Annotated in this window: 48 protein-coding genes and 1 tRNA gene (1 of these 49 running past the window's edge); 22 read left to right on the top strand and 27 right to left on the bottom strand. The window is 56.2% G+C overall.

All coding sequences use genetic code 11. From position 1 onward, the window contains the following. The 6 genes from RCH93_RS03835 to RCH93_RS03810 form a co-directional block, all read left to right on the top strand. A protein-coding gene (locus tag RCH93_RS03835; RefSeq protein WP_306546994.1) for an ATP-binding protein crosses the window boundary here: on the top strand, nucleotides 1-751 show its 3' portion. Its footprint begins 818 nt before the window's first position; only the last 751 of its 1,569 coding nucleotides appear in the window; its start codon lies off the left edge, out of view; it ends in the stop codon at nucleotides 749-751. Nucleotides 752-760: 9 nt separating this feature from the next. Next, a complete protein-coding gene (locus tag RCH93_RS03830) occupies nucleotides 761-1,891 on the top strand; it encodes a hypothetical protein (protein ID WP_306546993.1) in 1,131 nt (376 codons plus the stop codon). Next, the gene (locus RCH93_RS03825) at nucleotides 1,873-2,499 is read left to right on the top strand and encodes an ATP-binding cassette domain-containing protein (RefSeq protein WP_306546992.1); all 627 of its coding nucleotides are present in this window, start codon (nucleotides 1,873-1,875) and stop codon (nucleotides 2,497-2,499) included. The genes RCH93_RS03830 and RCH93_RS03825 overlap by 19 nt, the downstream gene beginning before the upstream one ends. After that, nucleotides 2,489-3,304, top strand: a complete 816-nt coding sequence (fetB, locus tag RCH93_RS03820; protein ID WP_306546991.1) for an iron export ABC transporter permease subunit FetB — start codon at nucleotides 2,489-2,491, stop codon at nucleotides 3,302-3,304. The genes RCH93_RS03825 and fetB overlap by 11 nt, the downstream gene beginning before the upstream one ends. Further along, complete coding sequence (locus RCH93_RS03815; RefSeq protein WP_306546990.1) at nucleotides 3,301-5,112, top strand: ATP-binding protein; 1,812 nt, start codon at nucleotides 3,301-3,303, stop codon at nucleotides 5,110-5,112. Before fetB ends, RCH93_RS03815 begins: the two co-directional genes overlap by 4 nt. Before the next feature lie 158 nt (nucleotides 5,113-5,270). Beyond that, nucleotides 5,271-6,464, top strand: a complete 1,194-nt coding sequence (locus RCH93_RS03810; RefSeq protein ID WP_306546989.1) for a multidrug effflux MFS transporter — start codon at nucleotides 5,271-5,273, stop codon at nucleotides 6,462-6,464. A gap of 31 nt (nucleotides 6,465-6,495) precedes the next feature. On the opposite strand, the gene RCH93_RS03805 is transcribed toward RCH93_RS03810, so the two are convergent. Then, the gene (locus RCH93_RS03805) at nucleotides 6,496-7,821 is read right to left on the bottom strand and encodes a putative sensor domain DACNV-containing protein (RefSeq protein ID WP_306546988.1); all 1,326 of its coding nucleotides are present in this window, start codon (nucleotides 7,819-7,821) and stop codon (nucleotides 6,496-6,498) included. Nucleotides 7,822-8,077: 256 nt separating this feature from the next. Between RCH93_RS03805 and nadA the strand changes: the two genes are divergently transcribed. After that, nucleotides 8,078-9,136: a quinolinate synthase NadA gene (gene nadA, locus RCH93_RS03800; protein ID WP_306546987.1), complete on the top strand. Its 1,059-nt coding sequence runs from the start codon at nucleotides 8,078-8,080 to the stop codon at nucleotides 9,134-9,136. Between the two features lie 119 nt (nucleotides 9,137-9,255). Here the strand turns inward: nadA and RCH93_RS03795 are convergent, their stop codons facing one another. Beyond that, nucleotides 9,256-10,323, bottom strand: a complete 1,068-nt coding sequence (locus RCH93_RS03795; protein ID WP_306546986.1) for an HAD family hydrolase — start codon at nucleotides 10,321-10,323, stop codon at nucleotides 9,256-9,258. 978 nt (nucleotides 10,324-11,301) lie between these two features. On the opposite strand from RCH93_RS03795, the gene RCH93_RS03790 reads away from it, so the two are divergent. The 3 genes from RCH93_RS03790 (at nucleotide 11,302) to RCH93_RS03780 (ending at nucleotide 12,799) form a co-directional block, all read left to right on the top strand. After that, entirely contained in the window at nucleotides 11,302-11,913 is a 612-nt protein-coding gene (locus RCH93_RS03790) for an SH3 domain-containing protein (protein WP_306546985.1), read from the top strand. A gap of 215 nt (nucleotides 11,914-12,128) precedes the next feature. Then, nucleotides 12,129-12,293: a hypothetical protein gene (locus tag RCH93_RS03785; RefSeq protein WP_306546984.1), complete on the top strand. Its 165-nt coding sequence runs from the start codon at nucleotides 12,129-12,131 to the stop codon at nucleotides 12,291-12,293. A 122-nt stretch (nucleotides 12,294-12,415) separates the two neighbouring features. Then, nucleotides 12,416-12,799, top strand: coding sequence for a tautomerase family protein (locus RCH93_RS03780; protein WP_306546983.1), 384 nt, complete (start codon nucleotides 12,416-12,418; stop codon nucleotides 12,797-12,799). Nucleotides 12,800-12,995: 196 nt separating this feature from the next. Here RCH93_RS03780 and RCH93_RS03775 read toward each other — a convergent pair whose 3' ends face one another. Beyond that, the gene (locus RCH93_RS03775; RefSeq protein ID WP_306546982.1) at nucleotides 12,996-13,955 is read right to left on the bottom strand and encodes an MBL fold metallo-hydrolase; all 960 of its coding nucleotides are present in this window, start codon (nucleotides 13,953-13,955) and stop codon (nucleotides 12,996-12,998) included. Between RCH93_RS03775 and RCH93_RS03770 the strand changes: the two genes are divergently transcribed. Continuing rightward, on the top strand, nucleotides 13,948-14,169 hold the full coding sequence (locus RCH93_RS03770; protein WP_306546981.1) for a hypothetical protein: 222 nt from the start codon (nucleotides 13,948-13,950) through the stop codon (nucleotides 14,167-14,169). The two genes, RCH93_RS03775 and RCH93_RS03770, sit on opposite strands and share 8 nt — an antisense overlap. A gap of 163 nt (nucleotides 14,170-14,332) precedes the next feature. Here the strand turns inward: RCH93_RS03770 and RCH93_RS03765 are convergent, their stop codons facing one another. The 4 genes from RCH93_RS03765 to RCH93_RS03750 all read right to left on the bottom strand — a co-directional run bounded on the left by RCH93_RS03765 (nucleotide 14,333) and on the right by RCH93_RS03750 (nucleotide 20,468). Further along, nucleotides 14,333-16,483 (bottom strand): SulP family inorganic anion transporter, encoded by a 2,151-nt coding sequence (locus RCH93_RS03765; RefSeq protein WP_306546980.1) that lies wholly within the window; start codon nucleotides 16,481-16,483, stop codon nucleotides 14,333-14,335. Nucleotides 16,484-16,523: 40 nt separating this feature from the next. Then, on the bottom strand, nucleotides 16,524-17,114 hold the full coding sequence (locus RCH93_RS03760; RefSeq protein WP_306546979.1) for a TetR/AcrR family transcriptional regulator: 591 nt from the start codon (nucleotides 17,112-17,114) through the stop codon (nucleotides 16,524-16,526). Nucleotides 17,115-17,389: 275 nt separating this feature from the next. Continuing rightward, complete coding sequence (locus RCH93_RS03755; RefSeq protein ID WP_306546978.1) at nucleotides 17,390-19,153, bottom strand: YgiQ family radical SAM protein; 1,764 nt, start codon at nucleotides 19,151-19,153, stop codon at nucleotides 17,390-17,392. A 1-nt stretch (nucleotide 19,154) separates the two neighbouring features. Continuing rightward, nucleotides 19,155-20,468: an NAD(P)/FAD-dependent oxidoreductase gene (locus RCH93_RS03750; RefSeq protein ID WP_306546977.1), complete on the bottom strand. Its 1,314-nt coding sequence runs from the start codon at nucleotides 20,466-20,468 to the stop codon at nucleotides 19,155-19,157. A gap of 185 nt (nucleotides 20,469-20,653) precedes the next feature. Between RCH93_RS03750 and RCH93_RS03745 the strand changes: the two genes are divergently transcribed. Both RCH93_RS03745 and RCH93_RS03740 read left to right on the top strand, forming a co-directional pair. Continuing rightward, nucleotides 20,654-22,363: an NAD(P)-dependent oxidoreductase gene (locus RCH93_RS03745; RefSeq protein WP_306546976.1), complete on the top strand. Its 1,710-nt coding sequence runs from the start codon at nucleotides 20,654-20,656 to the stop codon at nucleotides 22,361-22,363. Nucleotides 22,364-23,930: 1,567 nt separating this feature from the next. Beyond that, nucleotides 23,931-25,073: a Fic family protein gene (locus RCH93_RS03740; protein WP_306546975.1), complete on the top strand. Its 1,143-nt coding sequence runs from the start codon at nucleotides 23,931-23,933 to the stop codon at nucleotides 25,071-25,073. Nucleotides 25,074-26,432: 1,359 nt separating this feature from the next. On the opposite strand, the gene RCH93_RS03735 is transcribed toward RCH93_RS03740, so the two are convergent. The 19 genes from RCH93_RS03735 to RCH93_RS03645 all read right to left on the bottom strand — a co-directional run bounded on the left by RCH93_RS03735 (nucleotide 26,433) and on the right by RCH93_RS03645 (nucleotide 44,420). Continuing rightward, the gene (locus RCH93_RS03735) at nucleotides 26,433-28,622 is read right to left on the bottom strand and encodes a DUF3631 domain-containing protein (RefSeq protein ID WP_306546974.1); all 2,190 of its coding nucleotides are present in this window, start codon (nucleotides 28,620-28,622) and stop codon (nucleotides 26,433-26,435) included. Next, entirely contained in the window at nucleotides 28,619-28,945 is a 327-nt protein-coding gene (locus RCH93_RS03730; protein ID WP_306546973.1) for a hypothetical protein, read from the bottom strand. Before RCH93_RS03730 ends, RCH93_RS03735 begins: the two co-directional genes overlap by 4 nt. After that, nucleotides 28,942-29,337, bottom strand: coding sequence for a hypothetical protein (locus RCH93_RS03725; protein WP_306546972.1), 396 nt, complete (start codon nucleotides 29,335-29,337; stop codon nucleotides 28,942-28,944). The genes RCH93_RS03730 and RCH93_RS03725 overlap by 4 nt, the downstream gene beginning before the upstream one ends. Next, nucleotides 29,334-30,026, bottom strand: a complete 693-nt coding sequence (locus RCH93_RS03720; RefSeq protein WP_306546971.1) for a hypothetical protein — start codon at nucleotides 30,024-30,026, stop codon at nucleotides 29,334-29,336. The genes RCH93_RS03725 and RCH93_RS03720 overlap by 4 nt, the downstream gene beginning before the upstream one ends. Continuing rightward, nucleotides 30,023-30,310: a hypothetical protein gene (locus tag RCH93_RS03715; RefSeq protein ID WP_306546970.1), complete on the bottom strand. Its 288-nt coding sequence runs from the start codon at nucleotides 30,308-30,310 to the stop codon at nucleotides 30,023-30,025. The genes RCH93_RS03720 and RCH93_RS03715 overlap by 4 nt, the downstream gene beginning before the upstream one ends. A gap of 98 nt (nucleotides 30,311-30,408) precedes the next feature. Then, nucleotides 30,409-30,741, bottom strand: coding sequence for a hypothetical protein (locus RCH93_RS03710; protein ID WP_306546969.1), 333 nt, complete (start codon nucleotides 30,739-30,741; stop codon nucleotides 30,409-30,411). Nucleotides 30,742-31,041: 300 nt separating this feature from the next. Then, nucleotides 31,042-31,668, bottom strand: coding sequence for a hypothetical protein (locus tag RCH93_RS03705; RefSeq protein ID WP_306546968.1), 627 nt, complete (start codon nucleotides 31,666-31,668; stop codon nucleotides 31,042-31,044). Between the two features lie 25 nt (nucleotides 31,669-31,693). Beyond that, nucleotides 31,694-34,129, bottom strand: coding sequence for a tape measure protein (locus RCH93_RS03700; protein WP_306546967.1), 2,436 nt, complete (start codon nucleotides 34,127-34,129; stop codon nucleotides 31,694-31,696). A gap of 87 nt (nucleotides 34,130-34,216) precedes the next feature. Continuing rightward, a complete protein-coding gene (locus RCH93_RS03695; RefSeq protein WP_306546966.1) occupies nucleotides 34,217-34,564 on the bottom strand; it encodes a hypothetical protein in 348 nt (115 codons plus the stop codon). 108 nt (nucleotides 34,565-34,672) lie between these two features. Further along, nucleotides 34,673-35,062 carry a hypothetical protein gene (locus tag RCH93_RS03690; protein WP_306546965.1) on the bottom strand — a complete coding sequence of 130 codons (390 nt, stop codon included), beginning with the start codon at nucleotides 35,060-35,062 and terminating at the stop codon, nucleotides 34,673-34,675. 322 nt (nucleotides 35,063-35,384) lie between these two features. Continuing rightward, nucleotides 35,385-36,233 carry a hypothetical protein gene (locus RCH93_RS03685; protein WP_306546964.1) on the bottom strand — a complete coding sequence of 283 codons (849 nt, stop codon included), beginning with the start codon at nucleotides 36,231-36,233 and terminating at the stop codon, nucleotides 35,385-35,387. Then, on the bottom strand, nucleotides 36,230-37,027 hold the full coding sequence (locus RCH93_RS03680) for a hypothetical protein (protein ID WP_306546963.1): 798 nt from the start codon (nucleotides 37,025-37,027) through the stop codon (nucleotides 36,230-36,232). The genes RCH93_RS03685 and RCH93_RS03680 overlap by 4 nt, the downstream gene beginning before the upstream one ends. A 358-nt stretch (nucleotides 37,028-37,385) precedes the next feature. Then, nucleotides 37,386-40,079 carry a toprim domain-containing protein gene (locus RCH93_RS03675; RefSeq protein WP_306546962.1) on the bottom strand — a complete coding sequence of 898 codons (2,694 nt, stop codon included), beginning with the start codon at nucleotides 40,077-40,079 and terminating at the stop codon, nucleotides 37,386-37,388. Continuing rightward, nucleotides 40,072-41,004, bottom strand: coding sequence for a hypothetical protein (locus tag RCH93_RS03670; protein ID WP_306546961.1), 933 nt, complete (start codon nucleotides 41,002-41,004; stop codon nucleotides 40,072-40,074). Before RCH93_RS03670 ends, RCH93_RS03675 begins: the two co-directional genes overlap by 8 nt. 11 nt (nucleotides 41,005-41,015) lie before the next feature. Beyond that, nucleotides 41,016-41,600: a hypothetical protein gene (locus tag RCH93_RS03665; protein ID WP_306546960.1), complete on the bottom strand. Its 585-nt coding sequence runs from the start codon at nucleotides 41,598-41,600 to the stop codon at nucleotides 41,016-41,018. Then, entirely contained in the window at nucleotides 41,597-41,806 is a 210-nt protein-coding gene (locus RCH93_RS03660) for an AlpA family transcriptional regulator (RefSeq protein ID WP_306546959.1), read from the bottom strand. The genes RCH93_RS03665 and RCH93_RS03660 overlap by 4 nt, the downstream gene beginning before the upstream one ends. Nucleotides 41,807-41,936: 130 nt before the next feature. Further along, nucleotides 41,937-42,764: a hypothetical protein gene (locus RCH93_RS03655; RefSeq protein WP_306546958.1), complete on the bottom strand. Its 828-nt coding sequence runs from the start codon at nucleotides 42,762-42,764 to the stop codon at nucleotides 41,937-41,939. A gap of 128 nt (nucleotides 42,765-42,892) precedes the next feature. Further along, nucleotides 42,893-44,161, bottom strand: a complete 1,269-nt coding sequence (locus tag RCH93_RS03650; protein ID WP_306546957.1) for an integrase arm-type DNA-binding domain-containing protein — start codon at nucleotides 44,159-44,161, stop codon at nucleotides 42,893-42,895. A 186-nt stretch (nucleotides 44,162-44,347) separates the two neighbouring features. Continuing rightward, nucleotides 44,348-44,420, bottom strand: a tRNA-Ala gene (locus tag RCH93_RS03645). A gap of 225 nt (nucleotides 44,421-44,645) precedes the next feature. Here RCH93_RS03645 and RCH93_RS03640 point away from each other — a divergent pair. From RCH93_RS03640 to rodA, 5 genes are all read left to right on the top strand, one after another. Beyond that, nucleotides 44,646-45,683, top strand: coding sequence for a rod shape-determining protein (locus RCH93_RS03640; RefSeq protein ID WP_306546956.1), 1,038 nt, complete (start codon nucleotides 44,646-44,648; stop codon nucleotides 45,681-45,683). A 78-nt stretch (nucleotides 45,684-45,761) separates the two neighbouring features. Next, nucleotides 45,762-46,646: a rod shape-determining protein MreC gene (gene mreC, locus RCH93_RS03635; protein WP_306546955.1), complete on the top strand. Its 885-nt coding sequence runs from the start codon at nucleotides 45,762-45,764 to the stop codon at nucleotides 46,644-46,646. Nucleotides 46,647-46,792: 146 nt separating this feature from the next. After that, nucleotides 46,793-47,272 carry a hypothetical protein gene (locus tag RCH93_RS03630; RefSeq protein WP_306546954.1) on the top strand — a complete coding sequence of 160 codons (480 nt, stop codon included), beginning with the start codon at nucleotides 46,793-46,795 and terminating at the stop codon, nucleotides 47,270-47,272. A 58-nt stretch (nucleotides 47,273-47,330) separates the two neighbouring features. Then, nucleotides 47,331-49,394, top strand: a complete 2,064-nt coding sequence (gene mrdA / locus RCH93_RS03625) for a penicillin-binding protein 2 (RefSeq protein WP_306546953.1) — start codon at nucleotides 47,331-47,333, stop codon at nucleotides 49,392-49,394. 29 nt (nucleotides 49,395-49,423) lie between these two features. Next, nucleotides 49,424-50,524 (top strand): rod shape-determining protein RodA, encoded by a 1,101-nt coding sequence (rodA, locus tag RCH93_RS03620; RefSeq protein WP_306546952.1) that lies wholly within the window; start codon nucleotides 49,424-49,426, stop codon nucleotides 50,522-50,524. Between the two features lie 5 nt (nucleotides 50,525-50,529). On the opposite strand, the gene hemH is transcribed toward rodA, so the two are convergent. After that, entirely contained in the window at nucleotides 50,530-51,489 is a 960-nt protein-coding gene (hemH, locus tag RCH93_RS03615) for a ferrochelatase (RefSeq protein WP_306546951.1), read from the bottom strand. 237 nt (nucleotides 51,490-51,726) lie between these two features. Between hemH and RCH93_RS03610 the strand changes: the two genes are divergently transcribed. From RCH93_RS03610 to RCH93_RS03595, 4 genes are all read left to right on the top strand, one after another. Continuing rightward, on the top strand, nucleotides 51,727-52,269 hold the full coding sequence (locus tag RCH93_RS03610) for an HPF/RaiA family ribosome-associated protein (RefSeq protein WP_306546950.1): 543 nt from the start codon (nucleotides 51,727-51,729) through the stop codon (nucleotides 52,267-52,269). A gap of 273 nt (nucleotides 52,270-52,542) precedes the next feature. Continuing rightward, nucleotides 52,543-55,230: a DNA polymerase I gene (gene polA, locus RCH93_RS03605; protein WP_306546949.1), complete on the top strand. Its 2,688-nt coding sequence runs from the start codon at nucleotides 52,543-52,545 to the stop codon at nucleotides 55,228-55,230. A 409-nt stretch (nucleotides 55,231-55,639) separates the two neighbouring features. Beyond that, nucleotides 55,640-56,020 carry a PilZ domain-containing protein gene (locus RCH93_RS03600; protein WP_306546948.1) on the top strand — a complete coding sequence of 127 codons (381 nt, stop codon included), beginning with the start codon at nucleotides 55,640-55,642 and terminating at the stop codon, nucleotides 56,018-56,020. Between the two features lie 75 nt (nucleotides 56,021-56,095). Then, the gene (locus RCH93_RS03595; protein ID WP_306546947.1) at nucleotides 56,096-57,520 is read left to right on the top strand and encodes a DUF4139 domain-containing protein; all 1,425 of its coding nucleotides are present in this window, start codon (nucleotides 56,096-56,098) and stop codon (nucleotides 57,518-57,520) included. The last annotated feature ends 151 nt before the right edge of the window (nucleotides 57,521-57,671 follow it).

The following is a 57,671-nucleotide window of genomic DNA, read 5'->3' as shown; positions in this document are numbered from 1 at the left end:
GCGGGCCAACCGGATCATGGCCGAGCGGGCCGAAGAGCGGTTGCGCCTGGAGGAACAGCTCAACGAGGCCCAGCGCTTGGCCTCCCTGGGCAAGATGGTGGCGGCGGTGTCCCATGAAATTAAAAATCCCCTGGGCATTGTCCGCACCACGGCTGAAATCCTCGGCAACCGGATCAGCAAGGTGGCGCCCGGCAACGAGCGGCTGGCCCACATCATCGTCGAGGAAACCTCGCGTTTGGACGGCATTGTCCGGGAATTCCTCGATTTTGCCCGGCCCCGCGAGATCAAAAAAATGCCTGGCTCGCTTAACGCGGTGATCGAACGGCTGCTGCGGTTCATGGAGCCGGAACTGCAGCAGAAGGCGGTGCAGGTCGAGATGCTCCTTGACCAGGATTTGCCTGAGATCGTTTTTGACAGCGAACAGATGTATCAGGTGCTGTTCAATATCGTGTTTAACGCCATCCAGGCCATGCCCGAGGGCGGCAATCTGATTTTGACCACCGCCCTGGGCATGAAAAAGGGGACAGTTGTGGCGGAGATCGCCGATTCCGGCGTCGGCATTCCGCCAGAGAAACTGGAGCAGATCTTCACCCCATTTTACACCGACAAGAATCGCGGCACCGGGCTGGGGCTGACCATTGCCAAAAGCATTGTCGACAAACACCAGGGCAGCATTGCCGTGGTCAGCACGCCGGGCGAGGGCAGCGTCTTCCGCATCGTCCTGCCGGTGACCGCAGGGGGAGCGGCGTAAGGTTCGACCATGCTGAACGGCGCGGGCGGGGTGCACATCGGCTGCTGCGTCAGCGGCCACGGCTTTGGCCACGCCACCCGGGCGATCGCGGTGATGCAGGCCCTGAGCGAACGGATTGCGGCCCGCTTCACCATCGTCACCTCGGCGCCGTCCTGGCTGTTTGCCGCCTCGCTTGCGGCGCCGCACACCGTGCACCATCTGGAAACCGACGTCGGGCTGGTCCAGCAAAGTCCGCTTAGCGAAGATCTGCCCGCCACCCTGGCGGCCCTGGACCGGTTCTATCCCTTGAGCGAGGCCCGCATCCGCCCGGCCGCCGCTCTCTTTGCCGATTGTCGTCTGGTGCTGTGCGACATCGCGCCGCTGGGAATTGCCGCCGCCCACCTTGCCGGCATTCCCTCCTTCCTGATCGAAAATTTCACCTGGGATTGGATCTACGAGGGCTACGCGGAATACGCGAAAAATCGGCCCCAATTTCGGGCTCACATCAACACCTTGGCCGCTCTGTTCCGCCAAGCCGATTACCATATCCAGACCCGCCCGGTGTGTTGCCCAGCGCCCTGCGACCTGACCGTCGATCCCGTGGCCAGGCGCCTGCGCAATCCCGAAACGATTCGCCGGCGGCTGCACTGCGAGCCGGGGCAACAGCTGGTCCTGCTCACCATGGGTGGTGTCTGCAGCCAGGGCGGCGAAGACCTGGACCTTGAGCCGCTGCTGCAACGCCTGGATATGGTGTTTGTTCTTCCCCGTCGTCAGGGGCCGGACGAATGCATCGACAATCTTCGTTTCCTCTCTCCCCGATCCCCCTGGCATCACCCCGATCTGGTCGCCGCCGCCGATCTGGTGGTGGGCAAGGTTGGCTACTCGACCGTGGCCGAGGCCTATCACGGCGAGACTGCCTACGGCTACGTGCCGCGCCCTGGTTTTCGCGAATCAGCCACCCTTGAGGCCTTCCTTGACAGCCGCCTGCTTTCATGGAAGATAGAAGAGCGCCGCCTGCAGAGCGGCGAATGGCTGGCGGACATGCCGCCCCTGCCGACCGTCAAGTCGCCGCCCAGGCGCAAGGCAAACGGCGCGGATCAGGCGGCCGGCTACGTGGCCGCACTTCTTGCTCAGGATTTCGGATGCCGAACCTCGAAATAAGCAATCTCTGTTTTCAACATCGCGGACCCTATGCCTTTCGCATTGCCGGCGGCGAGTGCGTTGGCCTTGCGGGGGCCTCCGGGGCGGGCAAGAGCCTGCTGCTGCGGGCCCTGGCCGACCTTGATCCGCGCACCGGCGTCATGCAGCTGGGCGACGTCAACGCAGATACGGTGACCGGTCCTCAGTGGCGGCGCCTGGTGGGTTTGCTGCCTGCGGAAAGCGGCTGGTGGCTTGACCGGGTCGGCGAGCATTTTGCCGATTTTGCTGCAATTGACGAGCAGACCCTGGCCGCCGTGGGATTTGACCGCTCGGTGCAGGATTGGCAGGTCAGCCGTCTTTCCACCGGCGAACGGCAACGGCTGGCCATCGTTCGCCTGCTGGCCAACGGGCCGCAGTGTCTGCTGCTCGACGAACCGACCGCCAGCCTGGATCACGACGCCGCGGCCAGAGTTGAAAATCTGCTGTTGCGTTACGGCGCGGACCGCCAGGCGCCCATGCTCTGGGTCAGCCACGATCCCGCTCAGTTGGAGCGGGTCAGCCGGCGGGGTTTGCGCATGGAGAGCGCTGGCCTGCTTGTCGACGCAGGAGGCGCAGGCGATGCACGTTAAGCCGCTGACGCCCGCCGACTTGGCCCTGGCCGCCTCCTTGCTGGTGCTGCTTGGGCTGCTGTCCTGGCGGCTGCGTCTGGGCCTGGCAAAAAATCTGGCTATTGCCGCCGCGCGCACCACGGTGCAACTGCTGCTTATTGGCCACATCCTGCGGCTGCTCTTTGCCCATGTGCACATCGTCTACATGGCGCTGATTTCCCTGGTGATGCTCATTGCCGCCGGTCGCGAGGTGATGGCGCGCCAGCAGCGCCGGGTCAGCGGTCTTCAGGGCTGGCTGATCGGTTCCGGCGCCATGTTTCTCTCCTCATTCACCGTCACCTTCCTCGCGCTGACCGTGGTTATCGGCAACGAGCCCTGGTATGCGCCGCAGTACGCCATTCCCTTGCTCGGCATGCTGCTGGGCAACACCATGAGCGGCGTGGCCGTGGCCATGGACCGGATGACTGAAACCCTGTGGCGGGAGCGCCGCGTCGTCGAGCAGCGCCTGCTCCTGGGGCAAACCGCCGCCGAGGCGGTGGGCGAGATTCGCCGCCAGGCCATCCGCTCCGGCATGACGCCGATCATCAACTCCATGGCCACCGCCGGCCTGGTGAGCCTGCCCGGCATGATGACCGGCCAGATTCTCGGTGGTTCCAGCCCCATGGATGCGGTCCAGTACCAAATTCTGATCATGTTTCTTATCTGCGCCGGCACCGGTTTCGGCGCCATTGCCGCCATTCGCGGCGTGGAGCGGCGGTTGTTCGACGGTCGTCATCGCCTGCGGCTTGACGCCCTGCAGACGGCCGACGAGGAGCAACGACCGTGAGGCGCACGGCTTCGGGCATCCCCGCCCTTGCCAAGGCAGGCCGACGTCAGGCCAAAGGGCAACCTTCTTCCCGTTCTCGCGGACCGCTGAAAATTGCCGGCATCTATCTGGCCGTAGCCGCGCTCTGGGTGATGTTCTCCGATTATCTCGTCGCCTTGGCGTTCCGCGATACCGCCCTCTTGACTCTGGCGCAAACCTGCAAAGGCTGGTTGTTTGTCGTCGGCACCGCCGCGTTGATTTATTTTTTGCTCAGACGGGAAATAGCGACCTATCAGACGACAACCAACCATCTGCGCCAGAGCGAGCAGGAACTCCGCGACATCCTCGACGCCATGCCGGTGGGCATTGCCCTGACCGACGGCGTAACCATCGAATACATCAACATCAGTTTTTGCGAACGGTTTGGCTACAGCCTCGACGAGATTCCCACCGACGAGCAATGGTTTTTGCTGGCCTATCCCGATCCGGCCTACCGGGAATTGCTGATGGCCGCCTGGAAGGAGGCGCTTGACAGCGCGCGGACAAGCAACGCCCCGATCCGGCCCTTCGAGATCAAGGTGGCCTGCAAAAACGGCGAGATCCGCCACGCCATCGCCAACACCCAGCTGATCGGCAAGCGGATTGTGGTGATCCTCACCGACATCACTGAGCGGGAGCTGTTGCGCAATGAGTTGATCAAGATGCAAAAGCTGGAATCCATCGGCGTGCTTGCCGGCGGCATTGCCCATGATTTCAACAATATCCTTACCGGCATCATGGGCAATCTGTCCTACGCCCAGGTGCTGCTCGAACCCGACCATAAGGCCCGCCAACCGTTGGACTCGGCGGAGCAGGCCTCGGCGCGGGCGGCGGAACTGACCAAGCAGTTGCTGACCTTTGCCCGGGGCGGGGAACCGATCCGACAGGCGACCTCGGTGGCGGCGCTGGTTAACGAGGCTTTGAGCCTGATGTTGCGGGGCTCGCGGGTTCGAGGCGAAGCGCAGATCGCGGCCGACGTCTGGGCCGTGCAGGTCGACGCCGGCCAGATCTCCCAGGTGCTCAACAACATCATCATCAACGCGGTGCAGGCCATGCCCGACGGCGGCGTGCTGCGGATTGTCGCCGAGAATGCGGTGATTGAGCGCGATTCCTTGCAGGCCCTGGCCGTGGGGAAATATGTCCGCATCAGACTGATCGACACCGGCCGCGGCATTGCTCCGGAGATCTTGGACCGCGTCTTTGAGCCCTACTTCAGCACCAAGGCCACGGGCAGCGGGCTGGGGCTGGCTTCGGCCTACTCGATCCTCACCCGGCACGGCGGCGCCATAGCGGTCGAGTCCACAATCGGCAGCGGCTCCACCTTTACCCTCCACCTTCCAGCAACCCAGGCCGCGCCCACAACCGCGCCGGCGCCGGTTGGCGAGGCCCCAAGCTCGGAACGATCCGACTCGCCGCAGATTCTCGTCATGGACGACGAAGCGGCCATTTGCGACATTGCCGCCGCCATGCTCGGCTATCTGGGCTACGAGGTCGACACCTGCGCCGACGGAACAACCGCCACGCGTCTCTACGAGGCGGCCCTGATCGCCGGCAGACCCTATGCGGCGGTCATCATGGATTTGACCATCCCAGGCGGCATGGGCGGCAAGGAAGCGGCCAAGCTGATCCTCGCCCGGCGGCCCGGGGCTCGATTGATCGTCTCCAGCGGCTACTCCCACGATCCGATCATGGCCGACTACCTGAGCCACGGGTTTTGCGGCGTCCTGGCCAAACCCTACAAGGTGGCTGAATTGGGACGGGTGCTGGCAAACGCGCTGGCCGAGAAATAGCCCGACTGAAAGACGCCCGCCGCTCCAGGGACAGGCCGCGCAAGGTTGTGCTTGCGGCCTGGCTGCAAATAGAGGATTATTTCCAACGCTTGGTGTTGGAGTTCGTGCCGGTTCACGCACTCGATTGTTGAATTCCCTGTGGGTGAGGAGTGCTCCGGATGGGTTGTATTGACGAGATCAGGAAGCGCTTTCCTCCGATCATTTTTTTGCTGTCCCTGTTGTCGGCCTTTCCGCCGCTGGCCACCGACATGTATCTGCCGGCCCTGCCGCTGTTGCAGCGCGAGCTGCAGGCCCCGCTGGTGGCCATCAATCTCACCCTGGTCACCTTTTTCATGACCTACTGTGGCTTTCTGCTCGTTTACGGGCCGCTGTCCGACCGATACGGCCGGAAACCGCCGCTGCTGGTCGGCGTGGGGCTGTTTGTGCTGGCCTGTCTGGTCTGCGCCTCGGCGCACAGCGCCAACATGATGATCTTCGGCCGCTTCCTCCAGGGGGCGGGCGCCGCAGCCGCCTCGGCCATTGTTTTTGCCGTCAGCAAGGACCGTTTCAGCGGCCAGCAGCGGCAGCGGGTGTTCATCCAGATTGGGGTGATTGTCGCCACCGCGCCGATGATCGCCCCGATTCTCGGCGGCTGGATTATCAAACTGCTTTCCTGGCACTGGATTTTCGTCCTTCAGGCGGTCCTGGGGACCATCGCTTTTGCCGGCGTGTTTGCCATGGACGAGTCCCTGCGGGCGGAGGCCCCGGCCAGTTTCCGCCAGGTGGCGGCCAGTTATCTGCGCCTGTGTCGCAACCGTCGCTACATCTCGCTGCTGCTGACCCTGTCCTGCACCTGCGTGCCGGTGTTCGCCTTCATCGGCGGCTCCTCGGACATCTACATCACCCGCTTCGGCTACGACGAGCAGCAATTCGGCTATTTCTTCGGCTTCAACGCCCTGGCCTTTGTGCTGGCGCCCCTGGCTTTTTCGCGAATGGTCCGCCGCTATTCCATCACCCGGCTCATGCCTTGGGCCTTTGCCGGCATGCTGGCCGCCTCGCTGCTCCTGCTCTGTCCCTGGATCCCGATTCCCTGGCGGTTGACCCTGCCGATGTTCTGTCTGACCTTCTGTTTTTCTTTTTGCAGACCCGCAGGCAACAACCTGATTCTGGAGCAGGTGGATCGCGACACCGGCGCCGCCTCGTCGTTGATGGTCTTTTTGTATTTTATGATCGGCGCCCTGGCGATGTGGTTTTTTTCGTTCGACTGGAACGACAAGATTGTGACGCTGGGATTGATGGGCGTGATTTCGGTGACCTGCACCCTGCTGCTGTGGCAGGTGGTCAAACGACGGATAGGAACGATAAACGATTGAGGCGGGGAGAGGGCGGCGCAACCAGCGTTGCTTAATTGTCGCCGATGAACATCTGGGTGGTCAGATCCCAGCAGGTGACGATGCCGTTGCGCCATTTGGCCAACTGCACGTTGCCGTCTTGGGACACAACAATGGCCATAACCTGGTGGATGGCGTTGCAGAGGTGGTAGACGGACCGGTGTCGGGAACCGTAGCCCTCGATTTTGCCCAGGGTGACCATTTTGCCCTCGATGTCGCTGGCAAGCGCCACCTCGGTGAGTTTGTCGAGCGAGCCGACGATCATGCCGCCGAAGCCCAATGGGCCGCGACTGCAGGTCACCACCGCCCCGTCCACCGAGGCTAGGCTGGCCATGAACTGCGCCTGCTCATAGAGCGCCTCTTCCAGATCGTACACCGCTGATTCGTGACGGAGCTCGACGTAATCCTTCCACGTGACGATCTTGTCCGGATCGTTGATGTCGCCCAGGGCCGTGGTCGCCAGGCGGATGGTTCTGATCATCAGTTGTTGCTGCCGCCGGACGGCCTCGTCGTTCTGGAAGCGGTATTTGAGCAGGATGGAGGGATTGTCGGCTGCCAGTTCGGCCGGATTGTCGTCGGGGAAGATGATAAAGGTGCCGCCGTGCCGGTTCATTCGGGTAACGCTGAGCACCCGTTTGATGAGCTGGAATTGCAGGTTTTCGATGAACTCGTCCTGGATTTTGGCCACCGGGTAGAGGACGCTGGCCCGGAACGCCTCATGGGCCTCCAGCAGGGATTCGCGCACCGGGGCGAGGAGTTTGTTCATCCACTTGGATTGAAAAGCATTGGCGGTGGAATCGAGCAATTTGCCGCTGTTGAGGGTGGCGATGATCTTAAGCCCCCGGCAGATGGTCAGCATGCCTGGTCCGGTCACATGGACGACAAAGGCGTCCGGCAGTTGGTTGGTTTTCTTGTTGCCGCCGCGTTCCTGCTGCAGCCAGCGAATGCCGGAGTTGACCACACCCCAGATCTGAAAGCCCTTCTCCGGATGCGGCTCAATGCCGACCAGCGAGCGTTCGAAATCCACGGCCGGCGAAAGACGGCGCAGTTCGTATTCGTTGAAGGGGCGGGGGGGCGAGAAAAGCAGGCGGAGAAATCCCTTGGGCGGTCCCTGATCGGGCGGGAAAAGTTCGGATTTGGCCAGGATAAGCCGGAGGGTGACCGGTCGGTCTTCCTCGCGCATCATGCTGACTTGGTAGCAGGTGGAGATCAGTTGTTCCAGAGCCGCCTTGCCGGGCAGAGTGCTGGTCGCCTGGCCGTCGTCGCTTGCCTCCGCTGTCGGCGTGCCGTTCCAGCGCTGATTGATGAGGGCGACAAGTTCGGAAGGGTAGACGTGCATGGCCGGTTCCGGGGAAGAGTTTGCGGGAGTAAGGGCAGTATACCGTAGGTTGCATCGAGATGAAACCCTGATCTTGGCGGTTGGTAAAACTATTTTCTTGGAGTGTTTTCCAGAGGATGCGCGGCTGGTGGGATTTTCTGGAAAAGGGTTGTGTTGCGAAGGGTTTTGCGGTAGTAGGGAGCCTTGGACGAGGGGGTCGGTTGTCCCGGTGGGCGGCGGGCTTTTGTTATCGAGCGAGAGACAAGCAGAGTTGGACATGAAAAACGGATTACGAGAAACCCTGGCGGACGTCAGCATTCCCTTGGTCAAGATTCCGGCGCATCCGGTGCGGCTGGAGTTGCCGGAGTCGGAAAAAAAGGCGCTGCGCGAGCGCGTCAAAAGCATGCTGCAGGAAAAGAACGCGGTCCTGGTCGCCCACTATTACACCGACGGAGAATTGCAGGACTTGGCCGAGGAGACCGGCGGCTGCGTTGCCGACTCGCTGGAGATGGCCCGGTTCGGGACCGAACACCCGGCGCAGACCCTGGTGGTGGCCGGGGTGCGGTTCATGGGCGAGACATCCAAGATTCTCAATAACGAAAAACGGGTGCTGATGCCCGATTTGGCCGCCACCTGCTCGCTGGACGAGAACTGCCCGATTGATCTCTTTGCCGAATATTGCGACCGTCATCCCGACCACACGGTGGTGGTCTACGCCAACACCAGCGCCGAGGTCAAGGCGCGTGCCGACTGGGTGGTCACCTCTGGCATTGCCCTGCCGGTGATCAAACATCTGGCTGAGCGCGGGGAAAAAATTCTCTGGGGGCCGGACAGGCATCTGGGGCGCTATGTGCAACGTCTGACCGGGGTGGAGATGATTCTCTGGCCCGGCTCCTGCATCGTCCATGAGGAATTCAAGGCGGACGCTCTGGCGCGGTTGCGCGAGCTGCATCCCCAGGCGGCGGTGCTGGTGCATCCCGAATCGCCCCAAGACGTGGTCGATCAGGCGGATGTGGTGGGCTCCACCACGGCCCTGATCCAGGCGGTGCAGCAACTGCCCAACAAAGAGTTCATCGTGGCCACCGACGCCGGCATCTTCAATAAGATGAAGCAGCTGGCCCCGGACAAGATCCTCCTTGGCGCGCCGATTGGCGGCGAGGGGGCCACCTGTGAAAGCTGCGCCCGCTGTCCGTGGATGGAGATGAACACCCTGGCGAAACTGGCGCAGGCTCTGGAGACAGGGGCAGGCGAGATCCTGGTGGCGCCGGAATTGGCGACTCGGGCGCGGATCCCGATTCAGCGGATGCTTGATTTTGCCAAGACCTTGAAAAAGTAGTTGGCGAGAGAGGGCGGGAGATGTTGCGGCCTTGAGCCCAGGCGGCGCTGTGCCTGCTGAGGCAACGGCAGGCTATCGTGCCGCGTCGCCTGGCAGGCTCAATTGCTCCAGGGCATAAATTAACCGCCGATTGACTCGCGCGACGGCCGGAATCGGCCCGTGTCCAAGTCCAGCCCTTGAAGCAGGATGCGCGGGTCCTGGTAGAGGCTGCTGATCAGGCCGCTCTGCCGGCGGTTGATCAGCAGGCGGATGTCAATGCCCGGCAGGGTCAGCATCTCGTAGTCGGTGTCGGCGTCGCCGGCGGCCAACACCGGTGTGCCGTCAATCCATTGGTTGACGATCTCGGCCTTGCCTTCGCGGAAGGTGGTGGGGTAGGCGTTGAGATCGTCAATGGTCAGCGTCTCGCCTGCATCCAGGCGGACCCGGATGCCAAAGACGTGATCCCGATCCACCGGGAACCCCAGCAGTTGCGCCGCGCCTTCCACCAGCCATTCGGTGCTGGCCGAAATCACATACGATTCTATTCCCTGCCGCGCCAGGTTGCGCATCAATGCCAGCATCTCCGGATGGGCGTGGAGGCCCAGCGGATAGCTCGCTGCAATCCGGCCGAGCGGCTCCGGCGCGTCGCAGGTCAGCGTTTCCTCAATCAGCGGCTCTTGCCGCACCGCAAGCACCACTTCAATTGCCAATTGCCGCACTTCGTCGGCGGTAAATCCAGCCAACAATTTGCCCATAAAGGGCAGCACGTAGCGCGGCCCCAATCGCTCGTCCTTGCGCGCCTTGTCGGCGAACCAGAGCAGCAGGGCGGCGAACAGCCGATACTCCGGCAGCAACAGGGCCTGGTCAATCCGATTGTCGGTTATCAGCGGCCAGAGTCGTTGGTAGGCGGCGCAGATCGTCGAGGTGATCGCGGTCATCGAGCGGCCGGCCAGATCGCCTTCGATCCGGGGAAGGATGGCGGCCAGTTGCTCCGGTCGCAGGCAATAGCGCAGGTGTTGCAGTTGGCTGCGAAACACCGCCTGGCCAACGTCGCGGAAGATGCAGGTGTTGTCAAAATCGAACACGGCAACCGGCTTGGCGGAGAACGACCGCGCCGAGATCGCCTTGATCCTGGTTGAGATTTGCGTCAGGTTTTCCGGGAGCCAGTTTCCCGCCTCATCCGAGGTCTCGGCCGTCTGCAACTGCATGGGTGTTCCTGAAGGTGTCATTGCCTGTGATTCGCGGGAAATGTCATGGGAGCGGGCTGAGAGTCCGGATCGGGAAAACAGCCGATTGTGTCGGGTTATATACGATAAACAGAGGAGTTTTTAAAGGGCTGTTTTTGCTGTCTCTTTTTTTATGTTTTTAACTCCTGGAAACAATTTGGAAACAGCTGCTTTGCACGCCTTGTCTTTTCCGATTCTACGATGACTGCCGTTCCCATCCATCCTCTTTTTCTTGCCAACTCAACGCTTGCGTATTTGTCAACCGATGCAATCTTCGCATTTTGGGCCTGCCCAGCGGTGATCACGCCACATTCCATGCATTGGTAAAGCCAACGCCTATTTCACTGTAAGCCAGCGAAACAAGATCGCTGGGTTCGTCTAGGAGTCCGCGGCGCCACAGGGCGAGCTTCGAACGGACCATGTCAGTTCGGTTCTGATTGACATGTAGGGTGCTGATTTGGTGGCAGTTCGTCTTCCGTTGAAACGCTTTTCACGGTACACGCCGCAAAAGGCGTATTGTAACTTTAACAATATCCCAAAATTACCGTTGAGTTGCCTCGGAAGGAGGAAAAAGAGCGTTCTGATCCCTCCATCTCAACCAGTGAAATGCAGCGTAAAGCCAACTGCCTGTAGGTGTTTGGCTTTTTTGTGGCTTTCGTTCTTGCTCATGCCTCTTGGGCTCCGCCTGGTGTATAAAAAGTCACCAAATGCATGAAATCGCTGTGTAAAAAATATACATGCGCATAAGTGTTGCTTTGCAACAAGGCGCTTGATTTTATTTTTAATTTTGAGACGTTATCGCTTTGTTGGGAATGTAACTTGTTTCATAACTTCCAGTTGTCTAAAATGCCGAATTTGTTCGCTTTCCTTTGGTGGTGCCCGTCAAATTGCTGAAAAATTGTTATTTTTAGTTAAAATTTTGAAGTTATGTTTTGTGTGGCACGCCATGTGCTAAAAAGTATGTCACCACCTCTTCTGCCGACTCGTTTTCACTTGGAAACAGTCGGCTTTTTTATGTTGTTTTCAATTTTCCCAAATTTAAAAATTCGCATTTATCTGGAGAAAATACAACTGTCGCCATTAAACAAAGCTGATAAAGGAGGCTGCATCATGAACTGCAGAAGTTGTTTTTTAATCGGATCGTTATTTGTGCAATTGACCTGTCATGGTATCGCATCTGCGGAAATGGTTTCAATCAAGGGGGACGATATCAATATGCGCTCCGGTCCAGGAACAAATCATCCTGTTCTTTACACATTGGGATCAGGCATGCCCCTTGACGTCATTAATCGTTCAGAGGATTGGCTTCAGATAAAAGATTTTGAAGGCGATACCGGTTGGGTGCACCAAAGCATGGTGAGTGACAACCCGACGGTGATCGTTAAGGCCAATAAAGATTCCACCGCTCAGATTAATGTTCGCAGTGGTCCTGGAACAAAAAACAAAATAGTCGGCAAAGCATTCTATGGAGTGGTATTCCGCAAATTAGGAGAAAAAAACCAATGGGTTGAAGTGGAGCATGATGGTGGGGTGAAAGGGTGGATTGATCGTAGTCTCCTGTGGGGAATGTAGCTCAGGGGAGCAAGCGTTTTTGTGCTTGTCCCTGTTCGGTTCTGATTGACTGGTGCGGCAGCGGTTTTTCTTCAGTAGAAATGCTTTTTCAGGCAACCACCGCATAAGGTGTGGTATAATTTGAACAATATTGCGCAAATTTTTTCAGGCGCGGTTGCCTTGGGAGCAGGTGCGCCACAGTCAAACCATCCCATACGGAAATTACCTGGGCTAACATGAACAACATTCAAGAAAAAGATTGGGCTGAGGATGATTGGCATGGGCACACCGGAATTGACAGCTCTTGCGACTATTGCATTGTAAATGGAGAGATCGAAAAGAAGCCGAAAGGCGTGCCGGAGGTCGGCGAGAACAAAAATGACGCTGGCGAACAACAGTAGAATCTCATTTCTCTGCTAATCGAAACGGTCTCTCGGATGTATCTCCGGCGCATCCGCATGGCAATCAGCTGTGACGACAGGCCGGGTGCGACCCCTTGAATCATCCTTAATTGGAGGCAGTTATGCCCTTCGTTCAGATATCGCTCCTTCGCGGGAAACCTTCGGAATATGTTTCAGGGATTGTGGAGTCAGTGCATAAAGCACTTGTGAAGGAGTTCAATGTTCCGGAACTTGATAAATTTCAAGTGGTGTATGAAGTCGAGCCTCATCAGCTTGTTTTTCCGACAAGCTACCTTGGCGTTCCTCATTCCGATGATATCGTTTATGTTCATATTACCTGCAAAGAAGGGCGCACAATTGACATGAAGCGCCGTCTTTATCAGGAAATAGCGGCCTTGATTTCTTCAAGCACAGGTCTTGTCGAGGATGATGTGTTTATCGTGATTGCTGAGAACAAAGCCGAAAATTGGTCTTTTGGCCGTGGCAAAGCACAACTTGTTGAATGACTTGCCCAGGGTGAACAACGACCTGAATGCGTCAACCACAGCAAGAGTCGACGAAGACAGAAAGTTAAAACAGCCTTGCACACCCTTGTCAGAATCACTCTTTTTCTCCGATTTTCCGACTGTTACCGCTGTACCGCAGCGGCCCCTTCTCAGAATTCACGCAGCGATTTCAATGCAGCCTGAAAGATCAAATTATTTATCGTAATTGCCGAATACGTACTTCGATGCCAGGCGTATCCTTCAACAGTTCCGTGAGCCTGTTGGGATCCGTCTCTTTGTAGTGGTAGGGGTAGAGAATTTTCGGTCGAAATGCTTGAGCGGCATTGGCCGCCATCTCCGGCGTCATCGTCGAAGGCGTGCTCATTGGTAGAAAGGCGCAGTCGATGTCCTTCAATGCCTTCATTTCCGCGATATTTTCTGTGTCGCCCGCCACATATATTCGTTTGTCGCCAAAAGACAGCACATAGCCATTGCCAATCCCTTTTGGGTGAAAAAGTTGGCCGTTAGCCCTCTTGTTGGCCATGTTGAAGGCGGGCATGACTTGCACATCTATTCCTTGGACATCCAGACGTTCCCCGTTTGTCACGACCCATCCTTCCGGTATTCTTTCAGAACAAATTGGAGGCAGGATCACGACAGTCTCTCTTTTTTGGATATGCTGCAGAGCCTCCAGATCAAAATGATCGTTATGATCGTGGGTAATGAAAATCACATCGGCCTTGGGCAGTGTCGTGTAATTTGCCATTTTGCCGTATGGGTCAAAATGGATGACCTTCCCTTGAAAGGTCATCATTAGGGATGCGTGACCAATGAAAAAAAGTTCAACGTCGCCAGCCGATGTTTTGATGACATCCCTTTTGACCACCTCTTTCGCGGCGGCAGTCAATGTGCTCATCAACATCATCACCACGGCAATAAACGTGATCTTCATTTGAAGCGGTCCTCTATGCGGTTGACCAGTTGTCATTTTTTGAATTGTCCCAAAACAAGTGGTTGTTGTTTGATGCGATCGAAAGCCTGCTGGCATCCCTTGGGCAAGAGCGCTGAAAAGGGACGAATTGATTGTTGAAGGAATCACGAATACCCGGAGATCATTGGACAGGAATTCTCGACCTGATATCTCTTTGCTATTTTTCCAGGGGGCGACGATGGCCACGCCATTGTTCGCTTTTGAGAGTGATTTTGACGCGGCCCTTACGTTTGACGACTTCACCGCCTCAACCTCAAGAGACCATCAGCGCTTCGATATCAGAAAACACGAGAATTCCCGATGCGGCCTGACGGGAGATTACCCTTGCAAAGCTTTTCTAAACCGTGATTTCAGGGTGATGATAGCGTTCTTTAGTGTCATCCGCAAGGGCGCTTGCTGATGTTGGTCAAGAGATCGGCATACCCAGGCGTTCCGAATGTTCCAGGGAGCAATGGAGGAAATCGATTTTTTGCAGGATAGATGTTTGGCGGACAGAGGAAACAAAAGGTTCTGGCCGCTGTCCGGGAAAGGACAGCGGCCAGAGGAAGGAAGGGCGCGAAGCTTTAGTTCGGCAGATATTTGGTCAGCGGGCAGTTTTTGCAGCCCTCGGAAGGCAGATCCGCGCTTTCATGGACCTTGCCCACGATGTCGGCCACCGCGGCCTTGGTGTCTGGGTAAAAATTCTCCCGGCCAATCTTGTCAAACAGATGGGTCCGGTCAAGCACGGCCAGGATCGGGCCCTTGGCGTTGCAGACCGCAAAGCCCAGTTTGGCGGCGTGCAAGCGGTCCACCAGCAGGGCTAGCTCCTCTTCGCCCGAGGCGTCAATGTCGTTGATGCCGCTGGCGTCGAGCAGGATGTAGCGCAAGTCCGGCATGTCGTTGCGATATTTGAGGATCTGCTCGTCCAGATAGCTGGCGTTGGCAAAGAAGAGGGCTCCGTCGAAGCGAACCACCGCGATGTGGCGACAGCCGCGCAACCGATGCTGTTCCGTGCTTTGCAAGGAGCCGTCTTTGTACATCGACAGTTTGGCCACCACCGGCCGCATCGACTTGTAGAGGAAAACCGCCATGGACAGGCCGACGCCCACCATAACGCCTTTGTCAAGGTGCGGGGCAAAGGCCAGGGTGACGACAAAGGTGATGATCGAGATAATGCCGTCGTGTTTTTGCGCATGCCAGGAGTGGACAAAACCCTTGGTGTTGATCAGGCCGATAACCGCCATCATGATCACTGCGGCCAACACCGCCTGTGGCAGGTGGTAGAGCAGCGGCGTGAGGAACATCAGGGTGATGACCACCATAATGCTGGTGATGACGCTGGAAATGCCGGTTAACGCGCCGGCCTGCAGGTTGACCGCCGAGCGGGAAAACGAGCCCGACACCGCATAGCTGGAACCAAACGAGCCGATGATGTTGGCCAAGCCCTGACCGATTAATTCCTGGTTGGGATCAAGTTTTTGCCCGGTCTTGGCGGCCATGGCCTTGGCAATGGCGATGGCTTCCATGAAGCCCAGCAAAGAGATGATGATCGCGGTGGGCAGAATTTTGAAAATAGTGTTGGCCTGCAGCTTGGGGATGGTGAAGGTGGGCAGGCCTTCGGGGATTTTGCCGATGATTGCGCCGCCGCCCATGAGCAATAGCTGGTCGGTCTTGAGCTTGGAGTTCGACACCTTCAGTCGCCATGTGCCGTGATCGGTGGCGACGTCGCCTGGAACCGCGCCTTTCAGGTAAAACACCGCCTGGTCGCCCTGCTGCGCTTTTTCAAATTTGAGTTGGCGCAATTTACTGCGGAGTTCAAGCGTCTGCTCTTCCGCCTGCCCTATTTTTCCGGTGAGAAGGGCTATTTGGCTGTGCAGGGCGATGGACTCCAGGGATGGGCCGTGACCGTGTGCGGTCTTCTCCGCCTGCTCCAGTTCCTTGCCGGCGTTGAGTCGTTCCAGGCTCAATGTTTCGATTGTTTTGATCGTGCTGTTGAATTCGGTGATAAGCTGTTCGGCTTCGGGCAACTTGACGGCCGCCAATGGCGCGCGCACGTCTTTATTATAGCCGGTGAAATAGGAGAGCAGGGTGGTGATGACCACCGCCACCAGCACCGCTGGAATTTTGGGATTGATTTTCTTCAGGCCAACCATGATCGCCACTGCGCCCACGCCGTAGATCAGGGTGGGCCAGTGGGTGAAATCCATGGCCGCCTGCACCACCCGGATCATGGTGTCGTAATGATGCTCCGCCGAGTCGACGTCCACGCCAAAAAATTTGGACAACTGGGAGGTGGCGATGATAATCGCGCCGGCATTGGTGAAACCATTGACCACCGGGTGCGACAGGAAGTTGACCACCAGGCCGAGACGGAGCACGCCCAGGGAGAACTGAAACACGCCGACAATCAAGGCCAACAGGATGGAGTAGGCAATGAATTCGGTGCTGCCGGCCGAAGCCAGCGGCTGCAGCGAGGCGGCGGACATCAAAGAAACCACGGCCACCGGGCCAGTGGCCAGTTGCCGACTTGAACCGAACAGGGCCGCGACCATAGGCGGCAGGAAGGCTGCGTACAGGCCGAAGTAGGCCGGCAGCCCCGCCAGTTGCGCATAGGCCATCGACTGCGGGATAAGGACCAGGGCCACGGTCAGACCCGCCAGGGCGTCGATCTGAAAACTCTTTGCGTTGTAGCCTTTAATCCAGCCGAGAAAGGGGAAAATTTTTGTCAGTGCCATGTCCGTCCGCTCGTGTTCGTTGAAGTCAAAGGTTGATGGGTCAGGGTTTCAGCCAACAGCGGCAGGACTCGATGAGCTCTTCATAGAGGGCTGTCGCCTGGTAGAGATTATAGGTGTCCAGACGGACCAGGCCGTCGACCAAGGTGAAAATGAGCAGGGCCTTCTTGTTGGCCGACACCTTGCGGATCGATCCGTCAGCCATGCCCCTGATGATCGCCTGCTCAAAAATGCTGATCAGGCCGCTGTAGATTTCCTCCAGATACTGCCAGCATTTGGGATTGTCCGGCGCAATCTGATAGTAATGGTGGCGGTGGAGGAGGAGAAACCGTTCTTCCATGACGCTGGACTGGTAGAGGTAGAATGAAATCGCTCCTTCCACCATCTCCAGCCCGGTGTCGAACTCGTTATCCTTGAGATACTGCTTGAATTTACCGACAAAGTCCTCTTTGAACTTTTGCAGCACGGCGAGAAACAGGTCTTCCTTGCTCTGAAAATGATAAAAGATGGTGCCCTCGGCCACTCCGGTGGCCTTGGAGATGTCGTTGACCGAGGTGTCCCAGTAGCCGCGTTCCGCAAAGAATTTGGTTGCCGCCTGCAGGATGGCTTCTTTTTTTGTCTGTGCGCGTGTCATACCTTCTTTGGTCTCTGTTGTCGGTCTGTTAAGTGAGCGATCACTCAGAAAACTGCATTGGCGACATTCCCGACTGAGCACTCACTCAGGATTTGTGATATTTAGATACCCCCGAACGCGTAACCGGTCAAAGTGTTTTTTTATATATCAGAATAATTTATGAAAAGGCCCGGTTAGGCTGAATAAAGGTAGGGGGCGCAATGCAGAGGTGAAGAGCTGCAACATCCCGTTGCATCGTAAAAATGCGGGATTGGTTGCCGGTGGGGAGGGCGGGGCTATTTTTTGTTCTTTCTGCGTGGAGAAAACGATTTGGCGGAAACAGGTTTGCCGGTGGCCTCTTTTTTGGGGCGCGGCGTATCGCCGACCAGAGCGACCTTTTGCCGTTCACGGCCGGCTTCACTTTTTTCGACAAAACAGGGCGCGTTGCTGAAGGGGTCAGTTTCGGTCCAGTACATCAGGGTGGACCAGGTGCACGGCGTAGGGGTGAACAACTGCACCTGGCGGGGAATAAGATGCAGCTCTTTGCGGCAGAAGGCATGCAGTGCTTCCATCGCCGCTTGGGTGCAGCCGGGGTGGGCGGCAATCAGGTAATAGGTGAGGAACTGTTTCAGTCCCTCTTCTTCGGTCAGTCGATTGAACAGGCTGCGGAATTGCAGCAGGGCCTCCGTGCCCGGCTTGCCCATGGCGTGCAGCACTTCGCTTTCGCTGTGTTCCGGCGCAATTTTCATCTGCCCGGAAACATGGTGGCGCACCACCTCGCGCAGATAGCTGAGGCCGTGTTTCTTGTCGGCCAGAATGATGTCGTAGCGGATTCCCGAGGCCACCGCGATTTTTTTGATGTTGTTGATGCTGCGCAGCCGCTGCAGCAGGCCAATGAGCGGGCCGTGATCGATTTTGAGACTCGGGCAGATGGTCGGAAACAGACAGCGTTTGTCCCGGCAGGCGCCTTTGGTCTGCTTTTTGGCGCATTCAAAACCGTACATGTTGGCGGTGGGACCGCCGACGTCGGCAATGGTTCCTTTGAAGGCCGGGTGAACGGCCATCCGCTCCGCCTCGCGCACAATCGACTCGACGCTGCGCTGTTGGATGGTGCGCCCCTGATGCACGGCAATGGCGCAGAAATTACATTCGCCGTAGCAGCCCCGGTGGGTGGCGAGGGCAAAACGGATGGTGTCCAGGGCGCGCACCGTGCCCAAACGCCGATTCAGGGGATGGAGATCGCGTTCAAAATCGAGATTGTGGACCTGGTCGAGTTCCGCTGTGGACAAGGGCGGCTGCGGCGGATTGTGAATCAGGAAGCGGCTGTCCTGCTGCTGCGCCAGCATCTGGGCGGTGATTGGATCATTGTTGTCGTAGAAGACGCGGAACATGGCGGCAAAGGCGGTTTTATCGGCCGCTGTTGTTTGGTAGGCAGGCAGCATCAGGGCGGTTGCCGGCGCTTCGGCGGCTGCGTAACAGAGGCCGCGAATCGAGGTTGGCGACTGGCCGGCGGCCAACGCCCGTGCCAATTCGAGCACGGTGCGTTCGGCCATGCCGTAGAGCAGGTAATCGGCCTTGGCGTCAAAGAGGATGGAGCGGCGCACCCGGTTGTCCCAGACGTCGTAATGGGCGATGCGGCGCAGGCTGGCCTCGATGCCGCCCAACACCAGGGGCGCGGTGCCTTTGAAATGCTGGCGAATCAGATTGGCGTAGGCGATCACCGCCCGGTCGGGACGGCGGGTGTTGAGACCGCCGGGGGTGTAGTCGTCGGTTTTGCGGCGGCGGCCGGAGGCGGTGCGGTTGGCGACCATCGAGTCGATGCAGCCGCCGGTGACGCCCCAGAAGAGTTTGGGTTCGCCCAGACGAGTGATGTCCGTGCCTGAGTTCACTGCCGGCTGAGCAATGACGCCGACCCGAAAACCATGATGAACCAGCAGTTTGCCGATCATGGCGACGCCGATGAAGGGCGAGTCGATATAGGCGTCGCCGGTAACCAATATCACGTCCAGTTGGGGCCAGCCCAACCGTTCCATTTCATCGCGAGTGCTGGGGAGAAACATCTCAGGCCTCCGCGCCTTCAGTGATTCGGGCGGCTGCGGCCCGGCCGGCCAGCCAGCCGGTGGAAAAGGCGGCCTGGAGGTTGTAGCCGCCGGTGTCGGCCTGAATGTCGAGGATCTCGCCGGCAAAAAACAGCCCTGACGTCAGCCGCGATTCCATGGTGCGGGGATTGACCTCGCTGACGTCAACTCCGCCGGCGGTGACAATGGCCTCGGCCAGCGGGCGGTGGCTGACCACCCGCAAGGGGAAATTTTTCAGCCAGTGACGCAGTCGCTTGCGTTCGTCGGCTCGGATGGTTCCAACCAGGCGATCAGCGCCCAGATCAATCTCCTCCAGGGCCACGGCCACCATTTCCTTGGGCAGCAGGCCGCGCAACACGCTGGCAATTGGTTCCAGTCGTCGCTCTTGGAAATCGCGCACCAGTCGGGCGTCGAGTTTTTTTTCATCCAGCGCCGGCTTGAGATCGAGCTGGACAATCACTTCCTGCCCCTGGCGCAGGGCGTCGACAATTCCGCCGCTGAGGGTCAGAATCACCGGGCCGCTGAGACCGTATTCCATGAAGGTGAGTTCGCCAAAGGCCTCTGCCTTTTTTTTGCCGTCAATGAACACCCGCGCCAGGATGTTGCGCAGCTGCAAATTGGCCATTCGGGCGGCCAGGCCGCCTGCGGTGATCAGCGGCGTCAGCGCGGGCCGGATTGGCACGATGCGATGCCCGACTTCTTCGGCTAAACGATAGCCGTCGCCGCTGGAGCCGGTGAGCGGGTAGGAGGCTCCGCCGACGGCAAGGATGAGGGCTTTGCAGGCGATGGTCGCGCCGCCGCAAATAATTCCGGTTAATCTGCCGTCTTCGACCAAGAGATGCTCAGCCGCGCAACCGGTGCGAACATGTACGCCGCAGCGCCCTAACCACTGCTCTAAAACTGCCAGCACTTCCGGTGCTTTGCCCGAGGTTGGAAAGACGCGGCCGCCGCGTTCGGTGGTGGTGTTCAGTCCCAGTTCATGAAAAAATTGGACCAACTCAGGGGTGAAAAAACGGTGAAAGGCTTGGCGAAGAAAGGGGCCGGTGGGGCCGAAATGACCAAGAAACTCGGGTAGCGGGGCGACGTTGGTCAGGTTGCAGCGCCCCTTGCCGGTGATGCAGAGTTTGCGGCCCGGCCGCTTCATCTTCTCCAGAACAACAACCTTGGCCCCCGCCAGGGCGGCCTGTCCGGCGGCCATCAGGCCTGCGGCGCCGCCGCCGACCACCACCAGGCAATTCTGGGGCGCCGCAGCCTTTTGCAGGCGATTGTCGTTTTGGGAAAGAGGCGTGGAATCCATGCGCCAGTACTACACCAAGCCACGGGAAAAAACACCTTAATCCTCAGATTCGCAGACTGTCGCCCCATGGGTTGCATGCTGGTTGTTGACAGATGGGCACCGCTCCACTATCCATAATAATCGCTTGTTTATCCAGAAAAGAACACCAACGCACGCGCGACGGGCTTGCTCAAGGGAGAATGCAAATGGACCATTCGTTGCCAGGATTGATTCTGACCGGCGCGTCCGGTTTTGTCGGCCGTAATTTCATCAAGGCCGCCGCCGGCAGATTCCGCCTGTTTTGCGTTGCCCGGAGGTCCATGGAGGAGGCGGGGGTGCTGCCAGAGGCCAATCTTCGCTGGATTCAGGTGGATATCGCTGAGGCGGACAAGATGGAGAATCTTCTCCAACGGGTGCAGGGCCATGGCGGCGTTGATTATGTGGTCAATTTAGCCGGCTATTACGACTTCACCAACCAGGAGCATCCCGAATACACCCGCACCAACATCCACGGCGTCAAAAACATGCTGGAGCTGGCCAAAAAGTTGGGCGTCAAACGGTTTATCTTTGCCAGTTCGCAGGCCGCCTGCCCCTTTGGTCCGGTGATCAACGAGGAGGCCCCGCCGGACGCCGCCATCCCCTATGCGAGAAGCAAGCGGGCCGGCGAGGAACTGGTGCGGGAATACGCGCCGTGGGTGCCGGGGGCCATCGTCCGCATTGCGGCGGTGTTCAGCGACTGGTGCGAGTATCCGCCCCTCTACACCCTGCTCAACAACTGGTGCTCGGGTAAATTTTTGGAGTCGCGGATCATCGCAGGCCAAGGGAAATCCGCCATTCCCTACATCCATGTCCAGGATCTGGTGCAATTTTTTCTGCGGGTGATCGAGAAAAGCAACCAAATGGAGCGGCTCTGTACCTTCAACGCCGGGCCGGACGGAACGGTGTCGCATCTGGAACTCTTCCGCATTGCCAGCCAGTTTTCCGCCAATGACCATCTCAAACCGTGGCGGATCAACCGCTGGCTGCTGGCCCCGATGATCCTGGCGCGGCGACTGCTCAGCCGGCTGCAGGGCAAGGCGCCCTTTGAGCAGTTGTGGATGCTCAAGTATGTCGATCAACAGCTAATTGCCGACAGTTCGCGGACCCGCAGGGAGTTAGGCTGGAAGCCGACGCCGCGCAAATCCATTACCCGGCGATTGGTGTTCCTGATTGAGAACATGAAAAGGAACCCGGAGCTGTGGCGGCAATGGAACGAGGCCATGCTCCGCAAGGAATCGGACCGGCCGCACTTGGCCCTGCACGGGCTTTTGTGCGACGCCATGGACGCCGCCCGCGACAGCGTGGTTGAAGCTATCAACTCGCGGCTCCTGGCGCGCGACGAAGTGGTCGAAGCAATGACGGCGCGGCCGCTTGACGAGGAACAAGCCGAGGGCCATTCAAGTTGCATTCGGGCGCTGCGGGCCATGAATAGGGACGTTGCCGATTCATTTGTTCGCCTGCTCTATCAGTTGATCGTCACCGTGATGCGAACAAGAAACCGTCCGATGATGCAGCAATACGGCCACACCATCGCCTTCCTGCCGATGACCGCTGGTTTCTGCGGCGGGCTGGCCAGCCGCAGTCTGTTCATCATTGGCGAATTTCTGGTGCAGCGATTTCGCGGCCGCGCAAAGTTTCGCCAGGTGACGCCCAGGGCCGACGAGTACATTGCCATGGCCATCCACATGGCCATCGACCGGATTGAAGATCAGGTGGAAATGGCCACGCTGCAGTCGCCCAGCCTGCAGGACGAGTTGCGCAAAATGGCCCCACCCACGGACAATCTACGACTGGAACAGGTGATCAGCCAGTTGGAAGACCTTTGCAGCGAGGCTGTTTCCGGCAAATCCTGGACCAGTCCGCTGGTCAAGGGGTGAGCTTCGTTTGCAACCCAAAAACATTGCATTTTGCGCTGGCGTTTTGGAGGTCGTACGGCTCGTGAGAACTCTTTATGGAGGGTAACAGTCGAGCGGAGTATCTGCTTGTGACTAGAAAATCTAGCGTTGGGGGCTGATTGAGTGGTCAGGCGTGGGGATGCTGCTGGCGTTAGAAACAGAAAAAGCCCATCTCGATTCCTTCATCTTAGGTGGATAAGATGGTGGACAAGATAGGCTTTCTGATGAGGAACTGACTGAAAATGCAATAAAAACAAATAATTGGTGGGCTAAGCTCTATCGAAAATGCACTGTATGTGTCTGTTTTGTAAGTAAAAATTTATAGCCAAAAAAGTAATCTACCCCCAAAACTACCCCCAAAAATAAATCCATACACCTGCAAAACAAAATCACGAACAAATCAAGAAAGAAGAAACGGCGTGTCTGAAGAAACGGCGTGTCTGAAGAAACGGTCATGGTGGTATCCCTCGATTGTGTCGCCACGTAACTCAAAACGGTGTTCGGTAAGAGAGCAAGAAACGTTGTTTCTTACTTCTTTGTTTGCGCGATGTAAGAGATTTCGGAGAGCGCCACCCGGCTATTTCCATGGGCCTCGGTCGGGGGATGGTGGCAAAGATCATGGCTGGGGATTTGCGACGCGTCCGGCTGGGGCGCGTTGGCTCGGTGGTGTCGATGTTGTTCTCCTGGCTGCCGGTGGCCGACCTGTGGTGAATTGCATGGCGTGGATGGTGCTGCGCGCCGGTGTGCTTTTGTGGGCGGCTCGATGCCTTGGTGGTGATCTTGGCCAGGTTGGGCCGGTCCCAGAGTGGCTCTTCTTCTTTGATGGCTGTCGTTGCCTTCCCTGCGCTTGGTCATGTCGTGGTCGACTACCTGCAAAGAGAGCGATCACGCTGGCCGGTGGTGCCGGTAATCCGGCCATTCGGTGGTGGTGTCGACACTGCCTCCTGGCTGCGGCTGACGTGCTCCTGGTGGTCAGGGGCCAGGCTGCTGAACGGTCGCCTTCTTCCTTGCCGGTGTCAGCTCTTCAAGTGGACCGTTGCCGGTCCGTGGCGGCAAGGAGCGTGTCGATGATCGGCAAAGAGCAGGATCATCCGGGCCGCTGGTGGCTTGCTCCTATCTCGATGTGATTTTTTGGGTGATCGTTGAGGAGCTGTAGCCGTCGGCCATGAAACTGCCTTCGAAATAACGCCTGTTTTTTGCCGCTGTCGCGTTTTTTTCATTGGCGCGTGTCCTTGGGTCGTCTGGCGCTGTTTTATCTTCTCTGTCGAGACGCCCGCACGGCTGGAACATCTGTCGGCGGAAAGGAAAGACTCCTTTCCCCGCAATAGAGTACAGCCGGGGATTCAACTTGTTCCTGGCTCGAGTCGCCCGCTCCGCAACTATAATCGGGAGGGCGACCTCGAGCCGCGCCGGTTATTCGGAACCTGGGCGTGTTCAGCAGTTTCGTTTGATCGTAAAAATAGCGGCTGAATTTGTTGACAGATTATTTTCAAACAAATATACAAATGGTATGGGTTATTTGTATATTTGTTGAAAATAGGGGGCTGTCATGGAAGGATATCCGCATCTCATATTTAGAAGACACTGGGAAATAAGCACAAAAGTTCAGTATCAGCTGGGAGAATGCGAGGCGATGAGCAGGATTATCGCAAATAGCCCGTTGCGGCCAAAGGATCGGGATACGTTGCTACAGCTTTCTTTGATCAAAGGTGCACAGGCTACCACCGCCATTGAGGGGAACACTCTAACTCAGGAAGAAATTGAGCGGATATACGAGGGGGATCGGCTGCCTGTAAGTAGGCAATATCAACAAATCGAGGTCACTAACGTCATAGAGGCATTCAACCATCTCTTGAAAGCTGTGGTAAGGGAAGGGCAGGAATGGCTCATCACGCCCGATTTGGTAAGAGATTTCCATCGTCGTATTACGCAAAATCTTGGGGAACATATTGACGGAATTCCTGGCAAATGGCGTGAGGACCGCCGGCAAGTTGGACCTTACCTTGCCCCTGAACATCGATATGTTCCTGAATTAATGCAGAAGCTTTGCGATTGGCTTTTGATCGATTTCCATTATCCACGCGAACAAGATTTCAGCACAGCGGTTATCCAGGCGATTGTAACCCACGTCTATATCGAATGGATACACCCCTTTGCAGATGGCAATGGGCGAACCGGTCGATTGGTTGAATTTTTCATCTTGTTGCGTAAAGGGCTACCAAGTGTGGTTTCTCATATTCTTTCGAATTTTTACAACCAGACCAGAACAGAGTATTATCGACAGTTGAATAATGCTAGGAAAGAAAGGGACCTAACAAAATTTATCGCTTACGCAATACAAGGTTTTCGGGATGGGCTAGAGGAGAACCTTGAAGTCATACAGGATGGCCAGTTGAAAATCTTTTGGAGGAACCATATTTTTGAGACGTTTGCAGACTTCAAATACACAAAAAGAAGCGTGTTCAAGCGCAAGCGAAGTTTGATGTTGGCGGCGCCGCTCTCACGTTGGTTTGATATGAATGAGATTGCGTATGCGAATCCAGAAACGAGCAAGGAGTACGCCGTTCTTGCCCAGGCCACTCTGAAGCGTGACCTTGACGAATTGGTTGCTATGGATTTACTCATAAGAAAAGATGGAAAATATCACACAAACACAAGCAGGTTGCTCGCTTATCTCCCCGAAAAGAGATAGATTTAGGAGCTGTCTTCACAGTCGCCAACGACACCGTAGTTAATTAGAGTTGCTCTCGGTGTCGGATTGCCGCCAAGCTGGCTGTGGGATCGGGCTTTCGCCCGACTTCTGAAGAAACCAAGAAAGAAATAACAGTGTTTTGAAATAACAAAGTAACGAAATAACGGTATGCGGCGGGCGTGGGTGCATACCTCATCTGTTGCCCTTGTTCACCCTGGTCGAATAGAAGTTTTTGATGGCGGCATTCATTCACGTTTCCTTTCGTCTCTGTTTGCCGCTGCGCAAAGCAAATTGGCCGCCTCTATTTTTCGTTTTCTGAATGATCACCTTTGGGATGGTGTTCAGGTGCTCGGGGCTCTTTTGCCTCCCTCTTGAAAGTGCCCCTCATGAATGCCCATGCCTCTTCGTCAATTTGTTCTGGAGTCAAAACCCTGGGGCGAGGTCTCTTGCGGTGGCTTTGGCAAGGGGGCATGATGTCGAGAATGGAGCCGATGCCTTTGAGTATGTTCCGGAGGGTATCTTTCATTTTTGATGGTGGGGCGCTCTGATAGATCAAGTAACTACGTTACTTTTATTTGGTGGTCACGAAATTAGATGTTTTTCCCCACCCCTAAAAACACAAGCGGCCATGAACTCCGCATCAGCGTTTGCATTTTTGGTAATAATCTGGCAACCAGAGCCTGCCTATCGGTTTCGGTTTGATTTTTTTTTGAGGGGGGCAGTGAGTGCTTGTTGTGCTGGTGACTGCAGGTGCGTGTAAGCGCCCCTTACTGACAATTGACTCAATCTTCATTTCTCTATCCTTTTGGGCGGAACGGTGATCATCGCACGCCAAACCGTTTTAACCGTTCGCGGGTTGTTTCGACGGGCTGCTTTGGCCCCTTTGGGGGCCTTCCAGCCATGGCCTCGGCCTCCAACCGCTCAGCCAGCTTTATCAGCTGCTTGCCAATGCCGCGCAACATGGCGGCTACAATCTGACCTTCTGTGACTGTCGGCAACCCCTGTATCGTCTTGTTTGCCTCTTGATCTTTTGGCGGCCTCGTTATTTTTTGTTGTGTCGTCATTGCCCTTCCCTTGAGCTTGCCAATTCTATATCGACTCTGTTTTCATCGTGGACTTCGATTCCATTGCCCCTGCGCCTTGTTCTTTCCTGTCTAGGGTGGCTCTATCCGTAACAGCGTAACAAAAACGAAAATACAATAATTTGCAACACATTCGACACGTAACCGTTACCGTAACACTGTTCTTATCCGTAACGCCTTAGTCGTCAAGCTGTTGGCCCCATCCTCCCTTGTTACGGTAACAATCTGTTGCGTTACGGAAGACGTTACGCCGTATTTCTCTGTTTTTATGATCTTGTTACGCTGTTACGGATAGAACTGGAGGTTGAGGCGGTATGTACCGAGAAAACGCCTCCTCGAATTGCTCTCTTTCATACCCCTTGGCGAGGCCTGCATGCCGGAAGCGAAGCGTATTGCTGGCAATGCCGTACCCTTTCAGCTTGTTGGCCAGCTGTCGTGGCGAGATGGGATTTCCCCGGTTGTAGGTCGCCCAGGCCTTTTCATCATCATCGCACAACGCCCTAATCAGATCAGCCGTGCTGATCCTGTCTATATCCCTCATCTCAAAGATTTCCTTGATGTCGGCCAGCAGTTCACCGCCGATGGTTTGCGCCGCGCTCTCGCAGCCGGACAGTTTGATGGCGGCCCTGGTTCCGATCTCCAGCCAATGGCCGCCGGCAACCATGGCGATTGCCAGCAGGGGTTCCCAGTTGTCCTGAGCCCGGTCGTTCAGGCACGATGGAAGAGGCGGGCGGGTTTGCCGGACCATGGCGGCGTAATCGTCGGCGAACCGGGCGAGCTTTGCCCGCAGGTTGCCGAAGAGATCAGCCTCGGCGTAGCGGAGCCGGGCCACCTCTTCATGGGGCAGTTTGCGCCGAAGCTCCAGGATAACTGATCGGTCCATGATGGTGTCGGCAACATGGCCGATTCCGGCAATAGCCTTTGCGCCCCAGGTGTTGAACTTGGTGGGGGTGAAGTTGTCGCCAACGGTACGGATGACATACGCTGAATCCCGGGTGTGGCCGCTGTTGATGATCCCGCGCAATTCCTCGTTGTCTTTCAGGAAGGCGTCGGCTTCATCAATCAACAAGGTCGGTTGCCACGCGTCGATGGCTCGGTACAGCGCCGCCGGGGAAATGCTGCTTGCCGTGATGGATCTGGCGGAAAGCCGCCCCAGCAGAAACAGCAGCTGCGACTTACCGCACCGTTTTTCCGGGGCGGTGATGATCGCCAGAGGGGCGACCTGCACCACGTCCATGAACCAGGTCATGGCGGACCAAAGAGCCACGGCGTGGGCGACCTCGGTGGAACAGATAATGAACCGCTGGATGGTGGCGGCAATGTCGGTCAACAGTTGGCTCGGTTCAACAGGTTCTGGCCACGGGTCTGGTTCATCAAACGGCAGAATGCTTTCATTTTGGCTTTTTCCTGCCTCCTTGACGGCCCGGTCAAGGGCAGAGGCTCGAACACCCAACGCCTCGGCAACAGCGCGCCGTTTCTGCTCGTATTCGAGGGCTGACAGCCCCGCCAGATAACGAATCATGGCGGCCGGGTCCTCTTGTTCGGGATTATGGTCTGTGCAGTCTGCTGCATCGTCAACCGGCTTGGCGTCTGCAATCGCCTTCCGTACTGCGTCAGGGCCTTGTTCGTGCCACAGATCCCAAAAATCTGCTTTTTTGCCCATACCAGGAATGGCCAGTAACCCGCCGGCAGACATGGCGGCAGCAGTGGCCGCCTCGATGCCCGTGTTGTTCTCTTTATCCGGATTGAGGTCATCGTCGGCGCAGACAATGATCTGGTGTCCGGGGTGCTTCGTTTGGATGATTCCGGCAACCTGCGTCAGATTTGTGGCGGAAAAAGCCACCGCCGCCGGGTAGCCGGTCGCGGCATGGATCGCCGCGCCGGTGGCCCAGCCTTCAGCCACGCACATCGGCCAATCTGGTTCGGGCGGGTCGCCAAGGAGGAACAGCAGGCCAGAGACGGCGCCGCCTTTCAAAAACATCTTCTGTCCTTGCTGGCTGATCGTCTGGAGGGAGCAAACCGCGCCCTCCGTGTCGCACATTGGAACCAGCAGCAGGCGGCCCTCCTGACGGAGCCCTTGGCCTTCGAGGCCCTTGCCGGCAAGATAGGGGTGGTCACGATTTGCCGGGCCGGCCGCTTCCCACCGTCGGACAGCCTCGGCGGCGGCCGCCTCCCGATCCGGCCGCCGCTGGCTGCTTGTCTCTTTGGTTCGTTTCTCTGGTGCCGGTTGAGCGCGCCCCGTCAGCGGCAAACGCTCGGGCCAGAGTCCGCGGGCACGCAAGGCGCTGATAACATCCTGATTGGAGCATCCGGCCCAGCATTTCAGCACCGGCCGCAGGTTGTCGCCCAGATCGATTGACAAAGAGGGCTCCTTGTCGTCATGGGCCGGGCAACGGCACATCCAGCCGCCGCCCGGTTTTGGCTTGCCGCCCAGGGCGCGGCCTATCGTTTCGATAGCATTCATCATGCGCTTCCCTTGCGCTGGTGGGCGTGATGAATGGTGGTCTCTATGTTATCGCCAAGGGTATGGACAATTCCACCCAACTCTTTGATGGCTGTTTGCAGCGCAAAGAGGGTGGGTGTCTTAACGATTTCATGCATCTGGCAGTCGCCGCACGGCGCACTTGGTTCCTCTTCCAAGATGAGCTGCAGTTGAATGGCGGACATGATCTTTCCGAGCGTGGCGACAGATATTCCAATTTCTCGAATTCGGTTTGCGGCCGCCTCAACGTCCCTTTGTTCAGATGCGGAAAGCACGGTTGGTTTTTCTGGCTGCTGTATTGCGTTCATGGCCGGCCCTCCTGTCCCGTTTTCATGGGCGGCCATTTTGCGAGGTCATGGGGAAGTATGTGGCAGGTGTTAAGGCGGTGTTCCAGTTCCCCCCATGTCGTGCTGAGGTGTTCTCGATGCTCGTTGATTATCATCTGAATTTCCTTGATCAGATCCGTCGCTACCGAAAGCGCCCACGCTATATGTTCCTCGCTAATCATGAACTTGTCGGATGATGGATCCTGGCAACCTGATATCAGGTGAATGACGGCATTCAGTTTGTCGAGGGGCTCTTCCGGTTCGCGATCACCGTGCACAAATCCCAGGTGGAGGTTGGATAACAGTTCGCTGGTGCTGATGATCCCCCTTTGTTGTTCCTGGCCTGCATGTGCTGCTGGTGTATGACTGTTCATTGCTGCACCTCCTGCGCCGTTCCCCTATGGGGCGTCTCGCCGCAGTCATGGCCTACCAAAGAATAGGGCGCAATCCGTTTGCTGATTTCCTCGTAAAGGGTATGGCAATGGTCCTGGTATCCCTCGGCCCGTTTTCCTGCTTCAATCAGGAGGTCAGACAGGAGAAGCAGACCCCAGGCAACATCATTGGGGTAAAGCCTGGATTCACTGGTTGCATCATCCTGGCAGCCCATGAGCATGCGAACAACGGCTTTGGCTTTGTCGATGGGCTCGTAAGGCTCTTGCAATTGTTCCCCAGCTAGTGTGTGAACAGGGCTCAATCCGTCCATGATTTTGTCAGCGTCAATGCATGAAGTCCCCTCGGCCGTACTCCTGTCGGCGGTCGCCCGCTGCATGACCTGGCGGTGATAATCCTCCAAGTGTGCCTTAGCCATTACAAGCGTTTGGGTCAGAGAAATATCTTGCGATTGCGGAATCCTGGCCTTGCCTTTCTTGCCGGCGTTCTTTTTACCGCGCTGCCGGCGGAGACGTTCCAAGCCTCGGTCCACCATGGCTATGGCATCGGCAATGTCGCTGGCTTTGGTTAAACCGTGATGGCTCCCGTCATCGGTTTGGGGTGCGAATTGTTGGCGGCGGCGTTTAGCTGCTGCTGTAGCAAGGGCCGGGGTGGTGCGGTCGGTGGCGCTCATGACAGCACCTTGCCGTCAACCCGTTGGGCAATCGCTTTGAGTTTCTTCAAATCTGCCACCAGCTTTGACTCTAGGTCACCGGCATGTTCACAGAAACGGTTCGCCATGGAGGCTACAGATTCGATAACGTCAACCATGCGGGTGTAAATAGGGTCGTCATCTGCCCCGGAGTGATGAAGGGCGTAATCGCGAAGCACTTCGAGGGTGCTGTGGAGATGCCGCAAAAGAGGCATAAGGGCGGCGTGGGGGTGGCTGCCGTTGTGGCGGTGGTGGCGGGAGGACATGTTGTTGTCATTACTATTTCTCCAAATAAACATTCCGAAAACATTTCTAAACCCTATTTCCTGAACGGTGGCGTGGGGGGGGTGTTTTGAATACGGTATCATTGCCCACCTCGCTGTTGCCGGATGATTTTGTCAATGCTGTCAGGGCGATACTTTATTTCTCCAAGAATTGAATACTTTCGTGGCGCCCACTCTGCCTGTGGCCTAGGCACCGACGCCTCAAGTGCTTCTGCCTGCAGGATCAGGTCTTTGGCCATGCGGCGCAGTTGGTTGGCCACTATCAGGGCTTGTGGCAACGGTTGAAGACGCGGCCCGGCATCGGTGGGCGGGTTGTGGTGCTGCCCATCATCGGCCAAAGGTGGGGATTGTTTTTTGGGGGAAGTGACTGCTTTTTTTGCTGTGGTGGTGCGGGTGGTGGTGGCGCGCTGCATGTTGTTCTCCTGATGTCATGGGATTTTAAGCCCATTGTTGCGCGGTAAAACGCAAAAAGGGGCGGACTATGTGGGTTGGAAGACCGGCACCAGGACCAGCAGGGGTTTCCCCCTCCCACATAGCCGCCCCAAAGAGAAAGCAAGCTATGATGATTTGACGCACTACACCCAAACGTAAGGCGCAAAAAAACCGCCGAACTGGGAGTTGTGGCGGTGCGTCCGCCTGGTGTTCGGGCTTCCAAACCCGGCAAACGTTTTTTGCGTTTGCGTTCTTATCTTTGCCGGGAAGTTGGGCAATTGTCAAGAAATGATTGGTTGAGACCCGTCGCCCGCTGTTTCCCCTTCTTTGCGCTGTTCAACAAGGCAGCGCCTGGCCTCATGAGTGAGATGGTTTGAATGGTCTGTGAGCGCATGGATGGCGCTGTACAGACCACCAACATTTCTCCCGTTGGTAAGGATATCGTGCCACTGGCCACAGGTTTCGCACCGTGGTTTCATCGTCAACAATGAGATGGTGCTCAGGGCCATGGTGATTGCGCTGATGGCCTCGTTGTTGTCTTCGATCTGTTCCAGGTGATCGCGTGCCTGTTCCGCAGGGATTCCTGCTGGTGGCCTGAAATCGAAAAACACCGTTTCACCGGGACCGTCGGCGTGTGCATGCTCAGTATTGATGCTGCTGGCATCAAGGCGCATATCGTTGAGCGCATGCAGGAAGGATTCCCCATAGTGGGCGGCGGACTCCTTGCGTATGACGAACTCGCCAGGCTCCAGGAGCACAAGCACCTTGTCCCCCCCGCCATACCCCGGCAGCTGGCCGCCCATTGTGTAGAGTTGCGCCAAAATTGCATCCGGCAAAGTTTCAAGATCCTTGAGTGGGATGTAGCTGGTTTCTTCGTCAACCTGTTTGGTTATTTCCTGATCGTTCATGTGATCCTCTTTTTTTGAATGGAGATTATCTGTTGCTGCTTCGCCGTCTGTTGTAAGCGTCGACAGCCCTGAGAAGCTGCGGGATATGTTCCTTTCCGATCACCATCGGGTGGGCCTGAGTGCTTCCCGGCAGGGTCAGGTTAAGGTTGACCGTTTCAGCCGGAGCCTTGGCGGTTGCCAGACCGCCTTGTTGGAACCGCTGATATGCAGCACTGTTGGCCCCGGCAATCAAGCCGCCGATCCTGGCCTTGACCGTGCTGATGTCGTTGAGCCGCATGGAGTTGAGCGCTTGCAAATAGCCCACGCCATACCGCGCCACCGCTTCCTTCCGGACCACAAATTCGCCCGGCTCCAGCAGCGCCCGCACCCGGTCGCCGCCGCCGTATCCTGGCAGCTTGCCGCCACGGGCAAAACGTGAAACCTGGCCGCCGGTCTGATAAGCGCCGATCAGCCCGCCCCAGCGGTTTTGCTGAACAGATTCCACGTAAACCTTCACATGCCTGTCTTTGGTGAGTTCGGTGAGTTGCTTTTCCAGCGTTGCAATGTCTTCACTTCCAGAGGCAAGGAACTGGTCCCAAACCTTTTCCCAATCGCTGGTCACGGTTCCCGCCGACGATTTTGACCCCGATTCCATGGCCTCCCACACCTTCCCCCAGTCGCCGTCTTCCGGTGGCTGAAAGACGTCGGCAAAGGCGGCCTTCATCTTCTCTTTCACCTGCTCGGCATTGGCGCCCATGGAATCGATTTGCTGCTTCACCAGGTTGATCTTCTCGCCGGCGGCGTTCTTCATGTTCTCCCAACTGGCAAGCCACTGTTGCTCGGCCTTGGTCATGCCGTCGGCTAAGTTGGCATATCCGGATTGCTCGGTCAGCGAATTCATAGCCCCAGCGGTGGCGGCCTGCTGCTGTTTGACGATGGAAATTGAGAGTTCGCCAGCGGATTTAACCCCGTCCATGGCGGTTTTTAAGGCTTGTTGCTTGGATATCAAGACAGTGTCGCCGTTTGTCACCTCCTGGTTGAGGTGACTGTACGATTGCTTGGCCTGATCGGCGTAACCAACCGCTTCCTTCCATTTCGCCCCGGCGGTGATGTTGTCCCCCGCGTTCATGGCCGCTGCCGCCTCTTTTGCTGCCTTTTTGGCGGCCGTTTCGTACTCCTGAGCCTCTTTTTTCTGATCCTGCCACGCGGAATAGTCGGACATGCCGGATCGGGCCATATCGCGAAGTTCGGCGGCGAGTGATTTTTCACGCCCAGAGATATCATCCTGCAGCTGGCGAATCTCTTTGGCGTAGTCCTGGTACTGCTTCTTCATCTCCTTGAGGGCTTCACCGGTCGCCTGTTTTTGGGCGGCGCCAGCCCGCTTGGCTGAATTGGATATTTCGGCTCCAGCCTTTTGAGCCGCCGGGCCGGTCTCGTTGAGGACCTGCACGTTTTTCTTCAACCATTCATGCATTTCTTCAACGCTGGTCATTTTGATGTAGTCGAAGAAACCAAGATTACCCTTGGCCACTTGGCCAAGAACCTCAAGCTCTGTACCGACGCCAGCCACCTGCTTGGTGCTCCATGCGCCCAGGTCAATCATTTTTGTGAACAGGGAAATGATTCCATCCCGGTTGCGGTCAATGGTTTGTGCAAGGTTGATGATGGATTGAGATATGGATCCTGTACCGCCGCTGGCTCTGTTCGATTCATCGACGATGCGCTTGAAGCTGTTTTCCAGCACGATCATGGCCCGTTCGACTGTCGGGGAAATCTTGCTGAATTCGGAGTTGATGGCTTGGGACATTTTCGGGAAGGCGGCTCGCAGTTTGTCGGCGGTCAACTCACCATTTTTTGACATGTCGCGGAGGCCGGCAATATTGGTGTTGAGAGCCTTGGCGAGTTCTGAGGCAAAGAAGCCGTTGTTCTCCAGCATGGAGCGGAATTCATCTCCTTGCAGTACGCCGCTACCCATCGCCTGGGCAAACTGCAGCATAAAGGCCGATGACATGGCGGTTGTGGAGCCATTGATAGTCAACGACTTGTTTACCATCTCCACAATCTGCAATGTATCACTGCTGGTACCTCCAAGGTCTTTCACCGCCCTGGACAGCTTGGCGTAGCTGTCGGCGTTGCCGGCATACTCGGTCCCGGTCTCCTGGCTGATCTGATAAAGGCGTTCGCGCACCATGGTCAGATCCTGCTCGCCGTCGGTGACCAGCTTCAAGCGAGAGTTGAGGTTGGTGTATTCATCCGCTATCTTCCTCACCTCATTGGCGTAGTAAGCGGCGCCAGCGACTGCCCCTCCGGCAGCTAATCCGCCAATGGCCAACTTCATTGCCGATAGGCCAGATAGCTTGACCTTCAGGGTTTCAGCCTCCTTTTGCAATCCCTGGAGTCCTTTGGTCGCCTTGCCGATTCCCGATGACATGTTGGTGTCTTTCAGGGAAAGAATGGCTTCAATTTTAGATTGTGTGGCCATGTGGTTAACCTCGTACGGGTGTCTCTTTCAGAGCTGTGAGAAAAAACGAAAATCCATATTCCCAGACCCTGGTGTGGCCGACGGCAATCATGATACAGATGGCGCGGTCAAGCTCTTTGCGGAAAGAATGGCCTGCTCCAGCCGTTCGGCAGCCTCGATGCGTCGGCTTATCATCGAGGCCAAGGAAGGGTTTACTTTCACCACCTCGCCACATAGGGCCACCACCTCCGATGGCTTAGCGGCGTCGAGCTGTTCAAGCGAGATTCCCGTGGATTCGCTGATCGCCAAAGCAGGGACCGGTTGGTCAATCAGATCGTCAATGAAGAGTGACGGTTCGTTCTTGAGGCGTTCGAAAAGTTCCCGCACCTGCTTCACGGTCAACTCTTTCACGGTGATGGATTGGTCTTGGAATGTGGTTGTGACGCTGTCTTGCATGATTGTGTGCCTCTGGGCTTGTTGCCCTGGTTGGTGTTCCCGCCCGGCGTCCTTGCCTGGCAGGTGTTGGTGTGCCGGTCGGCGACTGCTCCGCCCGGTGTGATTGCTTCAATGCATTGTTTCCCGGTGAATGCGGACGACGGGTTTAGGTTGCTCCACTTGCTCCATGCCCTGAGCGAGGTGCTCCCCTATGATGGCCATCCGCTCCATTGCACAAGAGCACATGTGAAGGCATTGAAAGAGATGGGCGCGGTATTTGGTCAAAAGGTTCATGGTGTCAATCCACTCCTTTCCGGCTGCATCCGCGTCCCCTTGGTATATCTGAAAGAGTTCGCCGCTCTTCTTGGCCAGGAGATCCAAGACGACAGGCCGGGCGCTGTCCCACGTCTCACAACCGGCAAGCGCCAGTTTGAGTTCTTCCTCGGTGATAGCCGCGTTGAACCGGGGTTGCTTGCCCTTGCCCTCGCTCAATGCGGTGTGCGTGTTCTTCTTGCTCATGTCTGATCCTCTTGACCTTTGCTGGTAAACTGATCCAATAAAGCGTTCGTCATGCCTTTTCCTGTTAACCCCGCCCCCCTCAGGTCGACCTGTTCAGGGCTGGCGGAAAGAAAAAAGGTGGGCGGCGCGGGTCCCTCTGACGGTTTGCCCACTCACGGGTATTTCGCACCCCGACCAACGCGCACGGGGAATATGTTATTTTGGTCGGAAAAACGGAACATAAACACAGCATGTGGTGGTGAAACAAAAGTGCTGCACCTTGATTTGCTTGTGCAGAATGCGTTGTTTTTTGCCGCGCCGTTTATTTTCACTGGTTCTACGCTCATGATTTGAGGAATGTTTCGAAGGTGGCGTGGAACGTGGGGATGAACTTCTCGTTGAACACCCGTCGGGCAATATCGTAGAAAGGCAGCAATGGTTTAATCGGACCATTTTTCCCCTGCAACATGACGGGCCGCAGGCCCTTGGCGCGGACAATCGATTGAATCCGGGATGCCGGGGAGACCCATCGGAGAATCCTGCCAGTCTTGGGGTCGCGCACAGCCACCTTGCGGTTGCCTTTTTGCCAGGTCCCGAACCTGGCAATGGTCCGCTTGGTCTTTGCCCCAAAACCGGCCTTGGTTTGAAATCGTTGGTGGATACCGGGCAGCAGGCGGCCGTTCCGCCGGCGAATGATCACGTAATCGCGGGCGCTCATGTTCCGCCGCGCCGAACGTGCGGTGAGGTTCGCGGAGAAGCCAGCTGATGTCTCCGCTTTTCCCAGGACGGACATGATTTGCCGGAGCTGACCAGGGGAGACGTTCCCCTCAGGTGTCATGCGGGCGAATTGTCCAGGGATGAGCCGCCCCATGCCGACACCTCGCTCAAAACCCTTGAGCTTTCGCCCGCCGCCCTCAACCTGTGGGACAAGGTAGTGCTGTTGCATCCGGGCCGGTTGCTTAAACCAGACTCTGGCCTCGGGCTTCCCTTTGGTGGCAGGGTCGAGTTGAAGGCTGTTGAGGGTGAAGCGGGTCGGTTTATCAAAAACGCGCTTCATCTCTGCAATCACCTCTTCCTTGATGGCTTTGCCGGTCTTTGTCAAAGATGCCCTTGCCGCGCGGTCCGCCTTTCCGGGCATTGATTTTAAAAGCTTGTCCAATTCTTTGATGCCTTTGATGTCCAGGGTGATCACTTCCTTGCCTCCTTGGTTGAGTGTTTTTTGCTGCGCTGCGGCGGCTGCGATATCTGCGTGATCGTCCGCGCCGACGATGGAAATGTGAAGCTGATTGCACCGCGCCTACCGATAGTCACAACAACCCCCGGCTTGCTCCACACCGGCAACCAAGCCACTCCCCAGGGGCCGTAAGGCCAACGGAATTTCGCGCGACGCACCAGGGCGGCCATGGTCCACCCCGCCGCCAACAATGCGGCTTTGTTCTCTTTGACCCAGGGCCAGGCGGCCGCGAAGTGCGCCCGCTGATCCTCTGTTGGTTCGCATCCCACAGGCTGCGGCGCGGCTGCTGTGTCGTGGTGGTCGCTGGCCAGACGCAAGTCGATATCTTTATCCTCTACCGGCGGCCGATCCGGGCCGGCCGCTTCCACCGGATAGCCGAAAAGGCCGGGCGTGCAGGTCAGGCAGACAAAACCCCCGCCGTCGATGTTCAGGAAGGCCCGACCGTGGCAGACCGGGCAGGGAGCCAGGAAAGAAAGGCGCTCCGGTTTGCGGTTCAGAATCCGCCGGCGTTCCTCGAGCGCTGCCGGCGAGGGACGCCAGATATCCGGGCCGCTCTCAGTGGCCGTCTGTTCCGATTTTTCAACATGATCTGCAGCCAATTCCTTCACTGCCGTGTCGCCGCCGGCGGGCCGTTGCGGCAGGAGTTGGGCCTGTGGTCTGGGGCTGACCAGCTGCTCGTCGGCGGCGGGGCCAGGATGCTGGACAGTGTCACTCCGGCCGCTGCTTTCGTCAATGTCGTCTAAAAATCCCATTCTGCTGTCACCAAACAAGGGCTTGCTGTCACCAAATTAAGGCTTGTTGTCACCAAATTAAGGCTTGTTGTCACCATTTTAACCCCTGTTGTCACCACTGAAATTTATATAATATATTAATATTATTATATTATTTATAAATATAAGGTTGATGGTGACAGTGGTGACACTATTTTTTTCTCACGTGTGGCGTGTACAGCCCTTTTCGTGTTTTCAATATCTAACCCTTGAAAAACGGTGTCACCACTGTCACCACTGTCACAATATAATAATTTCATATAGTTATGTTATGTTTGAGGTGTCACCACAGTGTCACCACCTGTCACCAATTTGCGGGGAATTTGCCTGCTCGCCTCTTTCATTGATTGATGATGTCCATGACGTCCCGTGCGTTTTCCTGGAACCATCCGAGGTTAAACGCCCATACGCGGCGTTGCTTTGGTCGCCCTGAGGCGTCGCGGTCACGGTCCCAAGGGAATCGGAATCGAATTGAATTCCCGATGTAGGCGGGATGGTGCTGGAGTGACTCCAGGAGAGAATTGTTAATTTGGATGTTGAAACTACGGTCTCTTAATGCACGCTCGCACGAGGTGAGGTTGATAAGTAAGAGACCGCGCTTCTCATCGGCAAAATAAGCGGAGGTGTGCTTGTCGCGTCCATTCTCGTCTTTCAGGTCATTTTCATCCTTGGGCACCTGGATGTGATTGAGCATCTCAAAAAAATGGTCGCTGGCTTCAGCGGTACGCAGTGCCGACGAGATACATTTTTTCCGACCTATTTCTATTGCGAACGATTGGACTTCTTGGGCTGCTTGCATCTCAAAACAACGGCAGGTGAGGACGTAAAAAGCATAGCAAATTGCGTGATTACAAAGGATGCGGTGCTCAGCTATACTTGCCGCCATGTTGTTCTTGGTGGCCTCGTATTCCTCTTTCCATTGGGATTCGAAAAATTTCCGGTTGGTCAGGATCGCCTTGATAAATCCGGCGACAATATGCTTGTCGATTTGCATCAAGCGGTCGTATGCCAAGCGGGTTTCTGAGGTCAAATCCTCATTACGAAAAAAGAGCGATATTATCCGCATCTTCTCTGCGCGGCCCTGGAAGGGTTCGATGTTGCTTGAGAAGAGCAACGTCCCTAAAAATGGAGTCTCTCGCACACGTTGATCGTTGGAAAAGGCCGCGTTGACGCTGAGGCTTGAGGTGTTGTATCCAGATAAAATGAGACCGTAGTCAAAATTCCTGCTATCCCTGGAGTTGTCCTCGATCATCGCCGAAAAGAGATTGCTTACGCCTCCAATTGATCTCGCCAGACCTTTTTTGCTGTTGAGCGAGCCGACGGGTATTCCCTCCCCAGATCGCCCTTGCAGGCATTGGAGCAAAACCAGCAAGCTCGATTTGCCCGCAGCCGGATCGCCTGCAAAACTCATGTGGGGGTAAAAATTCAAATGGTCCTTTATCTGCGAGACGAACAGGGATCCGACAAACCACCCGATGGAAAGGAGCCCTCGCGGTCCCCAACCTTTGCCGATTAAGGCCAGAATTTCTCTCGCTTGCTTATGGTCGATGTCGATGGGATTTATATTCTTCTGCTCTGCGTGAGCCGGCGGTTTGACAAACTGGCCAGTGGATCCAGGCGCCGCTGGGAAATGTCCATACTGGTCAGGAACCATCGCTTTTCCTGAAGGGTCGACGCCCCATGATGCGAAAACGTAACTATCGATATTTTGCTGATAACCAAGCACTGGTAGGATCGTGATAAGCGGAGCTTTTGCGTTGACGATCCTATCTTGAATGGCCCTGGCTGCGTTGTGATCGCCTGAGAAGAAAGTGACCATCTTGCTCAACAGCCACTCGTTGAGGTTTGCGGCCTTGCTCAGGTTGCTTCCGCTGGCGGTCGCGGTGATAGGTTTCCGTTGCCGGTTCTCAGGGGTAAATTTCAAGTGATACTGCGTGTCATCGGTTGTTTGGTCTCGATGAAAAGCGACAACCTCAATGGCGCCCTGGAGAATTTTTGTTACCTCCAGATATGGGGCCTGGTTCGATCCTCGCGGGACTTTTTGCTGGCTAAAATGGGTCGCGTTTTTGAACTGGAATAGACCAGGAGCTGCGCCATGGAAGGACAACCACAGCTCGGCGTAAGCCTGCGGAGACTCGGTTAAGGCGAGTTGGGCGGTGAACTCATATTGCGGCCTGTTTTTGCGGAATACCTCTGCTCCTTTCTCTTTGCCATATCGAACAAGCAGGTTGTTGGCATCAACTCCTTGCGGCAGGAGTATCGGCGTAGCCTTCGGGTAGGCGCGCAACCATCGACGCATTGCCTCTTGGCCGGCGCCGCTTCGGTCGTTGTCAAAACAGAGCGTTAGGCGTTCGCATTGCTCAAAAAAGTCTCGTCTTGATTCAGGGCTGGCAACCGAGGAGAATACGGCAACGCTTTGGACCCCAATGTCCCAGAAAGACATCTCGGAAATCCAGCCCTCGACAACCACAACCTCGGCGCTGAAATCCACTTCTTTGCCGACATGAATGAACTCCCCGATGTGACCTTCTGTGTGCCCTTTTTTGCCATCTGGTGGGTTTACGAAAAATCTACCGTTGAGCACGCTCTTCCCTTTGGAGTCGACCCCGACGCGCAGCAGGACACCGCCTTTTCCGCTCCCCCGGATTGAGGGACAATAGAAACAGTCTAGGCCGCTGATTATATCTTGAGAGAGTCCACGTTGTTGCGTGAGATAAGCGGTCACCGGTGCATTTTCATCGACTGCGTTTGGTGGGCAACTTTTTTCAAAATCAATACTGATCCCGAACAATTCATCAACACCCACGCCGCCATTGCCTTTTGATGCAGTGCATGAGCCGCTCCAGCAGTACAATCGCCCTGGGTTTGCCGCGTGGCAGCTCGCTTTATGCTGTCCACATAATGGGCAGCGGAGGTTTATCAGGAAATCACCCTTGGTCTTTGTGCTTGGGGTTACACAGTTATTTTCAATTGCTGCGCGGCGGAGGTCGGATAATTCCAGATTCAGAACCGATGTATCAAAACGCTTATGCACACCCACCTCTCCTGAAAGGGGTTAGAGCTACCGCCCTGTAGTCGTCGCCAGATAGGTCGGGCAGAATGGTCGTTATGAGCAGCAAGGTGAACGCCGTGCGGCTGGCGGTCAACGCAGCGCAAAGAGACAGAAACTTTTCCTTTTTGTTTCGGTTTGTCATTCTGGCGGCGAGCAGCATCAGGGGGATTTCAAGTTTGCCGATTATCGCGGTTTCGACAAATGAGGAGATAGCGATAGAGTCGCCGACAGTGAAGCGACCACCGCCACATATCTTTTCTTTGATGCCCTGGCGCAACACCTCCGCAAGGTGCCCTCCGCCTGGACAGCGTAATGTTTTCAAATCTTCCTCAGCCACCACCGGCCGGTAGTATAGATCGAATGCACGGCAAGGCCCCACAGCACGGCGGGCCGGGCCTTCTTCCAGGAAGGCCCGGAGATCTTCAAGGGCATGGATCAGCGCCTCGCGTCGGCGCAGGACCTGCTTTTTCAGTTTCGCTGGCCGTATCGCAAAAATTGCAGGCCCGATGGGGGCGATAAGTTGGTTGCGGGCGATGAAGAGAGCGCAACCGATGGCGGCATGTTCGTCAGGCGACATGAAGGAAGTGGGCGGCGGCGGTGTCATCATTGCGCCCCCCCCCTCAAGTGGTTCAATCTCCTGGAAATCAAGCAGCTGGATATCGTATACCTTGACCCAGTCTTCCCCAGGATAACGATCCTTTACATGGGCTTCGAGTGCCACGTGCAGGCCAATTGCCGCATCTGTCAACGCGCCTGCGGCGGCAAGGGTGTCCTGAGGCAATTCGCCGCCGATGACGCGTAATCGGCGGGCCACTTCGGCCAAATCGGAAAGGGTGGCTGTGAGTATAGTCGCAACCTGTTTGTGGGTTGCCTTGATGTCGGCGGCTGAGAGATGGCCCTTGTTCACTTGTCGCCTCCTCAGTTTTCAATGGCAAGGGATGACGTCGGTGCAACGCCTTGGTGGATCGGTTCCATCTCGGCCATTGCCGCTTCGGCAACCCGACGAAAAGCAGCCAGGCAAGTGGCCATGATTGTCAAAGCGTCAACCCGGTTTTCTCGGTGAACGCGATTAGCGATGATTCGGCCGGGCTCGCGTAGCCAAGAATGGACACCGAGAAATAGTTCAGAGATCGCGACTATTTCGCTTTTTGAAAACGATGCGGCATCGCCCGGATTAGTGGCTATGGCCCTTACCCGCCGGGGGATATCTTCTGCGACGCATGCCGGCGTTGGCTCTGTCGTTGTGGCGAAAGGCAAACCGTCAACAAAGAAAACGAAAGCTGCCAATTCGGATGGATGCTCAATCGATACAGCTTCAATCCAAAAATCGTTCAGGGCGGTCAGGTGTTCAGTTGCAACGTTAACCGCTCTACGGAGCCTGTTCGTTACTGGGCACCGCATGCCCACAACGGTTCTTGCTAGATTGGTCAAGTTGCAGATGTATTGGGTCTCTTTGGCAAAATCACGATATTGTTCCAAGGGGTAGATGGCGGCGGTGTTCATGCGGCGGCCTCCTCGGTGAGGGCGGCAACGGGTAAGCTATTAATCCAGGAGTAGACATCGCTTGCCTTCCAGCGAACCGAGCGGGTACCCAGCTTTACCGGCTTAGGGAATCCGCCTTCTTGGATTAGGGTGTAGACCTTGCTTTTCTTCAGGCCGACAATGGCCTCTACTTCGGGGAGTCGTAACAGGGATTCGGTGGGGTTCATGATGTATAGTCCTCCATGCGTAGTTTTTCCTTTTGAGCATGGCGCTCGTTGGATTTACGCGGACTATACGGACGTGAGTAGTTCCAGGCTTTACACCTGGAACTTGTAGTTTCCAGGTGGAAAAATGAGGTTATTTTTCTGGTTCTAAGAAGAGGTAAATATCTGGTGAGAGTTTTTCCTCGGCTTCTTGAAGAATTTCACCTAGTTTTGTTTTCCCAATCCGATAAGTCGGATTTATTTGTTGGCGAAACATTGATAACGCTTGTTTTTTAAGAAAACTTGAAAGGTTTTCAGGGCTAATTTTTTTTGCGCCTTTTTTGTTTAATAAATCAACGTCGGGGTCGCCTTTTAATTCAAGAGCAAGGCTGTAGGAAAGTAATAAGATAATTTTTAAGAATGTTTCCCTTTCTGAAACACCTATTTCTTCTTCTCTTTTATTGGTAATCTCAGCGATATCTTGCTTTCCTTCTTTCAATTGTATTTCGTCAACTTCACTCTTTTTGAATAGTGATGATATGTACACGTCACAAACTCGGTCCTGGTTCCACCCGGCTTTAATGGCGAAATATTGGTTTTCTGGGATAGCTATAACTGGCCAGTTGTCCTTTGGTCCAGCATTAGACAAGATTTTGTATAGGTCTGGCAAATTGACCCAATCTCCATCTTTAATCACTCTGATTCGGCAATATTTTTTATCTCCTCGTATTTCTGTGGTATCGAAACACGGGTCTTGAACATAAGGGTTTATTTTCGCTTTTCTTATTAAAACGTTTTTGGCTATGACTGGCTCACATAGTTTTTGAATTTCTATAAAAATTTTTTCATTATTGGATAGGTCAACTGGTTTGTAGCTTCTATCAAAGGCTGTCAGTTGCTTGTCATGGATATAAAAAACAAGAGATTCTTCATTGATGCCAAGAATGCCTTGGACTTCCTCTGATGTAAGAAAAGGTGCCATTTTATCCTCTTTTTCAAATGATCCTCTGAGAGAACAAGCACGGCAGCCGCCAGAGGAAGCGGTTTTCGGTGGAAATGATCAGTTCCCGCCTATCCGTGCTTGCGTTCCTGGCGCCGGTCACATGCGCGTCATCCTGAAGCCTTCCGGAGCTGAACAATTTTGTCCGCCTTCCCCTCCTTGAGCCCATCAAGGTAATCCGCCCACGCCTGCATCATCTTTCGCCGCTCTGGGAGATGGGTTGTGCGATTGTAGGCCCTGCCCAGTGGATCGCGGACAGCGTGGGCAAGTTGGTGTTCGACGATCTCCGGGCGGACGTGCAAGACTTCGTCAAGGATGGTGCGGGCCATTGCCCGAAATCCGTGACCGGTCATTTCCGTTTTGGTGTCGTAGCCCAGCCGCCGCAGCGCAGCGTTGACGGTGTTGTCGCTCATTGGCCGGGTGTCGGTTCGCATTGACGGGAACACGTACCGGCCAGATCCTGTCAATGCCTGCAGTTCCCGCAATATGGCAACGGCTTGAGCCGCCAAGGGAACAAGATGGAATTCCCCCTTGCGTCTTACCTTTTCCGTCACCCTAAGCTTGAGCCGTTCAACAGGGATGTTCCATGTGGCTTGGTCAAGGTTAATATCGGCCCATTCAGCCTGTCGCAACTCGCCAGGACGCAAGAAAAAGAGCGGGGCCAATTTCAAGGCGCACAGGGTGACGAATCCGCCCTTGTAACCGTCAATCGCCCGCAGGAGCGCCCCGGCCTCTTCAGGGTCAGTGATCGCCGCGTAATGCTGTTTTTGAATGGCTGGGAGTGCGCCGCGCAAGTCTGGCGTGGGGTCACGGTCGGCCCGGCCGGTGGCGATGGCATACCGGAACACCTGCCCGCAATTCTGCTTGGCGCGGTGGGCCGTGTCGAGGGTGCCTTTCTCTTCGAGGCGTCGAAGACAAGTTAGCACTTCTGGGGCGGTGATTGAGCGGATTGGCTTGTTGCCAAGCCAAGGGAAAATGTACAGCTCGAGCCTTCTGATAATTTTGTCAGAGTGGCCCGACGCCCAGGTCGGGGAAAATTTGGCGTGCCATTCGCGGGCAACTACCTCAAATGTCCCCGTTTCTTCTGTTTCTGCTGCTTTTTGTGCCTTTCTGGTGGCGCTGGGGTCCACTCCCTCGGCAAGCAGCAGTTTCGCTTCATCGCGTTTTTGGCGTGCCTTTGTAAGGCTGGTTTGGGGGTATGCGCCTAGGGTGAGTAGCTTTTCGATACCCCCAAAACGATATTTCAAGTGCCAAAGTTTGCCGCCAGAAGGGGTAACGAGCAGGAAGAGGCCGCCTCCGTCAAACATCTTCTTGGCGACGGTCTGGGGTTTGATTGCTTTTATCTTGATGTCCGTCAACGGTACTATTTTCTTAGCCATTACGGTAATCTCCATCTTTTGGGGGTATTTTGTTTTGGGGTTAGTCAAAATACCCCCAAATCTACCCCCAAATTTCATGGATTTTAGCGTATCACCATGGAAGTGAGCGGACAACAAAAAACCCGCTATCCTAGGAAGGAAGCGGGTTTAATGGACAACGGCGGATGTCGCCGGACTAACTATTTGTGGAGCTAAGCGGGATCGAACCGCTGACCTCTTGAATGCCATTCAAGCGCTCTCCCAGCTGAGCTATAGCCCCATGCATTTTCTGCAGAGGTAATTACCATGCTTTGCAGGGTGCTGTCAAGTTTTTCTCAATTCTTTTTCGAGCGAATGCCATATCGATTGCCAAGTATCAGTTCTGTTGGTAATGTAAGAGGCTTGCTTGATCAGCTTTAAACATGAATCAGCTCCTCCCCGTTATTGCGTCATTCGTTGTGGATGTTCGCGCTGATAAGATTTTGACCTTACAGGTGACCTCGGAATGTTTTCTCCGTTTAATTTTCTCTTTGGCTGGATGTCCAACGATTTGGCAATCGATCTTGGCACCGCGAACACGGTCCTCTATGTAAAAGGAAAAGGGATCGTTCTGCGCGAACCCTCGGTGGTGGCGGTCCGCAAGGACGCCCGCGGCAGCCGGGTGCTTGCGGTGGGCAAGGAAGCCAAGGAAATGCTGGGACGCACCCCTGGCAACATTGTGGCCATTCGTCCCATGAAGGACGGGGTTATCGCCGATTTCGAGGTGACCGAGGCCATGTTGCGCTACTTCATCAATAAGGTGCATAATCGTCGCACCTTGGTGCATCCTCGGATTATCATCTCCGTGCCTTCGGGCATCACCCAGGTGGAAAAACGGGCGGTGCGCGACACGGCCGAATCCGCCGGGGCCCGCGAAGTCTATCTGATTGAGGAGCCTATGGCGGCGGCCATTGGCGCCGATCTGCCGATCACCGAACCGACCGCCAACATGATTGTCGACATCGGCGGCGGCACCACCGAAGTGGCGGTCATCTCCCTGGCCGGCATTGTCTACGCAAAATCCGTGCGGGTGGCGGGCGACAAAATGGACGAAGCCATCCTCCAGTACATCAAGCGCAAACACAACTTGGCCATCGGCGAGCGAACCGCCGAGGAAATCAAGACCACCATCGGCAACGTGCTGCCGGAAGAGCCCTACGAGACCATGGACATTAAAGGGCGCGACCTGGTGGCCGGCATTCCTAAAACCCTGACCATCACCTCCAAGGAAATCCAATCCGCCATCGCCGAGCAGGTCGACGTGATTGTCGACGCCGTGCGCGTGGCCCTGGAACAGACGCCCCCCGAACTTTCCGCCGACATCGTTGATTCGGGGATCGTGCTCACCGGCGGCGGCGCTTTGCTGAAGAATCTTGACAAGCGACTGAAACTGGAGACCGGCATGCCGATTATCGTGGCCGACGACCCGCTTTCTTCGGTGGTGCTTGGTTCTGGGCAAGCCCTTGATAACCTTGAGATTCTTCGAGAAATAGCCATCGATTAGGCGCGCGGAAAATCGTCACGGGTTACTGTTGTCCTCTCTTATTCGCTTGCCGCACAACCGAGTTCCGCTGCATCTTCAATGAGAAAAAAGATCACCAGAAAACGAAACGACCGTTTTCGGCTCTTTCGTATTGTCATCCTGGCCGGTTTTCTGTTGACCTCGGCGCTTATTTTCATGGTGTCCACCCTGGGGAGCCAGAATTTTGGGTCTCTGCACAAGCTGGTGCTGGAGGCGGTGGGACCGATACAGAAATTCGTTGCCGCCGGCAGTTCCTCGGTGGAAAAATTCAAGAGCGAATATTTGGATATCCTCCAGGACAGCCTCAGGCTGCGCGAGGAAAACAAACGGTTGGTGCAGCAACTCCAGGAGAATGAGGCCTTGCTCAACAAGAGCCGCGAGGCCATGGCCACCAACGCCAGTCTCCGCAAACTTCTCGAATTCAAGAACACCCTCGGACATCAGGGCAGCGTGGCGGCAACGATCATCGGCAAGGATCCCTCAGCCATGTTTCGTTCGGTGATCATTGATCAGGGCTCGAACAACGGCATCTTGAAAGGCAATCCGGTGGTCAACAACGACGGCGTGGTTGGCCAGGTGTTCACCATTACCCCCAATTACGCCAAAGTATTGCTGGCCATCGCCCCGTCCAGCGCCATAGACGTGCTGTTGCAGAAGTCCCGGGTGCGCGGCATCCTCAAAGGCAACGGCACCCTCACCTATAAGCTTGAATATATACTTAAAACAGCCGAGGTAGAGGAGGGCGACCATGTGGTCACCGCCGGATACGGCGGGGTTTTCCCCACCGGTTATCAGGTGGGCGTGGTGTCCAAGATCATCAAGAAACCTCGCGGCATGTTTCATGAAATCGAAGTGACCCCCTCGGTCGATTACCAGAAGCTTGAAAACCTGCTGATCCTCCAACAGCCTGACATGGCCGAGATCAAGCAGATGGCGCAACCTTGACGCTGAACGCGGCCGCCGCGCGCGGGCCTCGCCCAGGACGCCGCCTGCGGGTATTGATCAGGAAGAGATTGGAATAACGGGCCATGGTTGTTGCGAATTTTATTTTTGTCGGTCTGTTGCTGGTCATCCTGCAAACGACAGTCTGCATGCCGAGAACCGTATGGTTGCTGGCCCCGGATCTGTATTTCGTTCTGGTCGCCTATTTGGCCTTTCGTCTTGACGTGCTGCGCAGTTTGATCATCCTCTTTCCCTTGGCATGCATTCTTGACGTCCTCTCCGGCACGGTACTGGGAACCTACCCCCTCATTTGCTACGGCGGTTACGCCCTGATCAGGACCGTGGCCGGCAAATTGCCCATCACCGAATCCCTCTATCAGATGCCGCTCATTGGCCTGGCCTACCTGGCGGTCTCCTGGGCGGTCAGTTTGTTGCTTGGCGTTCTGGAGCCTGACCAACTGGTTCCTTGGTCCTGGTGGCGAATGATCGTTCGCGCCCTGCTGGTTGCCGCTTTTATCTATCCGCTGTTTTTTGGGTTCGATTTGGTGCAGAAATATTCGCATCGCAATTATCTCCCCTGGAACAGACTGCGTCTGCGCACCGACAATCGGCGCCGACGGCGGACCTGATGCGCGTCGTTGCGGAGGAAAGAGTGCGATGGGCATGATAAATCTGTTTGGAAAGAGCATGAGCGACATCAGGAAGGCGAACCGGAAAAGAGCGGAGCCGCTGCTTGACGCCGAACGGCGCAGGGACAACGGCGTCGCCCAACTGTCCCGTCGAGATGAGAACGATTTGATCGGGCATAAGAAAAAGGCGCTCTACGCTTTTGTTGTGCTCATATTTTTCTTCGCTGTTGTCGTCACCCGCCTTTGGTTCCTCCAGGTGCAGCAGGGCGAGTATTACAGCACCTTGGCGGATTCCAACCGGGTTCGCTCGGTGGAGATCGCCGCTCCTCGAGGCAACATCTATGACCGCGCGGGCCGGGAGATTGTCACCAACCGGCCCTCCTTCAATGTGGTCTGGCTTCGCGAGAACAACAAGATTAATGACGAGTGGTTGAAAACCCTGACCCGGGTTCTCGGCCAGGACGCCTCCTCCCTGCTGGAAAAGATTCGCAAAATGTCGGGCGTTCCCGGCCACATCCCGGTGCGTCTTGCCGAGGACATTGACTGGGAAACCGTTGCTCGGATCGAGAACAACCGGATGTATCTCCCTGAAATAAAAATAGAAGTCGTGCCGCTGCGCATCTACCATTTTGGCAACCTGGCCTCGCATCTCATCGGCTACATGGGAGAAATCAGCAAGGCTGAGTTGGACAAGGCCGACCAGACGCTTTACAAGGGCGGCGACCTTATCGGCAAGATGGGGCTGGAACGGTTACGCGACCAGGACCTGCGCGGCGAAAAAGGACACGACAACATGGAGGTCAACGCCCTGGGGTTTGAGCAGCAAAATCTTAAAGGCGACGAGCCGTTGCCTGGCAACGATCTGTATCTGACCCTGGATGTGGAACTGCAAAAAATTGGTGAAGAGGAAATGGCGGCCAAAAACCGCGCCGGGGCGGTGGTCGCGATGGAGGCCAACACAGGGCGTTTGTTGGTGATGGCCAGTGCGCCGGCGCTCCAGTTGGAAGAATTCGTTGGCGGCATTTCTCAAAAATCCTGGCAGGGCATGCTCGACAACCCCCTGCACCCATTGGTTAATAAACTCGTGCAGGGACAGTACCCGCCTGGTTCCACCTATAAACCAATTACCGCCTTTGCCGGACTTGCTGAAGGCATTATCACCCCGGACACGACCTTTTTCTGCCCTGGTTCCTATCGGTTTGGCAATCGGGTGTATCGGTGCTGGCGGCATAGCGGGCACGGAACGGTGAATTTGAAGCGAGCCCTTGGAGAGTCCTGCGACGTATATTTTTACAATGTGGGGCAAAAATTGGGCGTTGATCGTTTGGCGCGGTACGCCAAAATGTTTGGCTTGGGCGAGAAAACCGGGGTGGAGATGGAGCATGAAAAACCGGGTCTTGTTCCCTCCACGGAATGGAAGAAAAAGCGATACGGCGTCAAGTGGCACGAGGGAGAAACGATATCAGTTGCCATTGGTCAAGGGTATGACCTGACCACCCCGCTGCAGGTGGCCATGATGACGTCGGTGATTGCCAACGGCGGCACGCTCTATAAGCCAACGGTGGTTGAAAAGATCATTGATCCGGATGGCAAGGTAACCAATTCTTTGCAGCCGGAAATTCTTTCCCGGCTTGCCGGGCAGGGCAAGAATCTCAAATTGATCCGCGAAGGCATGGTCGAGGCCGTCAACAGCCGGCGGGGTACAGGACGGGAAGCGCAGATTGACGCCCACGGCATCATTGTTGGCGGTAAGACGGGTACCGCGCAAGTCGTTCGTCTTGCCCAGTACAAACACCTCAAAGAGGCGGACATCCCTTACGAGTATCGGGATCACGCCTGGTTTACCTGTTTTGCCCCGGCCTCCAACCCGGAAATAGTGGTGACGGTTTTGGTTGAGCACGGCCTGCACGGCGGTTCGGCTTCCGCGCCCATTGCCGCAAAGATTCTCAATAAATATTTTGAAGACAAATACAAAGGGCAAGAGGGGGTCGCCGCCGAGAAGAGCGGCAACAGACGAGTCATCCTCTCTCAGGAAATGATCGAGGAAACCGATCCGACGTCTGCTGAAGACCTCGAGGAAGGGGAAAATGATTCTCCGCAACCGAATCAACCAGCCAATTAGCCGATATGTTTCAATTTGACAGGCGCTTGTTGCAACACTTCGATTGGGTGATGCTGCTGATGCTGCTCCTTGTGGGCGGCATGGCGCTGACCAATCTGTACAGTTCCACCCATATTGCGGATACCGGCGCGTCTTCGCTCTTTTACAAACAGCTGCTTTTTTTTGGGGTCGGGCTGGGTTTGATTCTGGTGGTCCTGACCCTGGAATATCAGAAGATCGCCAGGCTCGGCTATGTGCTCTATGGCGTTATCCTGGTGCTGTTGACCTATACCCTGCTGTTTGTCAAAGCCATTGCCGGTTCGCAACGCTGGATTGACCTTGGGTTTTTTAACCTGCAGCCCTCGGAGCCGGCCAAACTGGCGTTGATTCTGGTGCTGGCCTCCTGCTACGCCAACACCGACGTGCCTGGCGGCTACCGTCTGCGCGATCTGATCAAACCGGTGATTCTCACCGCTCTGCCGTTTGTCCTCATCATGTTGCAGCCGGACTTGGGAACCGCTCTGATCTGTGCCATCATTTTTGTGTCCATGACCTTGTTCGTCCGCCTGCGTTGGGGGACGCTCGCGATCCTCAGCGGCAGCGGCTTGGCGTGCATTTTTATTGGCTGGAAGTTTTTGTTGAAAGAATATCAGCGCAAACGGATCGAAACTTTCCTCGACCCGGAAGGCGATCCCATGAATCACGGCTACCAGATCATGCAGTCCAAAATTGCGGTCGGCAGCGGCAAGGTCTTTGGCAAGGGCTTTTTGGAAGGCACCCAAGGGCATCTCCATTTTCTGCCCGAGCGGCACACGGACTTTGCGTTTGCAGTCTGGGCGGAGGAGTGGGGGTTTGCTGGGTCGCTCTTTTTCTTGAGTTGCTATTTTTTCATGCTGCTCTGGGGCATCAACATTGCCATGTCGGCCAAGGATAAATTCGGGGCCATCCTGGCCTTTGGCTGCACCATGCTGATTTTCTGGCAGGCGGTGATCAATTTGTTTATGATCATGGGTTTTTTGCCGGTGGTCGGCGTGCCCCTGCCGATGTTCAGTTACGGCGGCTCTTCGCTGCTGACCAACATGGTGGCGGTCGGCATTCTTATGAACGTGCGGATGCGCAGCTTCCCCACGTCGACCCCCGACGGCGTTTAGGGTTTCTACTCCCGGCGGTGGGCCAAAACCAAGCTCCGCAGGGCCTCAATGAATCGGGAATCGGCGTTGAGGGCCTGGGTTGCGGCAAAGCGCATGCCTAGGCCTTCGGCCATTTCCCGGTATTGGATGTCGATTTCGTACAGCGTTTCCACATGGTCCGAGACAAAAGAGATCGGGACCACCAGCATGTTGACGCAACCCTGCCCCGCCAGTTTTTCAATCACCTCCGGCAAAGCCGGTCCCAACCATTCCACCGGGCCGCTGCGACTCTGGTAACAGAGTTGGCCCTTGACGCCGGTGAGGGCTTCCACGGCCTGTATTGTCTGCTCCAGATGGCGCACATACGGGTCGCCTTCGCGGATAAACTGCACCGGCAGGCTGTGGGCGCTGTAGACGAGTTGCACCGGTTGGCCGTCAAACCGATCAAGGCCTTCTTTGATCCGCGCAGCCAAACAATCGATGTAGAGCGGCTCTTCGGGCCAGGAGTGAATTTCCCGAACAGGCGTGGCTAGACCTAACCGGTTGCAGGTTGCATGGAGGTCGGTCAGGGATGAGCCGGTGGTGGCGAGCGAGTAATGCGGGTAAAGCGGCAGGGCGATGATCTCTGAGACCTGCGCCGCCGCCATTTCCCGAAGCGCTTCTTCGGCAAACGGGCGCCAGTACCGCATGCAGGGGCGAACCAGAAAGTCGCCATCGGCGCGCAGGGCCAGTTCAAGTGCTGCGGCCTGCTCTTCGGTTTTGGCGCGGATGGGAGAGCCGCCGCCGATGCGCCGGTAGTTGGCCATGCTCTTGGGGGCGCGGCGATAGGCAATGATGCGGGCAATGGTTGTTTGCAAAAACGCCGGGCCCAAGCGGATGATCTGTCGGTCGGAGAACAGGTTGAAGAGGAACGGCCGCACGTCCTCAAGCCGTTCGGGACCCCCCAGGTTCAAGAGTAAAACGCCTGTTTTGTCGTGAGTATTCATGATGTTACTCTACCGGACTTTTTGTCCCCTCGTCAAGAAAATGTAGGCGGCCCCCTTGATTTCCCCTTCTGGCAGTGTCTATAATTGAGACATAGTCATGCGGTATCCTTTTAAAATCAGTCAAAATGTGTGAAGTGAGCACACATTACACCCCGCGACGCTGAACAAGGGGTGCCGAGGCGTGACATCAAGGCAGCGACATAGGGTCGTTACCGCCGTTCTCAGTGGAGGATGTTTATGGAACTGAAAATCGAGGCCAAAAATCTTGACATACGGAAGAGCTGGCAGGAAAAAATCGAGGAAGAACGGGACAAACTTATCCGACATTACGCCAATCTCGTTCTCCACTTGCGCGTGACCATTGAAGCCACCCCTGGGTACAAGGAAGGCGGTTATGAGGTGCGTCTGGTGGCGTCCGTGCCCAACGATACGGTTGCCGTCAAACGTTGGGGCGAGAGTGTTCGCAGTCTGCTGGTTGAGGCCTTTGATGTGCTGGGCGCGCAGTTGAAGGAGATAGTAAAGAAAAAGCAAAACCATAAGACAGCGAAAGTTCAAGGGGCCACGGTGGACGGCAATGCCTCGGGCATCGTCCGCAAGATTGTTCCCGACGAGTCCTATGGGTTTATCGTCACCGACGACAAACTCGATGTATTCTTTCACGCCAACTCCCTCAAAGACATTGCTATGAACGAGCTTGCCGAGGGCGACGAGGTGCTGTTCGCCATGGAAGAAGGCGATAAGGGCCTGCAGGCGACTTGGGTCAAATTGGGCCACGCCTGAGGCGTCGCCGCAACCTTAAGCGCTTGGGGCGTTGGACCCCGGAACGAAGGGTTGCTTGTACACACCCCGCCTTGAGGCGGGGTTTTTTTATGCCCTTCGAACGTGTCTCCTGCCCACGGGGCCAAGGAAGAAAATCCTTGGTTGTCGTCCTGTTGCCGTGTACAAAGGAGGCAACGCATTGCCTGCACAGAGTATCCTGTTTTGATCCTACATGATCAAGATGTTGAGCGGCTGCTGCTGCTTGCCCCGCCTTCCTTTTCTGTCAAGAGAGCCATGACCGCCACGCCCGAGTTGTACCTGATCGACGGCAGCGCCTATATTTACCGCGCCTATCACGCCGTCAAGCCCCTTTCCAATTCGCACGGCCTGCCGACCCATGCGGTGTTTGGGTTCATCGCCATTCTCCGCCGCTTGATAAAAGAGCGCAATCCAAGCTACTTGGCCGTGGCCTTTGACACCAGGGGGCCGGTGTTCCGCCACCAGCTCTACGACAAATACAAGGCTAATCGTCCGCCTATGCCGGAGGATCTGGCGCAGCAGATCCCCTACATCCGAAAAATGGTCGAGGCCTATCGCATTCTCAGTCTGGAGCAGGGGGATCAGGAAGCTGACGATCTTATCGCCACCGTCGCCACCAGGATGTCTGCGCAGGGCTGTCGGGTGGTGGTTGTTTCCGGCGACAAGGACCTGCTGCAACTGGTGGCGCCCAACGTTACCCTCTGGGATCCGATGAACGACCGGGTGTTGGACGAGGCGGCGGTGGAGACCAAGTACGGCCTCCCGCCTTCGCTGCTGCTCGACTATTTTGCCCTGACCGGCGACAGTTCCGACAATATTCCCGGCGTGCCTGGCGTCGGGCCCAAGTCGGCGCAGAAGCTGATCGCTGAGCATCGCACCCTGGAAGGACTCTATCAGGCGATTGACGGCTTAAAGGCGTCCAAAATAGTGCAGCAGATCAAAGAACACCGAGACGAAGCCTTCCTCTCGCGCGACCTAGTGCGGCTCAACACCGAGGCTGAAGCCCCCCTAGACATTGAACAGTATCGCATGGTCGAGCCCGACGCGGAGACTCTGCGCGCCCTGTTGACCGAATTGGAATTTTACTCTTTGCTCAAGGAAGAGACCAAGGCGGTTAAAATTGAGACCGGCCGTTTTCATTTGGTGCAACAGCTCGATGCGCTGGCCGCGGTGGTGGAACGCCTAGCCGCGTCTCCGTTGCTAGCCGTTGACACCGAGACCGATTCCCTGGATACGTTGAGCGCGCGTCTGGTGGGGGTGTCGTTGTGCAGCGAGGACGGCGAGGCCTGGTACCTGCCCTGTGGGCACCGTGACGAAGAGGGCAACCTGATTGCAGGCCAGTTGCCGTTAAAACCGCTTGTCGAAGGGTTGCGACCGGTGCTGGAAAATTCCAATATCACCAAAATCGGCCATAATCTCAAATTTGATCTTGCCGTCTTTGCGGCCCCCCACAACGGCGGTCTGCAACTGGTCGGGCCGCTGCACGACACCATGGTCGGAGCCTGGTTGCTTGACCCGGATAGACGAACCTATAAGCTCGACGATCTCTGCCGGGAAATCAACCTGCAAATGACCAGTTTTGCCGAGGTGACCAATAACGACAAAAGCGATGACGCTTTTTGTCGGACGGGCCTGGAAGCCGCCAAAAATTACAGCTGCGAAGATGTGTTCGGGGCTTTGCAATTGTACCGGGAGCAACTGCCGCACTTGGAGCAGGCCCACCTAACAAACCTACTCTCGGAGGTCGAGGGGCCGTTGATTCCGGTGCTGGCCGCCATGGAGCGGGAGGGCGTCCGGGTTGACGCCGACCGGTTACATGCCTTGTCGGTTGAGTTTGGGCAGCGGTTGGACGTCTACGAACAGGAGGTGTATCAAGCCGCCGGCATGGAATTCAACATTAATTCGCCCAAACAGTTGGGGGAAATTCTCTTTGAAACCCTGCAGTTGCCCAAGGGGCGCAAGACCAAAACCGGGTGGTCCACTGACGTCAAAGTTTTGGAAAGCCTGAGTCAAATTCATGAACTTCCGGCGCTTATTCTCCAATACCGCAATCTGGCCAAGCTCAAATCCACGTATGTCGACAGGTTAGCCAGCCTGCGCAACCCCCAAACAGGTCGGGTGCACACTTCGTTCAACCAGTGCGGCACCGCCACCGGCCGGCTGAGTTCAAGCAATCCCAATCTGCAGAATATTCCGATTCGCACCGAAGAGGGACGGCGCATCCGCTCCTCTTTCATCGCCGCCGAGGGGTGCTGTTTGCTCGCCGCCGATTACTCGCAGATCGACCTGCGGGTTTTGGCGCATTATTCCGAGGATCAGGAATTGCTGACCGCCTTCCGCACGGGCCAAGACATCCATCGGCGAACAGCTGCGGAGATTTTTTTTGTTGCTCCCGAATTGGTGACCTCCGATATGCGGCGGGTCGCCAAAACCATTAACTTCGGCATTGTCTACGGCATGTCCAGCTTTGGACTGTCCAGCCAGCTTCATGTCAGCCGCAAAGAGGCGCAGACTTTTATCGACCGCTATTTTGCCCATTTTTCCGGAATTAAGGATTTCATGGAGGCGATTGTCCGCCAGGCGAAGCAGGACGGCTTTGTAACCACCTTGTTGGGTCGTCGGCGACCGCTTGCGGACATCAACAGCGCCAACCGCAATCAACGGGAATTTGCTGAACGAACCGCCATCAACACGCCTATTCAGGGGACCGCCGCCGACATTATCAAGCTGGCCATGTTGCGAGTCCACCAGGAGTTGCTGCAGCGTAGGTTGCGATCACGTATGTTGCTGCAAATACACGACGAATTGGTGCTGGAGGTTCCGAATCTAGAATTGGATGAAGTATCCCGGCTGCTGCAGGAACACATGGAAGCGGCCCTGCCGTTGCGCGTGCCTCTGGTGGTGCATCTGAGCTGCGGTCACAGTCTGGAAAAAGGCGACTGACCTTTTTTCTTTTCTTTTTTCGCAATGATGCGGTATAGACATCGCCGACCTTGTGTTCTCGATCAAGGAAAACGCCAGACTCTTTCCGAAAATCGGAATGATGCGAAGGTGTTTTCCGTTGTGGCGGAATCCGTGCCGTTTTATGTCGGCGATACATCCATACAATGCTGGCGTGTGGCGGAACTGCTTGAAGATTCGATGTTCAAGAAACAGGTTTGGTTTTTGCTAGAGAATAGGCAACAGCCAACTTGGAGGTACGACGATGAGCCCACGCGAAGCTATCCGAATCCTGATGCTCAGCCCAATTTATTTTCGGTTGAGTCCGCTGCAACGCTGGCGGTTGGTGCGCGAGTACTGCCAGCAATTCAACTCCAGCAAAACCTGACGCCGGGCCGAGCGACAGACCGTCATGGCAATCCAGCCGGAGGCTCCTAGCACAAAGGAGCGACGTCATCACGAACGATTTAAACTGCCCGACGAGGCCTTGGTGTTTCTTGGCAAGGACACCGGCGCCATTGTGGACATCAGCCAAGGTGGGCTCGCGGTGCATTTCACCGTTTTTGAAAAAGAGCTTGCCCCGCCCCGAACCCTCGATATTTTTTTCGCCCAAGCGCATTTTTACCTGCCCAACATCCCGGTGCTCCTCGTCAATGAGGTGCAAACCCTGCCCAATTCGCTCTTCAGCACCTTGCGGGTCAAGCGGCTCAGCATGCAATTCGGACCGCTGTCCAACGAGCAACAAACCCTGATCAACGACTTTATCTCCCGCCACAGCGTTGCCGAGCACTGAACACGCTTTTCCTTTTCGGAGAGAAAATGCTATGTTTGATCAGCATTTTCCTCTTCTTCCGCATTGGAGATTCCTATGAAAAAGGTGTTATTTTCCGCCGCCGCGCTCCTGTTGAGCGGCGGCCTGGCGCTGGCAGACGGTGAAATCAGCGTGACCGCACAGGACCAACAGGCGGTAAGCGTCACCATCTACAACAACAATCTTGCCTTGGTGAAGGATCACCGGAAGATATCGTTGCCCCAAGGCCTCCAGGCCCTGGCATTTCGCGAGGTGAGCGCCCAGATCAAGCCGGAAACCGCGTTGATGAACGGCGGCGATCTGCGGGTCCTGGAACAGAATTTTGAATACGATCTGCTGACGCCCCAATCCCTGCTGCGCAGATACGTCGGCCGCGAGGTCACTCTGATCAAGCGTCATCCCACCACCGGAGAAGAGCAATCGACGCAGGCCAAGGTGCTGAGCGCTGGCGACGGCGTGGTGCTGCAGGTGGGCAATCGAATCGAGACCGAAATCACCGGCAGGCTGGTCTATCCGGATGTCCCTACAGCTCTGCGCGACCGGCCGACCCTGACCATGCAGGTGGACAGCAGCAAGGACGGCGTTCGGGACGTGGAGTTGTCCTACCTCACCGGCGGGCTTTCCTGGCAGGCGGATTATGTGGCTGAATTGAATGCAACCGATGATCGGCTCAACCTCAGCGGTTGGGTGACGCTGACCAACGAAAGCGGCGCCCGGTATCCGCAGGCGCGGTTGCAGTTGGTGGCCGGCGACGTCAATGTGGCGCAGCGGGAGATGGAGCCGCGGGCCATGATGAAGCAGGCCATGGCGGTCGGCATGGCGCCGGCTCCAGCGCCGATGGCCCAGGAGTCGATGTTTGAATATCACCTCTACACCCTAGGCCGACCGACCGACATCGGTGAAAATCAGAAAAAACAGGTGGCGCTGCTCGAGGCGGATGGGGTGGCCTGCCGCAAGGAGTTGCTGATTGCGGGGCAGAACCACTATTACAGCGCCCAGGTCGGCGAGATCGGCCGCAAAATGAAGGCCGGCGTGTTTGTCGAACTGAAAAACGACAAAGAATCAGGCTTGGGCCTGCCTCTTCCCGGCGGCGTTGTGCGCGTCTATAAGAAAGACGGCGGCGGCTTTCTTCAGTTTGTCGGGGAAGACAAGGTCGATCACACCCCGGAGAAAGAAGTGGTGCGCCTCCATCTTGGCGACGCCTTTGACGTCACTGCCGACAAACGGCAGACTGATTTCAAAAAGATCAAAGGCAGTGGGCCGTATAATTACGTTTTTGAAAGCGCTTATGAAATTCAGCTGAAAAACGCCAAAAAAGAACAGGTGGTGGTCCGGGTGCAGGAACCGTTGCCCGGCGATTGGGAAATACTCGAAGAGTCTGGGCCGCATCGCAAAGAGTCAGCGCAAAACGCATCCTGGCAGGTCGCTGTGCCGGCCATGGAGAGCGCCAGCCTTACCTATCGGGTGCGGGTGAAATACTGACGGCGGGGTGAACCAACGGTTTGAGCAGGCGGTTATTCCAATTCTAATTCAAAAGTGAACTCATGATCCACGGCCACGCGACGATGGAATGGACTCTTGGTGTATCACATTCCATTGTCCGTAACGAGTCCTCGAGGTGGTCTTCAAGGGC

This window comes from Desulfobulbus sp. (genome assembly GCF_030824455.1).
Taxonomy (GTDB): Bacteria; Desulfobacterota; Desulfobulbia; order Desulfobulbales; family Desulfobulbaceae; genus Desulfobulbus.
This window is presented reverse-complemented; position numbering and strand designations above follow the sequence as displayed.

Coding starts and splice junctions, on each gene's coding strand:
- RCH93_RS03830 (WP_306546993.1), top strand. CDS start 761: ATGCTGAACGGCGCGGGCGGGGTGCACATCGGCTGCTGCGTCAGCGGC.
- RCH93_RS03825 (WP_306546992.1), top strand. CDS start 1,873: ATGCCGAACCTCGAAATAAGCAATCTCTGTTTTCAACATCGCGGACCC.
- fetB (WP_306546991.1), top strand. CDS start 2,489: ATGCACGTTAAGCCGCTGACGCCCGCCGACTTGGCCCTGGCCGCCTCC.
- RCH93_RS03810 (WP_306546989.1), top strand. CDS start 5,271: ATGGGTTGTATTGACGAGATCAGGAAGCGCTTTCCTCCGATCATTTTT.
- RCH93_RS03805 (WP_306546988.1), bottom strand. CDS start 7,821: ATGCACGTCTACCCTTCCGAACTTGTCGCCCTCATCAATCAGCGCTGG.
- nadA (WP_306546987.1), top strand. CDS start 8,078: ATGAAAAACGGATTACGAGAAACCCTGGCGGACGTCAGCATTCCCTTG.
- RCH93_RS03795 (WP_306546986.1), bottom strand. CDS start 10,323: ATGCAGTTGCAGACGGCCGAGACCTCGGATGAGGCGGGAAACTGGCTC.
- RCH93_RS03790 (WP_306546985.1), top strand. CDS start 11,302: ATGTCACCACCTCTTCTGCCGACTCGTTTTCACTTGGAAACAGTCGGC.
- RCH93_RS03785 (WP_306546984.1), top strand. CDS start 12,129: ATGAACAACATTCAAGAAAAAGATTGGGCTGAGGATGATTGGCATGGG.
- RCH93_RS03780 (WP_306546983.1), top strand. CDS start 12,416: ATGCCCTTCGTTCAGATATCGCTCCTTCGCGGGAAACCTTCGGAATAT.
- RCH93_RS03770 (WP_306546981.1), top strand. CDS start 13,948: ATGGCCACGCCATTGTTCGCTTTTGAGAGTGATTTTGACGCGGCCCTT.
- RCH93_RS03765 (WP_306546980.1), bottom strand. CDS start 16,483: ATGGCACTGACAAAAATTTTCCCCTTTCTCGGCTGGATTAAAGGCTAC.
- RCH93_RS03760 (WP_306546979.1), bottom strand. CDS start 17,114: ATGACACGCGCACAGACAAAAAAAGAAGCCATCCTGCAGGCGGCAACC.
- RCH93_RS03755 (WP_306546978.1), bottom strand. CDS start 19,153: ATGTTTCTCCCCAGCACTCGCGATGAAATGGAACGGTTGGGCTGGCCC.
- RCH93_RS03750 (WP_306546977.1), bottom strand. CDS start 20,468: ATGGATTCCACGCCTCTTTCCCAAAACGACAATCGCCTGCAAAAGGCT.
- RCH93_RS03745 (WP_306546976.1), top strand. CDS start 20,654: ATGGACCATTCGTTGCCAGGATTGATTCTGACCGGCGCGTCCGGTTTT.
- RCH93_RS03740 (WP_306546975.1), top strand. CDS start 23,931: ATGGAAGGATATCCGCATCTCATATTTAGAAGACACTGGGAAATAAGC.
- RCH93_RS03735 (WP_306546974.1), bottom strand. CDS start 28,622: ATGATGAATGCTATCGAAACGATAGGCCGCGCCCTGGGCGGCAAGCCA.
- RCH93_RS03730 (WP_306546973.1), bottom strand. CDS start 28,945: ATGAACGCAATACAGCAGCCAGAAAAACCAACCGTGCTTTCCGCATCT.
- RCH93_RS03725 (WP_306546972.1), bottom strand. CDS start 29,337: ATGAACAGTCATACACCAGCAGCACATGCAGGCCAGGAACAACAAAGG.
- RCH93_RS03720 (WP_306546971.1), bottom strand. CDS start 30,026: ATGAGCGCCACCGACCGCACCACCCCGGCCCTTGCTACAGCAGCAGCT.
- RCH93_RS03715 (WP_306546970.1), bottom strand. CDS start 30,310: ATGTCCTCCCGCCACCACCGCCACAACGGCAGCCACCCCCACGCCGCC.
- RCH93_RS03710 (WP_306546969.1), bottom strand. CDS start 30,741: ATGCAGCGCGCCACCACCACCCGCACCACCACAGCAAAAAAAGCAGTC.
- RCH93_RS03705 (WP_306546968.1), bottom strand. CDS start 31,668: ATGAACGATCAGGAAATAACCAAACAGGTTGACGAAGAAACCAGCTAC.
- RCH93_RS03700 (WP_306546967.1), bottom strand. CDS start 34,129: ATGGCCACACAATCTAAAATTGAAGCCATTCTTTCCCTGAAAGACACC.
- RCH93_RS03695 (WP_306546966.1), bottom strand. CDS start 34,564: ATGCAAGACAGCGTCACAACCACATTCCAAGACCAATCCATCACCGTG.
- RCH93_RS03690 (WP_306546965.1), bottom strand. CDS start 35,062: ATGAGCAAGAAGAACACGCACACCGCATTGAGCGAGGGCAAGGGCAAG.
- RCH93_RS03680 (WP_306546963.1), bottom strand. CDS start 37,027: ATGGGATTTTTAGACGACATTGACGAAAGCAGCGGCCGGAGTGACACT.
- RCH93_RS03665 (WP_306546960.1), bottom strand. CDS start 41,600: ATGAACACCGCCGCCATCTACCCCTTGGAACAATATCGTGATTTTGCC.
- RCH93_RS03660 (WP_306546959.1), bottom strand. CDS start 41,806: ATGAACCCCACCGAATCCCTGTTACGACTCCCCGAAGTAGAGGCCATT.
- RCH93_RS03655 (WP_306546958.1), bottom strand. CDS start 42,764: ATGGCACCTTTTCTTACATCAGAGGAAGTCCAAGGCATTCTTGGCATC.
- RCH93_RS03650 (WP_306546957.1), bottom strand. CDS start 44,161: ATGGCTAAGAAAATAGTACCGTTGACGGACATCAAGATAAAAGCAATC.
- RCH93_RS03640 (WP_306546956.1), top strand. CDS start 44,646: ATGTTTTCTCCGTTTAATTTTCTCTTTGGCTGGATGTCCAACGATTTG.
- mreC (WP_306546955.1), top strand. CDS start 45,762: ATGAGAAAAAAGATCACCAGAAAACGAAACGACCGTTTTCGGCTCTTT.
- RCH93_RS03630 (WP_306546954.1), top strand. CDS start 46,793: ATGCCGAGAACCGTATGGTTGCTGGCCCCGGATCTGTATTTCGTTCTG.
- mrdA (WP_306546953.1), top strand. CDS start 47,331: ATGAGCGACATCAGGAAGGCGAACCGGAAAAGAGCGGAGCCGCTGCTT.
- hemH (WP_306546951.1), bottom strand. CDS start 51,489: ATGAATACTCACGACAAAACAGGCGTTTTACTCTTGAACCTGGGGGGT.
- RCH93_RS03610 (WP_306546950.1), top strand. CDS start 51,727: ATGGAACTGAAAATCGAGGCCAAAAATCTTGACATACGGAAGAGCTGG.
- polA (WP_306546949.1), top strand. CDS start 52,543: ATGACCGCCACGCCCGAGTTGTACCTGATCGACGGCAGCGCCTATATT.
- RCH93_RS03600 (WP_306546948.1), top strand. CDS start 55,640: ATGGCAATCCAGCCGGAGGCTCCTAGCACAAAGGAGCGACGTCATCAC.
- RCH93_RS03595 (WP_306546947.1), top strand. CDS start 56,096: ATGAAAAAGGTGTTATTTTCCGCCGCCGCGCTCCTGTTGAGCGGCGGC.